Below are 52,893 nucleotides of genomic sequence, written 5' to 3'. Positions count from 1 at the left end.
GGGGCGGGACGACGGTCGTCGTCCCGCCCCCGACGCATGAACGACCTCCGAGGAAGGGAGGAGAACGGAGGGGTACGGAGTTCAGCGGATGTTTCCGGTGTGTCCGCGCGGTCGCACCAGTCCCGCGTCGAACGCGGCGATGACGAGCTGCGCTCTGTCACGCGCGCCGGCTTTGGCGAGCAGGTGAGAGATATGCGTCTTGACGGTTTTGACGGATATCGTGAGCCGGGCGGCGATCTCATCGTTCGACAGGCCCCGCCCGACGAGGGTGAGCACCTCGACCTCCCTGCCGGTCAGCCGCCCCACCGGCGGACGCGGGTGCGAGCGCGGCGTCATCACGTAATGCTCGACGAGCCGGGTGAGGATCGACGGGGCGAAGAGGGACTCCCCGCGATGGGTGCGCCAGATCGCGTCGATGAGCTGCTCGGGCACGGTGTCCTTGAGGAGAAACCCCGAAGCACCGGCGTGCAGGGCTTCGTAGACGTACTCGTCCAGCTCGAACATGCTCAGCACGAGAATTCTGCTCGTCGCCAGTGCCGGATCGGCGCCGATCTCCCGGGTGGCCCTGAGCCCGTCGAGCCGGGGCATGCGCACATCCATCAGGATCACGTCGGGTCGGGTCGCTCGCGCCACGGCCAGCGCCTCCACGCCGTCGCCGGCCTCACCGACGACGGCCAGACCGGCCGCGTTGTCGATGACCATCGCGAGACTCCTGCGGAGTAAGGGCTGGTCATCGGCGAGCACCACCCGGACGGGGCGGTCGCCGTCGTTCACGTGCCGACCTCGTCCGGGATCCGGGCGACGACCCGGAAGCCTCCTTCGACGGCCGCGGCGTGGAGGCTGCCGCCGAGACCCGAGACGCGTTCCCGAAGGCCCGCCAGCCCGTGGCCCGCTCCGGGCCTCGCCGACCAGGGGCCTTCGGGGCCACCGTCGGGGCCACCGTCGGGACCGCTGTCGGGACCGCTGTCGGGACCGCTGTCGGCGACCGTGACCACCACCGTGCCCCCGTCCCGGTAGACGTGCACCGAGACGGTGGTGGGACCGGCGTGACGCGCCGAGTTGTTCAGGGCCTCCCGCACGATTTTGCAGATCGCGACCTGGACCCCCTGGGAGACCTCGCCCAGCGGTTCGAGGTCCAGCCGGGTACGAAGGCCGGTGATCTCGGTGCCGCGGACGATCGCGGGAAGCTGCTCCAGACTCTCCACGGGCAGCCGCGGAACCTCCTCGCCGCGGGAGTCTCCGGACGTGCGGAGCACGGTCAGCATGCGACGCAACTCGGCCGTCGCGTTCCTGCCCGCCGCCTCGATGTCCGCGAGGGCCTCCCGCAGCTCGGCGACGTCACGCCCGTCGGCGTTCGTGACCTGGCGGACCGCGGCGGCGCGAACGGTGATCAGTCCGAGGCCGTGGGAGACGATGTCGTGCAGGTCCCGCGCGATCCGCATCCGCTCCGCCAGCACCGCCTCCGTGGCGGCCCAGCTGGTGAGCCGCGCCTCGTAGTCGGCACGGGTGGCGCGCGTCCGCCGGACCGCCCAGACCGCGACGCCGATCGCGATCGCCGCGATCAGCGAGGGAACGACATCGGCGAGTGGTCCATCGGCTCCTGTCGCGAGAAGGACCGCGAGCAGCACGACGAACACCACGCCGCTGACCAGCCCGGCATGCGAGCGCCATACGGGCCGCTGAAGCGTGTTCATCACCGTCATCCTAGGCGCCGAGCCGAAGCCCTCGTCAGGTTCGGAACAAGGGCCAGGGCACATCACGCCGGTCTCCCCCGCTCGATCTCAGCCCTGGGTCCGACGGCCTCCGGTCCGAGACGCGCCGCCGGGTTTCGATCCGACGTCCGATGTGGGGACGGCCGTGCCCCGGTTGACTGATCGCCTCACCACGACTCACACGAGGGTTGAATGATCACTGTCGAACACGTCAGCAAACGGCGGGGAAGCACCCAGATCCTGTCCGACGTCGGTTTCGAGGCCCGACCGGGCCGCGTGACGGGCTTCCTCGGCCCGAACGGGGCGGGAAAGTCCTCGACACTCCGGATCATCCTGGGCCTGGACCGGGCGCAGGAGGGTGTCGCGCTCGTGTGCGGCCGGCCTTTCGCCCGGCTGAACCGCCCCTTGACCACCGTGGGCGCGCTGCTCGACGGGAGCGGAGCACACCGTTCCCGGACAGGGCGGGCCCACCTGCGCTGGGTCGCCGCGAGTAACGGCCTGCCCCGTGAGCGGGTCGACGAGGTCCTCGCCGTCGTCGGCCTGACGGAGGCCGCGGGAAAGCGCGTGAGCGGGTACTCGCTCGGCATGGGGCGACGTCTGGGCCTCGCGGCGGCTCTGCTGGGCGACCCGGAGGTGCTGGTGCTGGACGAGCCGATCAACGGGCTCGACCCCGGGGGCATCCGATGGATGCGGCGGTTCCTGCGCGATCGCGCCGCCGCGGGCCGGACCGTCCTGCTGTCGAGCCATCTCATGGGCGAACTCGCCGAGACCGTCGACGACGTCGTCGTCATCGACAGGGGGCGAATCGTGAGCCGTGGCACCCTGGCCGAGGTCACCGGCGACCACCGAACCCTTGAGGACGCCTTCTTCGCGCTGACCTCGGCGGGATCCGGCGACGCGACGCCGGGAGGCCGGTAGTGCGAATCGTCCGCGCGGAGTCGCTCAAGCTCCTCGGGTTACCGTCGGCCTGGATCGCCGTCGTGATCGGCCTCGTCGTGTCACCGGCGATCGCCTTCCTCAACGCGTCCACAACCGTGCGGGCGATCGAGAACGGCACCCTGACCGTTCCCGGCGGCGACGCCGGATACCAGGAGCTCGCGTTCGGCGTCCTCGGCGCGATCGTCCTCGGCGTGGTCGCCATCAGCAGCGAATACCTGACCGAGGGAGAGGAGTCGGCCGGCGCACGCCAGGTCACCACGAGTCTGACCGCCGTACCCTCCCGCACCCGGTTCCTCGCCGCGAAGACCACGGCGCTGGTCCTGACGGTGGCCGCACTGGCGACGGTCACGACCGCGGTGACCCTCACCGTCACCCGGGTCGTCCTCGGCGACCACGCCGCATCGCTCACCGCCGACACCGCTCCGCGCGTGCTCGGGGTCGTCCTGTACTGGGTGCTCACCTCTCTGCTGGCCTACGGCGTCACGCTGCTCACCCGCAACGGCGTCATACCGCTGACGGTGCTGATCCTGAACACCTCTCTCGTCTCGGTCACCTACCTCCTGTCCCGCGTGATCGACGCCGCGAACTATCTGCCGGACCTGGTCGGGGCACGGATGTTCCTCCGCGACGTCAGATCCTCCGTGCAGATCGCTCCGGTGACCGGCGGCCTGGTGATGACGTCCTGGGTGATCGCGGTACTCGCCCTCGGTGTCGCCGTGTTCCGGCGGAGAGACGCATGACCGTCACCTCGGGGCAGGCGCGGTCCCGTCGTGAGATCGTCAGGGACGCGTTCCGCGCCGAGTTCGTCAAACTGCTCACCCTGCCCGCCCTGTGGCTGACGACGTTCGGGACCTGGGGCGCGGCACTCGTCCTCGATGCCGCGTTCGTCGCCGCGGCGAGGCAGGGGCGAGGCGACGCGACCTCCACACTCGACGTCGGCCTGGCCGCCGTCGGATACCTGCAGGCCGGCTTCATCGTCCTCGGCGTCCTGGCCGCCACCTCGGAGTACGGTGGCGGCCAGATCCGGACGAGCCTGACGAGCATGCCCCGAAGGATCGAGCTGCAGCTCGTCAAGGCACTCGCCCTCGCCCTCGCGGCCGTCCCGGTCGCCGCCGTGACCGTCGCCGCCGGCGTGGTGATCGCCCGGTTCGCTCCGACGGACGTGGCGGCCCCCGTGGACGGTCACCGAGCGGCGCAGGCCGCGGCCGGGGCGATCGCCTACCTCGTCCTCACCACGTTGATCGCCTCCTCCCTCGCGACCGTCGTGAGGCGGAGTCTCCCGGCCGTCGCGGTCCTGCTCGGCCACTACTTCGTCGTCGGCCCGTACGTCCGGCATCACACGGGTCACGCCGCATACCTGCCCGACACGGCGGGCCGCGGCATGTGGCTCTCGGCCGGCACGGAGACCGGCACGTCGCTCGGTCAGTGGGAGGGCTCGCTACTCGTCCTTGCCTGGACGCTCGTCGCGCTCGCCACCGCAACCGTCGTCTTCGAACGCCGAGACGCCTGATCCGGCCTGACGACGCCCCCGTCCGCGTCCGGGGCGACCGACACGCCAGGCCACCGGCGCTCACCGCTCCGACCCTGCCCGATCGGTCCGCCGTGGCGCTCACGTGTTCAGGTCAGGCGAAATCGCCTCGGCAAACGCACCATCAACCCGAAATATGGATAATTGGTATCTCCTCAGGCCCGACAGCGGATGCTCATCTGAAGGTGTTCTCCTTCCCGGACGTGAGGAGTCACCCACGATGAAGATCCGCCGACTGCGTTCCGCCGTCCTCGCCGTGGCGCTGGGCGCCGGCGTCCTGGTCGGTACCGCCACCCAGACCGGCGCGGCCGCGGCCAGCGGAGGCTGGCCGACACCGGACTGGTACAAGGTGGGCCCTTTCCCCACCCGGGCCGAATGCGAGAGCTACTACGACGTCGACGCGCAGAGCGGTCTGTACAGCGGGCTCGTCGGCTGTCACTGGTTCGGGCGTGGCATTTATACGCCGGGCTACTACTACGAGTTGTACATCCCCTGAGCTTCACCAGGTGTGACCGTCGAGCCCGAGCCCTTGAAATACCCGAGGCGCGGGTCTCGAAGGAGTGACTCCGCAGCAGGCCGAGGCGTTCGAGGCGGCCCTCCGGAGGATTGTGCGGTGACAGTATCTCGGGAGATGCCCCGTCGAGACACTCGACGGGGCATCGTCGTGTTCAGAGCCGTCGCGCTCGTCGCCGAGGTCCTCCAGATCGTCGTGCTCCACCCCGGACACGTTCACCTGGGCGACTTGAGTCTGCCCCCAGGGCATGGTGTTCGCTCGTGAGCGCAACGACCGGTTCGAGCCCGAGAGGAACCCCCGATGGATGAACCAGGGTCCGGCGATCCCCGAAACACGACGAATCACCCGAACCCCGCGGCCCCGAGTCCTTTGACACAAGGGCGCTTCGGGCCGGCCGTCGACGACTCCCGGCCGTTCGGCGCGCATCTCCGCATGAGCCGGTGGAAGTCGCTCGTGGTCATCATCGTGCCGTCGCTGGTGCTGGTGGTCCTGCAGATTCTGCTCTACCAGATCGTCGGCGTCATCGAGGGCAGCGACGACCCCATGTCAGCCACCTTCACACCGTTGAAGTTCCTGGCCGTCAACCTGAGCGTGGGCGCGGCGGGCGCGCTGGCGATCCTGCTCCTGGTGTGGACGGCGAAGATACCGTGGCGCAGCCTGATCAGCTCACCACGAGCGTTCGACGCGCGCCGCCTGACGCAGTACCTTCTCGGCGCGGCGCTGCTGGTGGGCGCCGGGATCGGCGTCGTGGCGCTGGTCGCTCCCGACGCTCCCGGCTGGACGGCCTTCGGCGTGAGCACCACGACGATCATCATGCTGGTGATCATCCTCCTGACCACTCCGATACAGGCCGCCGGAGAGGAGTTGATGTTCCGAAGCGTCGTGCTGCCCGCCGCCGCATCCTGGGTGCGTGCGGTTCGCCCGGCCCTGGTCCTCGGAATCGTGGTCTCCAGCCTGGCCTTCGCGGTGCTCCACGGGTCGACCGACCCCTGGTTGTTCGGCTACTACGTCGTGATCGGCATCTGCACCGGGCTGATGGCGATCATCAGCGGGGGGATCGAGGCACCGGTCGCGTTCCACATCGCCAACAACGTCCTGGCGACGACCGTCAATACACTGATGGCGGACGGCGAGGCGTTCCCCCTCGACCGCTCCACCGATACCGGCGACGCATCCCTGCTGATCCTTGTCGCCGTCAACATCGGCATGGTCGTCCTCGTCCGGCTGCGCGAGCGGCGAGCAGCGGACGAGCCCGATGGATCCTGCGTCGTTGTCACATCCACGAAGAGAGATCGCCGGACGCGCGATATCGCATGAGGAGGCGAGCGATCCATGCCCTGGAGCACTCACGAGATAGCCGAGCTCGCGGGAACCACGGTGAAGACGGTGCGCTACTACCACGAGATCGGCCTGCTCGATGAGCCTGACCGCGAGCCCAACGGCTACAAGCGATACGAGATCCACCACCTCACCCGGCTTCTGCAGATCAGGCGACTGACCGGGCTGGGCGTGTCGCTCACACAGGTGGCCGCGATGGGAACGACCACCGACGGTCATGCCTCGGTCTTCCGGACCATCGACGCCGAACTCAAGGCGACGGTGGAACGGCTCCAGAACATCCGGCAGGAACTGGCCACACTGTCGGAGCCGGGCGCCTCGGCGGACGTGCCGACCGGGTTCAGCGGCGTCGCGGAGCAGCTGCGCGACAACGATCGAGCGCTCCTCATGATCTACGCCCAGCTCTTCTCCGACGAGTCGATGGAGTCCGTACGGCGAACCCTTGAGGCACGCCCCAACGTCGCACTCGACGAGGAGTTCCGTGACCTTCCCGAGGACGCCGACGAGGCCGCTCGACAGGCCCTGGCCGAGAAGATCGCACCGTTCGTCAACGGTGCGACCACCGATCACTCGGTCACGTTGGAGCCCAGGTCCTCCACCCCGCGGCAGGTGCGAGCGGCCCAAAGCGCCGTCGGCCATGCCCTCGAAGCCCTCTACAACCACGCTCAGCTCGACGTGCTGCGTCGGGCACACATGATCAGCACAGCCAACGGCGACGCACGCTCGGTGTCGCGCGACGAGTCGAAGGAATCTCCCGGAGACGACAGCACGGCGTGAGCATCCGGCCCAGCCTTGAGGTCCTCCGGGCCTGATGGGGACTCGCGCCACCTGACTCCTCAGCTTCGAACAGCACGACCGTCAAAGGAGACGCCCGCCGAAAACCCCCGCGGCCCGCGTCAGCGGAGGGGGTCGAGGTCGGCCAGGGCGGCGGGCTGCTTGCCGGTGGTGATCTGCTCGGCCAGCAGCCTGCCCGTGATCGGACCGTGGGCCAGGCCCCACATGCCGTGACCACCCGCCACGTAGACGGTGGGGGCCACCGTCGCGCCGACGAGCGGCCGTCCGTCCGGGGTGACGGGGCGGGGCCCCACCCAGACGTCGGTACGCTCCTCCCAGCGCACACCCCGCAGAAGCGGCCGGACGGAGGCGACGAGGGCCTCCAGCCGGGCGGGCACCTGCGGGGCGTCCGGGTCGCGAAACTCCATGGTCCCCGCCACCCGCAGCCCGTCGCGGTACGGCGTGCACGCCACCCGCTCCTCGGGCAGGTAGATGGGGCCGGGGACAGGATGGTCGACCGGCACGGTGAAGGAGTAACCGCGACCGGCCCGCACCGGGACACGCACGCCCCACTGCCGGGCCAGGCGGGGCAGCCAGGCGCCGGTGGCCAGCACCACCGCGTCGGCGGACAGCACGGTGCCCTTGGCCGAGCGGACGATCACCTTCCTGTCGTCGGTGCGCACCTCGTCGACCTCGACGGCGTACACGGTCGCGCCGCGTCGCATGACGGCCTTTCCCAGGGCGTGCACGAAGGCGCCCGGGTCGACGTAGCGCTGACCGTCGATCCGCACCCCCGTCTTCAGCGCCTCACCGGCGAGCGGGACATGCTCGGCCAGCCCAGCGCCGTTCAGCACGGTGTGCTCGACCGTCTGCCCGGCCGCCCCCAGCCTGCGCAGCTCGCGCAGCAGGCTCTCGGCCTGACGTGGCGTACGGAACGCCGCGGTGATCGGCGCCGCGACGACGGGTGCGGACACACCGTTGGCGGCGAGCACCTCGTAGGCCTCGACGCATTCGTCGTTGAGCGGCAGGTTGGCGCGCGCGGCGCGGGTCCACGACCGCCAGTGGCTGTTGGCGGCGAAGCGGGCCAGGAAACTCCACAGGCCCGGATCGAGGGTCGCGGGCACATGCAGCGGCGCGGCCGGGTTGAGCAGCGAGCGCAGGCCGTAGCGCAGGACGGCGGGTTCGTTGAGCGGGATGGCCAGGCCAGGCGCGATCCAGCCGGCGTTGCCCCAGGACGCGCCGGCCGCCACGCCGCCGCGGTCGACCACGTCGACCTGGACGCCACGCTCCTGCAGGAACCACGCGGTCGACAGACCCACGATGCCCGCGCCAACCACGATCACCGATCGCGGCCAGTTGCCGACCATGCCAACCTCCAACAGGTACGAACGTCGATGTCCTGGCCAGGATGGCGCGGGCGGTGACCGGCGGCGTTGTGAGCGGGCGACAATCGCGGCGCCGCCGTTGTGGATCCCGCACAACGCCGCCACCGGGAACGGTGACGGGTCCTGATCAGGTCATCGGCGAGGTTCGTCCTCCAACGCGGCCAACATGATGGTCATGGCCAGGCGCCGACGGGCGTCGTACAGGTCCAGCGGACTCAGCTCGTCCATTTTGCGGAGCCGGTTACGGACGGTGTTGGGATGCACCCCGAGCCGCTCGGCGGCCAGGGTGAGGTCGCCCTGGCTCTCCAGCCAGGCCCGCAGCGTGGCGACGAAGCACGTGCCGTGCCGGGTGTCGTGCCGCAGCAGCGCGCCCAGTGGCCCGCGGGCCGGTGCCCGGCCGGTCCGCGCGGCCGCGCGCAGCCGCCGCAGCAGGATGTCGTCCCAGGACTCGTCGTAGGCGGGCGGCACGGTCCCGGGCTCGGCGCTCTCGTGCAGCGCCAGGCACTCGTCGGCCTCCTGGCGGCCCGCGGCCAGGTCCGCCGCCTCGGCGGGTGCGCCGATCCCGGCCATGACGCGCACCTGGGCGGGCAGTTCGGAGCGCAGGGCCGCGATCCACTGCCTGGCCGCCTCGGCCCGCTCGGCCGGCAGGATGGTGTAGAGGGTGTCGCCGAGCAGCGCGCTGCGCCCGGGCCTGGACCAGCCGAAGCCGGTGGTGGCCTGCTCAAGGGCGAGCAGCAGCGCGGCGTGACGATCGTCGGGGGTGTACGCGCGGATCGCGATGACGCGGATCGCCCGCGGGGCGAGACCCAACCGGCTGATCACCGTCGCGGCGTCGGCGCTGCCCTCCAGCAGTCGGATGACCAGGTCGGACTCCACCTGCCGCTCCAGGTCGGCGCTGGCCCGGGAGCGCAGCAGATGCAGGGCGACGGTGCGCGCGCCGTCGACCAGAGCCCGGCGGCGGTCGCCCGTCAGCGGGTCGGCGCAACTGACCCACACCGAACCGAGCAGCTCGCGGCCGGCCCGCACCGCCACCGCCATCCGCCCGGTCAGGCCGTGCCCGGCGTCGGCGGGGACGAACACCGGCTCGTTCGTCGCCGCCAGGCGGGTGAACACCTCCTGTCGCCGGAACAGCTCGCGCAGCCGTTCCGGGACCCGCCGCCCGAGGATGGTCTCCAGCCGGGCCGGATCTCCCGCTTGCTGGGAGCGGGAGTAGGCCAGCACCTGCGAGTGCCGGTCCTCGATGGTCACCGCGCCGCCGATGACGTCGGCCAGGTTGTCGGCCAGGGCGAACAGGTCGGTGGGGCCTCGTCCCGAGGCGGTCTCGCGGCTCTCCAGCACCAACCCGTACACCACGCCGGCCAGCTGACTCCAGGAGACGGCGGGGTCGGCCAGCAACACGGCCACTCCGTATTGGTCGGCGATCGCGGCGGCCTCCCGCTCGACGTCCGCACCGCTCCCGCTCTCGTCGCCGGTTCGAGGGGGGCGTACCAGGACCGCTGTGGCCCTGTCCGCGGCCGCCCACCGCACCGCCTCGGCGAGTGAGGAGGCTCCGACGGCGAGGAGCAGGTCGCCCGCGACGTGGTGGTCGGTGGAGTCCGGTATCGCCACGCTGCGCAGCCACGCCGAGCGCGCCTCGGGACGGCCGTACAGCCGCACGCCGTACCCGCCGAGCACGTTCACCAGACGGTCCAATGTGATCATGTTCAGCTCCGGGTGATCGGAAAGAGGGCGGATCGCTCCACCCTCTTTCGTGATGTCAGGCGGCCTCGTGCCGCCGTTGGCAGTCGATGCAGGTGCGTGCCAGCGGCCGGACCTTGAGCCGTTCGAACGGGATGGGGGCCTGGCAGTGGGTGCAGCGCCCGTAGGCGTCGGTCGCCAGCCGCTCGCAGGCATGGGACAGCTCCGCGACGGCGCGCTCGGCAGCGGTGATCGAGACGACCAGTTCCTGCCAGGTGCCGTCGGCGCCGCTGCTTTCCCGCTCCTGGACCCGCAGGCCGTCCAGGTGCCTGCTGCGCTGCTCCAGCTGCTCCAGCAGGTCCTGGCGCAGCGCGTGGAGCTGAACGCTGCTGAGATGTGATGTCGTGTGGCCGTCGGTCATGATCATGTGATCCTTTCCATGATGGGGCGGGGAGGTGTTGGAGGAGGTCCCGCGCGGGGCCTCTCTCGCGTCGCGGCACGTCAGCGGGCGGACAGGCCGAGGCCGGCCGCCAGGGGTCGGCCGCGGGCACAGCGGCACCAGGCCGCGGACGGCCGCGTGCTGAGCCCGCGGCGCCGCGCCGCCCGGGAGCCTCAGGGGCGCGCGACCGGCGCGGAGGCTCCGTGAACCGGCGCGACAACCGCCATGGCGATGATCGGCTCCTGGCGGACGCCGACAGGAAAGGCGGCACGGCGAAAGCACCCCGAACGCAGGGGTGACTTCGAACGAAGACGGCCTGCCGCTTCTCCTACCAAGGGGACGATCGCGAGACGTCTTCAGGACGCGACGGCACGCCCGCGCCGACGCCAGGCAAAGGCATGGTGCGGGCATGGTGCGGGCGTGGGGGTGCACCGGATGCGCCGTCGTCGGACTCCGCGGCGCGTGGCCGCGGAGCCCGACGGGAAGACATCGGCTAGATCAGCGGGGGGCTGCGCGATCCCGTGATGCGGTGAGCCAGCTGCTGAGGCTCGCGCAGCGCATCAGCGTCCGAGCCCGGCGACGGCAACAGCACCAGATGCGCTAGCTCGCCGCGTGTGAGCGGCCGCAGGGACAGCACCTGGTGCGCGCGGGCGTCGCCCGCCTGCGGCGGCAGGCCGGTCAGGTCGGCGTCCCATCCTCCGGGCTCCCAGACCGGGCCGGAGGCCGAACTCTGGGTAACCGTCGAGGCGCCGCAGCTCACCTTGCACGAAGCACCGGCCAGCACCAGGGACAACAGAACCAGGCCCATCACGCCGACGAGCGCGATGGACCCCTGTGGAGTTCTCCACGGTCCCGTCATACGGCCGACCATAGCCCACCCCACCGGAAAAGACATTTCACGGCATCAGCCACATGATCCATGAGTAGGCCGACAATGCCTGGTGAGCCGGGGCGGGGGGTCATCCGCCGGGGGCCCGCGTCTCCCCGCCGTCAAAGCGTGGCATGACGTCCAGCGATTCCCCGCATGCCTTTGGGCGGCTGATCGCGATCGAACACGGCGGCGCCCCTGAAGGAAGGGGCGCCCCTCACTACTCGTCTTACTCGCCGATCTTCTTCGCATACAAGGTGATCAACGTGTCGACCGTCACCTTCCGGCCGGCGGCGGGCGTCTGCCTGGTCACCACCCAGTTTCGGTCATACACCTGGAAGCGGTTTTGCCCGGTGGCGTCCTTGTCGTTCAGGATGTAGAAGCCTGCGGCCTGCATGGTGTCCTGCCCCTCCTGCAGGTTCATTCCGACAACATCCGGCAGGACCTTCTTCTCCGCCGCCTCTTCCTTCTCCTCGGTCGGGGCGGGAGGGGGCTCCTTGTCGTCCTGCTCGGTCGGCTCGGGGCTCTTCTCCACAGGTGCCGGCGCGGTGACGGTCACGACAGGCGCCGCGGTGTCCGCACCCGCCCCACATCCGGCGAGAGCGGCGACGACTGCGGCGATCACGATCGAGCCGGCGATTCTCATGCGGGCACTCCTGTGTTGTGGTGAACGGATAGGTGAGGACGGTTCGGACTGCCTGCTGGTTGACCAGTGAACGTCGTTCTGTTGGGGTGCCAGGATTCGATGCTTCACTCACCGTGAAAGGGCAGGGGCACAGGCCACGTCCTGAGCGGTGATGTGCCGATGATCCCTGAGCACCGCCAATCCGCCTTCAAGATCGAGCGTAGGGAATAACAGATTCCGCTGAGACTCATCAGGCTCTGTTCGCCAAGGTTGGCCGCATCGGAACCGCCGTAACGGGGGTGCCCTACCGTAAACGAATCCGCCACATCGGGATCCACCCGCGCGTGGCGCGGGCGACGGTCGCCGACCGGGTGTTCGGCGGCCGAAGGATCGCGACCACCGCCCGGAGGTGCTCCGCACCCACGTCGAGAAGGTGCGGGCGGCCATTCCGGCGAAAAATCTGCTCATATCCAGGGAGAGGACGGGTGGAGCCGCTTTGTCAATGCCTGGGGGCACCGATTCCGGATATGCCATTTTCTCAGGTGAATGAACGGGTCGCGTTCCGCCGGAAAAGGCCACATCAGCAGCCGAATCCAATCGGCCAGGATCGATGGGACGTCATACGCCCGTAACATGGATCTTGCGGGGTAAATCGGTCGCCGGTATTATGAGCGTATGGGAGCGCTCCCACCAAGTGTGGAGATGTTTCGTCCCCGACTACGCGCTGACGTACGATGGGTCGAGTTCCCCGGGGGAATTCATGTTTACGGGGATTACGGGGCGGCTACACTGCGCGGACCCCACGCGCTTGCTCTGCTGGAACGATTGGCGCCACGCCTCGACGGGGTCCTGACCCTGGGCGAGCTGACCTCGGGCCTACCCGAGGCTCAGCGCGACCTGGTCACCGGCCTGGTCGGACGGCTGGCCGATCTGCGGTTCGTCGTGGACGACACCGGGGCTGCGGCTCACGGGTTGTCCGCCGAGGAGCTGGAGACCTACGCGGCCGAGATCGCGTTCGCCGGGCACCCAGGGCGGTTCGCCCGGGTGCGGAACTCGGTGCTGCGTGTCACGGGGACCGGGGTGCTGGTTCCGGCGTTGGTCGAGTGTCTCCGGTCGGTGGGCTGGCGCGAGGCGGTGGCCTCGGGCGGGGACGTTCTGGTGCAGGTCAGCACCTCCCGGGAGGAACTCCTGGCCGAGGCGCTCGCCTGCCCCGCCGACGTGGTGCTCGCGCAGGTGCTGGTCTGCGACGACGAGGCCTGGCTGACCTCCGCGGGACCGCCCGGGGAGACCGACGCGGCCACCGGGTGGAGGCGGTTGTCCCTCCGCGAGGGGACGCGGGGCGACTGGTTGCGCGGCGCGGTCCCCCGCGTGCTGGCGTCCCAGGTGGCCCTGGAGGTCTTCTCGGCGGTGACGGGGCTCACGAAGCCGCGGCGCGCGTTCACACGCGTTGATCTGCGCGGTTTGGAGAGCACGATCCACCGCTTCGCGGGGCTGCGCCGGGACCCGGCGGAGGTGTCCGGAGCCGCCCGCGCGTCGCGGACGTCGGCGGGCGGCGGGGAGCGCGACGCCGGCGACGGGAGCCCGAAGCTTCCGGGTGCGGCGGGAGTCGGTGGGCACGACGCCCCGGGCAACGCGGGAGCCCGGGACCGATTTTTCGCGCTCTGTCGTGATCTGGTGGACCCCCGGATGGGGGTGATCACGGTTCTCGACGAAGGCGCCTATCCGCAGGGGCCGCTCTCCGTCGTGCGGGCGCTGGTCGGTGACCGCGAGGTCGTCGGGTGGGGCGCGGATCACGACACGGCGCGGTTGCGGTGCCTGCTGGCGGTGTTCGCGGCGGACTCCGGCGACGGTTTCCTCGGTGCGGGGCTGACTTGGGAGGACGCCGTCTCCGCGGCCCACAGGCAGCGTCTCGAAGCCGAGGCGGCGATGGTGGAGACGGGGGACGAGGTACTTGTGCCGCAGGACGGGCCGCTCTGGCGGCAGGTCGTGGCGTCCGGTGAGGTGCCGATCGTCCGGAAGATCCCGGGGTCGATGGCATTGCGGTTCGAGGTGCCGAACCGCCCGCCGATCGTGTCGCTCGGGTTGCACGACGGGCTGGAGCGGGTGTTACTGCGGGCGCAGACCGGCCTCGAACCGCCCGTGCGGTGGGCGAGCGAAGGACATCCGATCGGCGGAGCCGCCGTCTCGGTGTCCGTCGACGGACCGGCGTTCGTGGCGCGGGTGACGTCGTGATCGCCGACGTGGTGGGGTCGGGGCGGCTCTTCGAAGCGATCAGGGCGCGGGTGCGGTCGGGCGGGATCGTCGTGGTCGCCAGCGACGCCGACGACATCGAGCGGCGGCACTACGAGGTGCCGTGGTTGCCCGTACACACCGAAGCAGGACATGTCGTGATCGGTCCCACCGCCTTCCCCGGCAGGCCTGGCTGTCCCACCTGTGTGGAGCGGCGGCGCGCCGGGAACCGGGAGCACTTCCAGACACGTCTGCGCGACCGCCCCGCCCCCCTCACCTCCCTCGTGGCCGGGACGGTCGGCGAACTGGTGGCCCAAGAGGTGGAGAACCTGCTGGCCGACCCGTCGGCCGCGCTGACGAACGGCGCGATGCTCCGGATGCCGGTCCTGACCGGCGCGCTGGAACGCCACCCGTTCCTGCCCGACCCGTTCTGCGAGGTCTGCGGAGAGCGGCCACCCGACGAGCCACGCCCGTTCGTCTTCACGCCGCAGCCGAAGGTATCGGGTTTCCGGGTCACCACCCTTGACCTCGCCGACCTGGAACGCCGCTACGTCGACCCGGAGACGGGCGTCGTGCGTTCGCTGGCCGCCGACGCGCGGGACGGCGCGATCGCCGTGGCACGACTGAACCCCGCGCGGGCCGCCCACGAGAGCCACCACGGGTTCGGGCGGTGCGAGGACGTGCCCGCCGCGAAGGCGACCGCCGTCGCCGAGGCACTCGAACGGCTGGCCGGGTTCTCACCGCGCGGGCGCCGAACCACCGTCAGGGCCGCGTTCGACGACATCGCCGACCAGGCGCTCGACCCGCGCCACCTGGGGTTGTATCCCGACGACTGGTACGACCGGCCCGGTTTCTGGTTCACCCGGTTCGACCCGACGCGGGAGACCGCCTGGGTCTGGGGCCACTCGTTCCAGCGGGGCGGGCCGGTGCTGGTGCCGGAGACGTTCGCCTACTTCGGCCCCCGGCCCGACCGGGGCTTCGCCTACGAGTGTTCCAACGGCTGCGCCCTCGGCGGGTCGCTCGCGGAGGCGATCCTCTACGGCCTGCTGGAGGTCGCCGAGCGGGACGCCTTCCTGACCACCTGGTACGCCCGCCTCCCGCTCCCCCGGGTCGACCTGCGTTCGGCGCGCGACCGGCGCGTCCCGATGACCGCCCAGCGGATCGGCGACCGGCTCGGCTACGACGTCCACGCCCACGTGGTCACCCTCGAACAGGGATTGCCGGTCTTCTGGATCACCGCCGTCGACCGGTCGGGGCGGCCGGACCGGCCGAAGGCGATGTGCGGCGGCGCCGCCCACCTCGACCCCGAACGGGCCCTGCGCCGGGCCCTGGACGAGCTGGGTCCGATGCTCGCCAATCACGTCGCCCGTTATGACGAGAGCGAGGCGGCCCGGCTGGTGGCCGACTCCGACGAGGTGCGCCTGCTGGAGCACCACCCGATGGTGTACGGGCACCCGAAGGCGTACGAGCGGCTGGAATTCCTGTCGGACGGCACCGAGACGACGGTCGGCGAGCTGCCGGAGTGGCCGGCCCACGACGACCTGACCGACGACCTGCGTGACCTGGTGGCCCGGTTCCTGGTCAGCGGCATGGACGTGATCGCCGTCGACACCACCTCACCCGAGGCGGCGACGGGCGGATTCGCCTGCGCGAAGGTGATCGTGCCGGGAGCGGTGCCGATCACGTTCGGTCACCACCACCGGCGGGTGCACGGGCTTCCTCGGCTACTGACACGGGGCCGCGCGATCGGCTACCTCGACCACGACCTCGCGGTGGGCGATCTCAGCCCCTATCCGCACCCGTTCCCGTGAGGCGCGCGATGACGGACGCGGCAGCACGTTACGTGGCGGCGATGGCGGATCGCGGGCCGCTCGACATCCGGTGGGACCTGGCGCCGCTCCGGCACAAACGCTACCCCTCGGCCGAATGGGTCCAACCACGGCATCCGCTGGGCACGCTGCTCCGGGGCATGCTCGGCATCACCCGCGTGATCTGGCGACACACGGACGCGGGACCGATGGCGATCCCGGGCCGTCCGGCGCCCTCCGGGGGCGGCCTGTACCCGATCGAGGCCTATGTCGCCTGCCCGGACGGGCTGTTCCACTACGACCCGGTCCACGAGGTCCTGGAGGTGCTGCGCACGGGTGACCACGGCCCGACGCGGATCTGCCTGACGGCGGTCTTCTGGCGTTCCATGTTCAAGTACGGCGACTACGCCTACCGCCTGATCTGCCAGGAGATCGGCGTCCTGCGCACCCAGGCGGAAGTGGTCGCCACCACCCTGGGCCTGACCGTCACCCCCGGCGACGCCGACGACACCCTTCTCGGTCTGGACGAAACCCGCGAATCCCCGCTGGCCGTCCTGTACGTGGAGCCGTACGAACGCATCCTTCCGCCGGAGTCCGCCGACGCCCCGCGAAACTCCGGCGACCTGCCGCGGGAGGCCCGGCCTCTCCCCCGGCCGTTTCCTCCGGGCACGGCCCGCGACCTGCACCGGGCCGCGGACGCCACCTCACGGGCGAGACGTCCGAGCCCACCGGAACAGGGCATCCGGGTTGCGGCCGAAGTGGTGGATCTCCGCGACGGTCTGCGCGCGCGCCACTCCCCCATCGACGGTTTCCGCCCGGCGCCCGTCCCGCTGACGAAGATCGTCGCGATAGCCGGCCTCGCCGTCCGCCCCGGCCTGGACCTCTACCTGCTGGCCTTGCGCGTCGACGGCCTCCCGAGGGCCGCCTATCACTACGACGGCGTCCTCCGACGGGTCCGCGCCGCGCCGCTGGAGGAACTGGGCGCGGCCTCCCTCGTGGCGAACACCCGGGAAGCCCTGAAGACGGCCGCCGCAGTGATCGTCCCCGTGGGCGACCCTCTGGCGGGCACCGCGCGCGACCACCGTGACCAGCTCGTGGAGATCGGCGCGTCGCTGCAGCGGGCGACGCTGGCCGCCGCCGCGCTGGGTCTCACCTCCCGCATCCACTCCGACTGCGCCGACGAGGCGACGGACCGCGTCCTTGGCCTGACGGGCCCGGCGCGGAGCCTGTCGTCCCTGCTCGTCGGCGCCCCCAGATCCCGGGGGCCAGACCTGGTCCTCCGGTTCCCCGATCCGCAGAAAGGAGGTCCGAAGGCACGTCCGGAACACACCGATCAGTGAAAGAGAAAGAGGAGAAACGTCATGGAGAAGCTCCCCCTTGACCTGTCCGGTCTGGAGGTCGAGGCGATCGACGTCCTGTCGGCCGACTCGATCGTGATGGAGGGCCACGGCGCCATCGAGACGGGCGCCTCGTCGGCGATGGGCTACTGCTCGTCGTACATGCAGGCGAACAGCTGCTGGGCGCCGGAGGCGTAACAGGTCCCCGCTGGTAGCACGTTCCCACTAAACGCCGAGGGCGCCCACGGCACGGGCGCCCTCGGTCACGGGATGAAGGAGTGTCCTTGTCGCGAACAGCCCAGCCCGCCGACCGAGATTACGTCGTGGCGCCGATTTTCGCCATCCGGGTGGCCGGGCTGCCCGCCGACGGGTTACGGCGGTTGCGGTGTGAGCGCACATGGAGGCTCGTCGACGAACTGCTCGAGGTCGCCCGCACGCTGGCTGACGAGGGCCGGGCGATGTCCGGCCCCCTGCACGAGGTGATCGGCGCGGGCTTGTTCAAACCGATCCTGGTGGCGCTGCGCCGCGATCTCTTCCGGGGCCGCCGCCCTGACCGGCGGGCGACCGCGCCGCAGGTGCTCGCCGCGCTCCCCGAGGAGCTGCGGGCACGGGTCCTCGCCTGGATCGCCCTCAAGGACCTCCACGACAGGCTGGCGGCCGACCTGCCCGCCGTCTACGAGACCGAACAGCGGGAGAAGGCCGAGCTCCTGCGCGTGCTCGCCGAGGACGCGACCTTCCGCCGAGGGCTGGAGCTCGGCAGCCCGATCCTGGCCGCGCGCACGTCCCCGTCGCGCCAGGAGATGGTCAAACTGGCTCGCTACCTGGCCCGCGCCACCATGAAGACCAGCCCCTACGCGACGTTCGCGTGGAGCGGTTTCGGCACCTGGACCGACGACGGTCCCATGTCCGCCCCACCCGCCGCCCTGACCTGGCGGGAGGTCGTCGACCTCGACCGCGCCGTGTTGCGCCCGCTCTGGGTGACGTTGTCGCGGCACGCGGAGGCCGCGGAGACGCGGGTGAACCCGACCGCGTTCGAGGAGGACGGCCGCATCTGGTTCCTCGGCCCGACCGCGAAGGAACCGCTGCTCAGCGTGCCCGCGACCGAGCCGGTGAAGGCGGCGCTCGCGGAACCGGCCAGGGCGCTGGCCGACATCGGGCTGGTGGAGCTCGTGCCGCCGTACGGCGAACACGACGACGACCCGCTGACCAAGCTGGGCGTCGAGCAGGACGCGAAGGTGATCCGCGACCTGCTCGCCCCGAGGGAGATCCCGGAGCGGAATCTGTTCTGGCACAACGCCGTCATCCCCGGCGACGCGGGCCGGTGCGGCCGGGAGGCGTGGCGCCCGGCGCTCGACGACCTGAACCGGCTGCGCAAGGGGCTGGCCCTGTTCGACGGCGACCTCCCGGTGAAACTGGCCGCCGCCGACTTCTTCCTGCGCCGGTACGGCCCCGGCGCCGCCGTCCCCGTCATGAGCTTCTACCGCGCCGTCCACAGCGACCCGGGCCCGCTGCGCGACCTGGTCCGCGATGTCTTCGCGGCCGGTCCCGGCCACGCGGACCTGCGTGAACGTTTCCTGCGGACCGGCGAGCCCCCCGACGACGACCGGTTCCGCGCCCCGGGTTCGATCTGCGTCTACGCCCAGACGCTCCCGGCGGGCCGCCTGGTCGTCAACACCGTCACCGCCGGTTACGGGAAGGGACTGTCCCGTCTCCACCACCAGCTGCGCAGGATCGGCCACGCCCCGGACGTGTCGGCGCTGCGGGCCCCGCAACACGACACCAGGATCGCCGAGGTCACGGGCGCCCTCGGCAGCGGCCTGAACCTCCGCACCCCCACGGCCGATGTGACGATCGACTACCCGTACACCACGGGTGGAGGTCTGCACCCCTCGGCGTTGACGGTGCGGCTCGACGGTTCCCGGCTGGCGTTGTGGGCCGACGGTGAGAGGGTGCGCCCGATGCACCTGGGCATGACCGCCCAGCACTGGTTGCCGCCGTGGTTGCAGTTCCTGGTCAGGGTCTTCGGCGAACCGTCGGTCGCGATGGTGCCCGGCTGGGTGTTGCGCCCCGGCCCGGTGCCGCCGCGTGGCCGGATCGACCACCTGCCCCGCCTCGACCTGGGCATGGTCACGCTGGCCCGCGAGTGCTGGCGGCTGCGCGCCGCCGACTTCCCTTCGGGCGACCTGCCCGCGCTGGCGTCGTGGTTGCGCGACCACGACATGCCGCGGCGTTTCTTCGCCCGGGTCCTGGACCTGCGCGACGGCATGCTCGCGGGCCTGCTCGGCAAACACCGCAAGCCCATGTACGTCGACGTCACCGATTCATTCCTGCTCGCGGGCCTGCGCCACGCGGCCGGGAACCCCGACGCCCTGATGGTCATCGAGGAGACCCTGCCCAACCCCGAGGACGCCCCCGTCTACCCCGGCGGCCCGCGCGTCACCGAGTACGCCATCCAGGTGAGCGCCCCGTGACCTCCTGGCAGAGTGCCCACCTGTTCCATACCGGAGACCTCGACGACCTGATCCGCGACGTCGTCACCCCGCTGGCCCGGTCGGCGACGGCCTCCTTCTACCTGCGCTACTGGGAGTCGGGCCCCCACGTGCGGCTGCGCCTGAAAGGGGTGCCCCGCGACGAGATCAGGGACCGAGCCGCCCAGTGGTTCGCCGACCACCCGTCGCCCGCCGTCGACGCCCCGGCCTACCGGCGGCTGGCGGCCGTGCTCGCGAAAGGGGAACGCCGCGAGAGTTACGACCCGGCCCTCCACCCGCCCGGCAGCGTGGTGTTCATCCCGTACGAGCCGGAAGAGCGCGTCTACGGAAACATGTCCGCCGTCGAACGACATTTCAGCATCTCCAGCTCCCTCGCACTCGACGTCCTGCACGGCGCGCCCGCGATGGAACGCAGGACCGCCGTCGGCCTCGCCGTGCTCACCCTGACGATGGCCGCCTGCCAGCCCGACCTCGCCGAAGCGGCCCGCCGCCTGCCCCCGCACGACCCCGGCGACCTCGGCGACCTCGGCGACTCCGGCGACCTCCCGGCCGCGCTGGTCACCCAGACCGAACGCCTCTGGCACCTGAAGGACGGCCCCGGCCTGCTCGGAACCTGGGCCGCCTCGATCAACGACCTTGCCGCGAACCTCCCGACAACGACCGGCGACGCGGGCTCCGCCCACGCCCACCTGGCCGTCATCGGCGACGACGCACAACGGGCCCGCGTACTGCTGCGATGCGCCCACCTGTTCCACAACCGGATCGGCCTGCGCCCCGGCCCGGAATCACATGTCTCGACTCTCGCGGCCCGCGCGCTGGCCGCGCTGCGGAGGTGACCACCATGTGGCACAGTGTCCACGTCTTCTACCACGAGCCGGACAAGGATTCCCTGATCCTCGACGCCGTCCGGCCCCTGCTGGCCGACATCCGCGACCATGTCGAGGCGGCGTACGTGGTGCGCCACTGGCGGCAGGGCCCCCACCTGCGCGTCAACGTGAAAACCGACCGGCGAACGTGGGAGGAGGCGGTGCGCCCTCGCATCGACACCGTCGTCGGCGGATGGTTGCGCGACCACCCGTCGACGTACGTGGTGGACCAGGCCGAGAGCCTGGCGCGGCACCGCCTCATGGCCGCACGCGAGCAGGAACACGGCCCGCTCACCCCCTGGCCCGCCGACAACTCGATCGTCGAGTTCCCGTTCGACGACCGCCGCCACGTCCTGGGCGGCGACGAGGCCGTCGACCTGCTCACCGCGTTCTACAGCGACAGCACCCCGCTCCTGTTCACGATGCTCGACCACTGCCGCGACGGCCGCGACACCAAGCCGGACCTGGCCATGGCCCTGCTGCTGACGGTCGCACACACCTCCCATCCGATCGAGCGCAGCTACCTGTCCTTCCGGGTGCACGCCGAGGGCTTCCTCCCGTGGACCAAGGACCCCGAGGCCGCCCGGCGCTCCTTCGACGAGGTGTACGACTCCCGCCGCACCCAGCTCACCCAACGGGTCAGGCAGGTCGTGGACACCATCGACGCGGACGGGGACAGCCCGTTCGTCCGGGAGTGGGCGGCGCTCGTGGAGACCTACCGCGCGAGGGCCGACCGCGTGGTGCACCTGCTGCCGACCATGGACGACGCCCCGGCGGAAACGAGGGGCGAACTGCACACCCTGATGTTCGGCACCCCCGACTACCGCCGCGACATGTTCACCCGCCCCGACTTCCTGCGCTACCGGGTGGTGCTCAACTACACCTACCTGCACCTGACGAGGCTCGGCCTGACCCCGCTCGACCGCTTCCGCACCTGCCACCTGCTCGCGAACGCGGTCGAGGAGGTCTACGGCGTCTCCGGCCTGGAGTCGATGCGCCGCTACGCCCTCGGCTAGCGGGACGGGCCAACCGGCGACCACGGGGCGCCGGTCGTCGGCAGGCGTGCACGTCCACCGACACGAGAACAGGCCCTCCCTCACCAAGGGCGCCCAAACCATGGACAAGATCTTCAAGAAGCGCCTGGACACACTCGCTGCTGCCGCAGCACTCGCAGTCTCCCTCCCGTTCATATTCAGCTGCATCCATACCTGTTACGCGCGCCCGTTCCGTGAGCGGTTCACTGGACAGACCCCGGAGAACGGGGCCGGCGATCAGCTCTGGAGTGCTTTCCAGTTCCATGTGAGCCCGTAGGACGAGCTCAGAGCCAGCGAACCTGGGCCGATGGCGCCGAGATTGAGGAAGCGGGCCTGCGCGTCGTACTGACCCACCGTCGTCGGCTGCGATGCGTGCCTGTCGGCGAGAGGGGTGCAGAACACGTAGCCGCCGTCATTGGCGCGGAATTCGTTCAGCGTGAGCCGGTTACCATCGCCGACCGCGGGATCGGTGGCCGTTGAATTGACGTACAGTCCCTTGTGGACGAGGTAGTAGCAGTAGAAATCCTCGGTCTTGTCAGCGTATATGGGCAGGAATTCTTCTTCGGGACCGCCGCTGTCGGGTTCGAGCACCACCGGGGTGCCCGGCTCCGGATCGGAGTCCTGCACGGTCATGGCCGAGCCTGCGCCGGTGACGATCTCGTCGACGTCCAGCGCCTCGTTCTCGGCGTCCTGAAGGAACCAACGTTGCCCGGGGTCGAATTCGTCGACGAGATCACGGCCCACCAGTTCTTCGCCGTCCGCGCGATCCAGGGCGGTCAACGCCTGACCGGTGGCCTTGTTCAGCAAGATCCATGTGCCGTCACCCATGTCCAGCAACTGCCAGAGCTGGGAGTCGCCCTCGTCGGAGCCTTGGAGAACCGCCGGCGCGTCGGCACGGCCGAATTCCTGGCCCAGATAGGTACGCGTGACGCTGTGCAGCACGCGGTAGTGACCTGGGTGGTCAGCGGCGGCCAGGAAGCGGAAATTGTGCGCGCTCTGCTCGGAGCGGGCGAACATCCTGGTCTTGAGGCGACTACTGCCGGGCTGTGTCCCCGCACCCGAAGGGTAGGGAGAGCGGGTGCTGGATGCGCTTCTGAGATTCTGCGTTGTTCGCGGAACGGCCTTCGCCCGCTGCGCCGGCTTGGACGTCGTGCATCTCTGATCGTCGGTGGGATAGGAGAAGTCGTATTCGACGGGACGGTGGTCCGACAGTTCGAAGTCGGTTATCGGCGTCCCGAACCCGTAACCCCTGTAGAGCACCGGGGTGACGCTGTTCTGCGTGACGGCGTAGTCGATGGTGCGTCCCGTGACGGGGCGGGTCGGCCCGCTCGAGGACAGTATGTCGAACTGATGGGAGTCGCCGCCGAGGGCGTTTATCAATCCTGCCTGTCCATAAGCCTCCATGTTGAAGTCGCCGAGGACCACCCAGCGCAGCGGCTGCCCGTTCGGGCCGGCGTTCTCCATACGACTCTTGATGTTCCTCAGCATCGTGGCGTTGTCCGTTCCGCCTTCCGCTGCCCCGTGCCAGGTGAAGTAGACGACACCGCAATAGTTGACGCCGAGCGCGGGACGGGACTTGCCCTCGTGCACGCCGTTCCTGGTCGCTCCGGGGACGACGAATATCTCGTTCCGCTGGACACTTCTCCGAGTCCAGACGGCCAGATTGATCTTTTCCGGGTTGCCGGAGCCGTTGTCGACGTTCGTGTTCAGCCAGTAGAGGTAACCTCCTCTGCGGCCTCCGCTGGTTCGGCTGAGCCAGATCTCCTCGACGGGAGGCGCGTTCGTGCTCCCGTCCCGCATCCTCTTGACGTAGTCGGTCTGCGCGATGGCGTCTTTGGCCCAATAGTGCCGGTCGGCGGGATAACCGGTTTCCTGTAGGGCCAGGATGTCGTTCTCCCTGGGAGGATTCTCCTGCGTATGCAGGGAGGGCAGTGCGGTCGCGTACCTGTCGCCATGGTGTTGCGAGGACGCGCCGGCCATGTTCCAGGTGGCCGCCTTGATCTCGACGAGCTCTGGGTCACGTGGGGGAATTTCGCCGCCGGTGTCGCGGAGGAACAGTGAGTGCCGATTCCCCACGTCGAGGGTGGCCACTCCGTTGCCCCGGTAGTTCAGGGTCTCCCGTTCGGTCCAGTCCGTGATCGCCTGCCCGTTCTGGCGCAGGGGCAGGAACGTGCGCGGGTCGGAGTCGTTCGATCCGAACTGGAAGGCGGTACCGGCCTGGGCGCCGTACGGCCTGTACGGTTCGAACGGCCCGCCCGCGGTGGTCTGCTTGCTCAGCGTGTTGTTGTAGAAGACGTTCTGCGGCCCGGAGGAGCCGGCCCACTTGCCCGCCTTGGGGCCGGCCGCCCACCAGATCGGATACCAGGTGCCCTCGTCGATCTCGCCGCCCTCACCACCACAGTTGGCCGAGCAACTGGCCGAGCGGTGCTCATAGGGGACTCGCACCGTGTTCTGCTCGAACAGGTTGTCGTGCTCCCAGCCGCCGTGCAGGTTCAGGTCGGAGTCGAGGTCGTTGCGGAACGCGACGTTGCCGCCGGCCGACCACTGGAAGGTGAAATGGCGCAGGTTGCGGCTGAGGTTGTGCGCCCACAGCGAGTCCCACACGCGACTGCCGCGCAGGTAGCCGTTGCCGCCCTTGCCCTTGTTCCAGGCGCCGTCGAAGCTGTTGCGCTCGATCTGCAGGTTGCGCGCCACCTCGGTGACGATCGGGTGTGAGCCGGTCATCGTGGCTTTCAGCCCGCGCGCCCAACTGTTGGCCGCCCACTTGAACACGATGCCGTGCATGGCGTACTCGGGCGCCATGTTGCCGTAGTTGTGCACGGCCTGCTCGGGAGTGAGCGAGTACGTCTCCTGGCCACCGATCTTCGGCAGGCCGTTCATGTCCTGGGTGAAGGCGAAGTCCTCGAACCCGACACCCTCGACCACCTTCAGCGGCGTGACCTTGCTGGCGTACGGGGTGCCGTTGCCGTTCAGCGGTTCGGAGCCGTCCGATTCGGAGTCGACCGGCAGGTCCCACTCCAGCGGCCGGTCCAGCGTGATCGTCTTGGCCGTGGCGTCCATGCGGCTGAGCCGGAACATCTCCTGCCGCATGTGGAGCGCCTCGATCATGCTCTGGTCGGTGATGCCCTGCTGCGCGTAGAACTTCCGGCTGTTGGCCGCGCCCACCCAGACATAGCCGCCCGGCTTGAACTTGGTCATGTCGGCTTTCGCGTCCAGCCGCACGACCGCGCTTCCCGCCCGTGCCGAGAAGCCCGGGTCCCCGTCCGCCGCGGCCACCTTGAAGCCGGAGGCCCAGTGCTGGTTGATGCTGCCCTCGTAGAGGTCCTTGCGCATGGGCAGGCTCGACGCCAGCTCCCAGTCATCCTCGTACCGGGCCGCCACCTCCCGGGTCTGGACCCGGAACATGCCTCGCCCAGGCCAGATCCAGCCACCCTTGCCGATGTCGGGGGCGGTACCGGCAATCATGCTCTCCTGGTCCCACCGACCGTTGATCACCTGGTCGTAGCGGGTCCGGAGGCCGGGTCTGAACACCAGCCGGGTGCCGCCGTCGCCGGCCCCCTTGCCCCGTACGATCAGGAATCCGGCGTCGACGTAGATCTGCTGGGTGATGTCGAGCCGGCCGGAAGGCAGCTCGACGAGCGAGAGCCGGTTGAAGTTGGCGTTCGGCGAGCAGACGCTCTTGATGTGGTCGATCGCCTTCTGCAGTCCGGCGGTGTCGTCGGCCCCGTCGTCCGCCGTCACCCCGTAGGAGGAAGCAAGCTTTTCCGGCGAGATACGGCAGGAGGCGTCGTCGGTCAGATCCGTATCGCCCTCGGGCAGCTTCTGGCCGCCTCGGTATCCTGCGCGTGACCAGTCCGGTAGACCGGCCGTCGGGGTTGTGCGGTTGGTGACACTCAGGTCCGGGCCGGACGCTCCCGGTCCGGCCGACGGCGAGTCCTCCGCCGTGGCAGCCGCGGTCAAGGGCGTCGGGGAAGCGGATGCCGCCGGGGCGATGCCCGGCGACGATAATAAGAGCAGCAGGCCGGATAACACGGATGACACGGCCGCCGCTGGTCGAAGCAGTCTCACGTGATCTCTTTCTGAGTAGGACGCCGGCGCCGGGCGCCGGCGTCGACGTCGGCGACGATGGCGCCGTCCGGCTAAGCGTTTACCGGCTTCACCACTGCGGGGCCGACGGCGTGGGCATCGCCGCGAAGTCGTAGACCTTCTTCCACAGCACGCCGCTCTTGCCGCCGGCTGAACCGTTGATGACGTAATAGACATCGGTACCGGCTACCACGGCCAGCGGAGTTCTGCCCGGGGAGAGTGCGAAGCTGTTCTCCTCGTAATAACCGCTCCACCCACCGTCGCGCGAGATCATGTAACTCCCGATGGTGTTGTCGCGGTCCTCGGTAATGGTGATGACGCCGTAACCGCTTCGGGAGAGCGCGACGGACGGGCCATTCCTCGTGTAGCCGGGGGTGCCTGTCGCATAAACCCGGAACGGATTCGTCCAGTTGCCGGTCCCGTACCGCTGCCGCGACATGTACACGTAGTTATTGGTGCCCGTGAAGGCGAGAACGACCTGGTTCCAGGGAGCGGGGTCGTTGTTGGTGTCCACCTGGGCGGCCAGTCCCGGCGCGTCCTTGCTCTGCGCACCCGGCACGATGCCGGGCGCGCTGTAGGTCGCGGTTTCGCCGTTGTAGTACATCGTCCAGATGTCATCGGTGGACTGGCTGTTCCAGGCGAGCATGAAGGAGTTGCCGGGGAGCGCGGCAACCGCCACGGGCTCGGTGTTGGTGGTGCGCGTGTCGTTGGGGATCCTGGTCCAGTTGGGCAGGGTGCCGGGCAGTTGGTAGCTCGCGCTGAGCTGGACGCGGTGCTGGTAGACGTGGCCCTCGGTACCGGTGTGGAAGATCCGGAAGTTTCCGCGACCCCCGTCGTCGGTCCAGATCACCCTCGGAGGAGTCCACGTCTGCGCGTTGGGCAGTGAGTACGCCGGCCCGTTGTTCAACGAGATCCAGATGGAGTCGTTGTCCGCGCCGCGCCAGGCGTGCAGGATGTTGCCACGGTTGTCGCGCGCCTCTCCCGGAGTGGACCTGCTGGTGATCTGCCCACCGGCATAGGTCACCGGCTGCCAGTCGGATCCCTCACCGGGAAAACCCCAGGAACTGATCGAGGCGTCACCGTCGTCGGCCGAAGCCGGTGCAGGCGCCGTCATTCCACCAGGAGCGGCGGCACAGGCGACCAGCGTCACCAGCGCGATGAACAACCTCTTCTTGATGAGCATTTCTTCTCCCGCATCGTCTCTCGAATCGATGTCCGTCGCGCCCTTTGCGCGGAGGTGACTCATGGACTGTCACTACAGAGACAAAGTGCGGCAGGCGGCTTGTGACATGACGCTCGTCACATCACGTCAAGCCCGCGGCACAATCAGTCTGAATTGTTTTCCGAGGTCACCTCAATGCGTGCCTGCCTCGGTTTCACCATGGACGTCTCGATGCCAGACGCGCTGTCCCGTGGCACCGCTCTCGTAGTTGTCGTCCTCCGGTGGCGCGCCGGGCGGTGTGGACTGTTCCAGACGCAGGAACATCTCCACCGCCTCCGCGCCGAACGGCACCAGCGACACCTCCAGATCGCCGTGCGGCAACTTGCGCGGGTGCGGCGGCGGCATCCCCGGCATGTCCAGGCGCGGCGCGCCGCCGACGGCGTTGAGCAGGTTCGCCGCCAGCGCCAGATGCAGCATCTCCTCCACGAAGACGCCGCTCACCACCTCCACAGCGGATCGGACCGCCGGCCGGTGGGCCGGCGGTCTGGTTCGATCCTGGGGTCAGGCAGCGATGACGGCAGCCGGTGCCGTCACGCTGCGGATACTTCGCCGGGGTTCAGGACGGGCGTGGGCCGCGGCGGTCCTTGCGCTGGGCCAGCTCGGCCTCTTCCACCAGCGTGAACATCGGCTTGCCCGGCTCGCACAGCATGGTGACCGTGAACCGTACCGGGACATCGTCGCGATTGTTGCCGTCCTGGTAGTGGATGACGTCGCCACCCGGCTCCCAGAACGCCTCGCCGGCGCGGATCACCCGCTCCGGCTCTCCTTCCAGCTCCATCAGCATCTCGCCCTCGAGGACGACGCCGAAGGCGGGACCCGGGTGGCGATGCGGCGGCGCGCCAGGGTCTCCGGGCGGGTACTCGATGACCACGGTCATCGCGTGCGCGCCCTCGGGGATGAACGGAGGCTGCGCCTCCTGCAGCACGGTCAGCGCCGTCTGCCACGCGGTCGATCGCGGCTTGTCCATCGCCCCGCCTACTTCGCGTTGGACCGGTCGAGCCAGTCCTTGTAGGTGATGGTGCCGAGCTGCGCGCCGTCAGCGGGCACCAGCGACCGCTCGCCGAGCAGGCTGCCGAAGTAGCGTGCCTGCGAGTCGACGACGACCTCGCGGGTGTCGCCCCAGGCGGCCAACGCCTCGCGGAAGAACTCATCCATCTTGTACCGGGTCGGTCCGGCGATCTCGATCCGGCCGTTCAGCGGCGTCCCCACCGCGGTCCTGCCGACCGCCTGAGCCACGTCGTCGCCCGCGATCGGCTGGAACAGCACCGGCGCGATGTGCACCTTGCCGTCGACCGTGCCCTCGTCGGCGATGCCGCGGGCGAACTCGAAGAACTGGGTGGAGTGCACCAGCGAGAACGGGATGCCCGACTTCTCGATCAGCTCCTCCTGGGCGATCTTCGCCGCGAAGTAGCCGTTCTCCGGCATCCGGTCGGTCCCCACGATCGACACCGCCACGTGATGGCCCACCCCCGCGGCCGCCTCGGCCGCCAGCAGGTTGCCGGTGGAGGTCTGGAAGAACTTCATGACGGCCTCGCGCTCGAACGAGGGCGAGTTCGACACGTCGATCACGACCTGGGCGCCCTTCAGCACCTCGGCCAGGCCCTCCCCGGTCAGCGTGTTGACGCCGGTGTTCGGCGCTGCGGCCACGGCCTCGTGGCCGTGCTCGCCCAGCTTCTTCACCAGCTTCGACCCGATGAGCCCGGTCCCGCCGATCACCACGATCTTCATTGTTGGCACCCTTCTGCCTCTCTGGGCGCTGTAGTGCGCCCGCATCGTCAGTTAAGACAAGGCAGCCCCCTCACTTGTGACAGGCGGCCTCGTGTTCGAGGAGAAGCTTGGTGAGCTCGACACGCGAGCCGACCCCGAGCTTGGTGAAGGCATGCCGGAGGTGTGTGCTGACCGTGTGCGGCGGCGGGTGGAGCCGATCGGCGACCTGCTTGTCGGTGGCGCCGCCGGCGACGAGCCTGATGATCTGCGTCTCGGAGGCGGTCAGGCTGTCCAGCCCGCGGTCGGCCTACCGGACACCGCGCGAGCGGCGCCCGCCCAGGCCCTTGAGGTCGTGCGCCGGTAGCCCTTCAGTGCCAACGCTGGAGTTTGTCGGGGTTCAGGATGATCCACACCGCCGTGACCTCGGCTCCGGCCACGCTCACGCTGACCACCGCCACGGCCTTGCCCGCCCGCCGCAGCACGAGCCCCGTCCCGCCGTTCACCGATCCGATGGCCGGCTCGGTTCCCGGCTGGTCGATCAGCAACGCCGTGACGACCCGCGCGACCGCGTCCGCACCGTAAGTCGGCCGTACGGCGACGCGCACCTTGCCGCCGCCATCGCTGACGACGATCGCGTCGGCGGCCAGGACTTCCCGCAGCGCCTCGGTGTCGCCCGCCTGGCAGGCCGCGGCGAACCGGCGGGCCACCCGCTCGTGCCTGGCGAGCGTCTCCGGGCCGTACCCGGCCCGGTGCGAGGCCGGGTACGGCACGGGCTGGGCCCGGGGCACCCGGCCGCCGGGCACGTGGTCGGGGTCGGGGTCGGGGTCGGGGTCGGGGTCGGCGAGGAGCTCCAGGCAGATGCTTCCCGCTGTCCGCGTCAGCCAGGCGCGCGGCACCGCGATGGCGGCGCGCTCCTCCTCGTCGAGGGCGTACCAGCGGCGATAGGTCTCCTGGACGACGTGGTCGGCCGTGGTGTCCGAGCCGAACATGCACAGAGCGATCTCGAGCAGGTGCTGCCGTTCGTCGAGCATCTCCGCCAGCGACTCGGCGCCCGCCTCGGTCATGATCTGCCGCCCCCTTCATTGTTGGCAGATAAGACCGGACAGCCCGTTACGTTGTGACAAAGCGGCTGCGAGACCGCTCGAAGGCCTCGATCTTGGCCGGGTTGAGGATCCACAACAGGTGGTGGATCCCCTCCCTGGAGGCCTCGATGGCGAGCAGGGCGACGCCGCTGCCGTCCCGGGTGACGAGCACGCCCGGCAGCCCGTTCATCTCGACCCACGTGACGGCGGCGCCCGGCCAGAACCGTGGTGAGAACGCGGCCACGAACCTGGCCACCCGCTCATTGCCCAGCACGGGGAACTTGGCCGATCCCCTGATGCCGTCGCCGTCGGAGGAGCTGACGACGTCGGAGGCGAAGAGCTTCTCCAAGGCGCCGACGTTTCCCGTCTGGGCGGCGTCGAGGAACGTCTCCAGAAGGCGCCGGTGCTGGAGCCTGTCGATGGGCTCGTGGCGTACGGCGGTCAGGCGCCTGCGGGCGCGGCTCACGATCTGCCTGACATTGACCGGGGTGAGCCGCAGGATCTCCGCTATCTGCGGATAGGGGTAGTCGAAGGCTTCGCGCAGGACGTAAGCGGCGCGCTCGGTGGGATTGAGCTTCTCCAGCAGGAGCAGAAAAGCCAGCTCCAGCGCTTCGCCGCGTTCGGCGCCGACAGTGGGGTCCAGACTGGTGTCCACGGGTTCCGGCAGCCAGGGGCCGATGTAGGACTCCCGCCGCATGCGCGCCGACTGCGCCAGGTTGATGGCCAGCCGGGTGGTGACCAGCGCCAGGAAGGCCGCCGGGTTCTCGATGGTCTCGCGGTCGGTGTCCTGCCAGCGCAGCCACACCTCCTGGACGATGTCCTCGGCCTCGGCCGCGCTGCCCAGCATCCGGTAGGCGATGCCGAACAGCCGCGGGCGCAGCTCGATGAAAGCGGACGCCGCCCGATCGAGAGCGCCCGCCTGTTTCAGGGATTCCGTGTTCATGTGCCCCACATCGATTCACCCGTTGGCCTGGGCAGGGGTTCGTCAGCCTCGCGCGTGGTCCACAGCGTCGAGGATAGTCGCTGTCACGGCGTCGGGCTGGGAGGCCGCGAGCCGTCCTCCAGCACCTTGACCGCGTCGCGCAGCCCCCGCAGAGCGATCTTCTCGCGCTCGACGTCCGTCGGGTCGTACAGCCACTCGGTGACCGGCCGCCACACCTCCTCTTCCGGATGGCTCGCCTCGGCGATGATCAGCTCCTCCTCGATCTCGACGTGGAGCTCGTACAGGAACTCGTTCTCACCGTTCGGGGTGGTCATGTCTCCTCCAAGGGATGTACAGCCGGCCTGCTGACCGCGTGGATCAGCCGGTCGGCGGCCGGCATCGGCTCGATCGGGATTGGCCGGGCCCCGAACCGTTCGGCGGCCCAGGCCGCCGGCCCGCCGACTCCCGCGCCCACATCGAGCAGCCGCATTCCAGACGTCGGCGGTCCAGCCCGCGACATCGCCGGACTCGGCGACCATCGGCAACGCGGTCACAACAACCTCCCCCGTTCAGCGGTGTGGCCCGATCGCCAGCTAAGACAGGACAGCCCCGGCATTTGTGACAAGATCCGGCTATTCGACGAGCTTTCCCACGGTTGAGACCTCGCGCATGAACGCCGCGATCTCGGCGGGAATCGGCGGGATGCTCTCCCGCTCCACCGATCCGGGGCCGGACCACCCGAGGTTGACCTGCGGTGCGGGGTCGAGTTCCGGGTCGTCGGAGCGGTTGCGGCAGCCACGGGTCTCGCGGCGCTCGATCGCGGTGTCGACGGCCGCCCGCAGATCGGCCCCTCCGGTCCCGATGACCAGGACGGACGTGGCGATTCTGTTCTCTGATGCGTACATGACGCTCCTTCAGCTACGGGCCGCCCAGAGGGCGACGGCGACCAGCGCGACGCAGGCGGCCGCGATCAGCCCGACCACGGCGGCCACCCCGATCCAGGGCGCCGCGAGCGGCGACAACACGACGGCGCCGACGCACCCTGCCACGGCAGGGCGGGGGATGACGGAGTCCGCGTCGACCAGCGCATGCACCACCCGGAGCAGGATGAGATACACCCCGACCGGGATGGCGACCGCGTAGCCGATCGCCGTCGGCGATGCCGCCACCTGGCGCCCGCTCTGCTCCACCGCCACCTCGAGCCCGGCGCCAAGAGCCGCCAGCGCGGCGAAGACGCCGAAGTGGCCGTACCCCCACCAGTACGACCGATGACGCCGGTCGCTGAGCCCCTCCCCTGCCTTGACCAGGAAGTACAGCCACCACATGGCGAACAGCAGGACGAGACCCGATCCGGCGATGGCGACGAGGGGAGCCGCTTCGAGCGCCGCTTCAACTCCTCTGCTCGCGGCCAGGACACTCTCGCCCAGCAGGATGATCGTGAACAGGCCGTAGCGCTCGGCGATATGGTGCGGGTGCCAGGTGGTTGCCCTGACTCGCTCCGCCCACCACGGCACCGCCAGCTCCAGGACGACCAGGCAGGCGAAGAACGGCAGCTGGAGTGACGCCGGCAGGAATCCCGTCCCCAGGAGAGCGAGTCGGAACAACCAGCCCAACTCGACCAGACCTATGCCCGCGGCGTAGCGGAGCCCCGTACGGCGGCTCGCCGGGTCTTCGAACGCGGCCCTCAGCCATTGGGCGACAAGCCCGATCCTCATGATGAGGTAACCCAGGGTGATGATCCCGTAGTCGGAGTGGCCGACCGCGGCGGGCACGCCGACGGCGAGGACCAGCACCCCCGCCATCTGCACCATGGTCAGCAGCCGGTATGGAACGTCGTCGGTGTCGTAGGACGACGCGAACCAGGTGAAGTTCATCCACGCCCACCAGATGGCGAAGAACACCTGGAGGAACGGGACCAGCCCGGTCAGGCCGTGATCTTCAGCGATGGCGTGCGCGAACTGCGCCGTGATGGCCGCGACCGCGATCACGAAGGTGAGATCGAAGAGGAGCTCGAGCTGGCTCGACGCGCGATGCGGCTCGTCGACGGGCCGGGAGCTCATCTGGACCCGGATCCGGACGGTGGTCCTGGTCGAGGGCACGCTCACGCTCCTGTCGCTCTTACGGCATCCGGTTCGCCAAGGAAGACCGGACGGCGCCGCGATCTGTGACAGCTCGTCGCGGTGGTTGTCAACGGTGGGCCTGCACGTGGCGTCCGGCATCGCGGGGATCGAGGACGCCGGGGCCCGGGCGCGCGCCAAATCGAGCAGGTGCTCCCCCCCCACCTGCGCCGACCGTGGCGGCGCTCGGGGCCGCCATCGATCGCGGGCAGGAGAACACCGCGTCCGACGCCCCGGATCCGGAGGTCGATCCGGCTGTACTGAAGGCGGTGGCCGCCGAGCCCGGCGAGTCCCACCCTCCGCGTGCCGAGTGCGTCGACAACCTGGCCGATCACGTGATGATAGTCGGCGCGGACGGTAGTGGTGGCGGCGAGCGCGCCCTGTCCTGGCCCGTCCATGGCGAACACGGCCGACCCCCGGTACAGCAGGGCGGCGACGACATCGTGGAACTCCTCCTTGCCGGAGTCCAACCCAGGAACCACTACGACTGGTACGGCTCGAACCTGTGGACGCGATCCTCCACGCCGACCACCCGCTGGCGGACGCCCCCGCGGTCCGTCCGGCACAGTTGCGCGACGGCGTGCTGTGGCCCCCCGGCCCGCTCCACCGGCTGGACTTCCTGCACCGCTTCGCCACGGCCTTCGGCATCCACCAGCACGCCGAAGGCACGAATCTCGGACTGGACCACTTCCTGGCAGACCTGGCAGCCGACACGCAGCACTTCAGCCTGCTGCCCGCGGACATCCCCCTCCCGCCGCACCCGACGATCCGCTCGGTCCCGCTGATCGACCCCACACCGCTGTACGCCTGGTCACATTGCGCTGGTAGGCGAGTGGGGAACGACCGTGGGCAGCGCAGTCGGGGCTGGACTGCTTGGCGGGAGCGTCGAACTGCCGGGTACGGGATCAGGCCTTCTGGCGCTCGCCGCACGAGGTGCGGGCGACCAACGTAGGCGCGAAGACCAACTCGACCGGCCCGCTGGGGCGGTCGACGACGAGTTCGCCCGCCTTCAGGCCCATCTGGTAGGAGGGCTGGGCGATCACGGTGATCCCGAGCGCGGTGGCCCACGGAAAATCGTCCATCGTCACGAACGCGATGTCGCCGGGGATGGCGATGCCGCGAGCGGTGAGGGCCGCGTGGACCGCGACGGTGAGTCGGCCGGTGGTGCAGACGATCGCGTCCAATGGCTTGCCGCGATCACGGCCACGGACGAGCAGCGTGTCGACGGCACCGCTCACCTCGTCTTCGGTTTCCGCGACCATCACCGCGTCCTCGGGCAAGGGCAGCCCCAGGTCCGCGAGGGCCCGCCTCAGCCCCGCCGTGCGCTCGATCTGAGACGTGCGGCGTCCCGAGGACACGACGCCTATGGACGACCGCCCGCACCCGGCCAGATGGACGGCCATCAGCCGCCCGGCCTCGACGTTGTCCAAGCTGATCGAGTGCATGCCGGGCGGCGCGTCCAGCACGGAGCGCGCGATGATCACGCAGGGGGTGCCGTTCTCGGCCATCCGGCGTGTCCGGCCATCGGTCGCTTCGCCGGTCGTCACGATCAGGCCACGCACCCTCTGTTCGTCCATGGTCCGTACCTGGGCGACCTCGCGGTCGACGCGACGGAAGGTGTTGGCGAGCATGACGAGGCTGTCGTTTGCGGCCGCCACCTCGTCGATGCCGCGGATCAGGTCCAGGTAGAACGGGCTGCTCAGGTCGCGGATGACGACTCCGATCGTGCTGGAGCGTCCGGCGAAGACGCCCCTGGTGAGCGCGTTGGGGGTGTACTCGAGACGAGCGACCGCTTCCCACACCCGGGTGGTGGTCGCCTCGGTGACGGCGCCGCCGTTGAGGACGCGGGAGACCGTGGCCGTGGACACGCCGGCGTCCGCGGCGACGTCGCCGATGGTCGCTCGTTTCACCATGATTCTCCCGGTCCCCCCAGCAGTTCCGGCGCCGGTCAGGCGGCGACGCGCCGACCGGCTCTCGCGACGATCTCGCCACCGACCATGACGATCCCCACGTGGTGGAGCTCCGCAGGGTCCGTCAGCACGAGGTCGGCGATCGTTCCCGGCAGGATACGGCCACGCCGCGGCGCCACGCCGGGGATGGCGTCCGCGACGTTGGCGGTCGCCATCGCGACCGCCGCCGGCAGACTCACCACACCCGCCTTGATGGATCGGTCGATCGCCAGCAGGATCGGGTCGTGGTGGCCGCCCGCGTAGTCGGTCGAGATCGTGTCGACCACCCCCGCGGAAAACATCGCATAAAGCAATTCCGGCCCCGTTGTGAGCCGCTGTGCCCCGAAGGTGTCCAGGGTGGAGACATCCACGATCGCACCCATCTCCTTGAGCCGTCCGGCGTGCTCGACCGCCTCGCGGAGCTCGAAGCTCGAGTGGTTGGAGTGCCCGGCGATCAGCGTCACGTCCGTCTCCGCGATGGAGGCGACCTGGGTCATCGATGCCGCCGCGTTGTGCACCAGCACCGGGACACCCGCCTCGCGAGCTTGCCCGGCCGCCTCGGCGAGCCCGTGCAAGGCGATGTCGAAGGCCGGCAGCACGATGCCGGAGACGATCTCACGGGTGTCCTCGACCGAGAGCGTGCCAGTCAGGCCCGCGCTCGCCAGGGCCTCCTCGACACGGTCCCGATCGAACGCCTTCTCCGAGATGTGCCGGCCCAGCACCGCGGTCTTCAGCCCGTTCGCCTGCCGGGGTGTGATCTTCACGCCGGTACGTCTCTCGATCTCGGCCGGGATGTACATGTAACTCGCCCCGCCCCCACCGAGGGTGTGTCCCGCCCCGATCTCGCCGAGCGCGACCGCGCCGGCGCGTACCGCGTGCCGCGCGGTGAACATACGGTTCGCCTCGGTGAGGCCGCCGCCGTCGGCGATGGTCGCCGCCGCCAGGCACGCCGGGGTGTTGCACGAGGCGAGTTTGACGTTGATCGGGTGCACTTCACCGGTGCGCGCGAGCGCCTCGGCGGTGACGAACCCGTCCACGCAGAGCACCGTGGTCGTCCCTTCCAGCAGGTGCCGGTCGAGGTTGGCGAGGACCTGCTCGTGTGGCAGGCCCACGTGTCCGCTGGGAAACAGCGGTCCGTACGCGGTGCCATGTGTGTGGTTGTTGATCAGTCCGGGGATCATCAGCATTCCGGCCGCGTCAACGATCTCGTCCACCGTGCCGTAGGCGTCAGCCGGTCGCGCGGGAACGATCTCGCGAATGGTGCCCCCCGCGACGACGATGTCCACCCCGTGCCGTGGATCCGTGCCCGTGCCGTCGACCAGGTCGCAGCCATGCAGGACGATCGTGCGCATGATCCCTCCGTTACCGGGCCGCCAGTGCCGGCCGCTCGAACCGGAACGCGGCCAGCGCGTCGTCGTGGTCCTCACCGAGCACCTCGCCGGCGACCAGGTCGCCGGCGTGCACGCTGAGCGTCGCGCCGCTGTGCGAGACCGCGAAGTGGAAGTTGGGCAGCGCGACGACCCGGCCGAGTACCGGCAGGCCGTCGCCGGGGATGGGCCGTTGACCGACCCGGACGGCTTCCACGGTCGAGGCGCGCATTCCCGGGTACAGCGCACGACCGGCCTCGACCACCTTGTCGATGGCCGACGGGTCGACGCTGATCTCCCCGGTGCCGGACACGTGTGCCGTGTCGTCGATCTCATGGGTGTGCAGCAGCAGCCGCCCGCCGCCATCCGGGCGTAGGTGGACGTGCGGGGCATGGATGACGCGCGAGACCGATACCGCGACCGGTGAGGAGCAGACGAGCACACCGCGGGTGTTGCGCATGGGCAGAACCAGTCCGGCCAGCGCGGCGATCCCGGCGGCCTGGGGTCCTGCACAGTTCACGACCGCATCCGCGAGGAGCCGCCGGCCGGAGGCGAGCCGCACGGCGCGCACCGTGCCCGCAGTCACCTCCAGTGCGGTGACGGCGTCGTTCGCCGCCAGTTCGGAACCGCCGGCCACCGCCCTCGACAGCAGGTGGGCGATCAGGCGCACCGGCTCGATCCAGCCTTCGCGCGGGAAGTAGGCGATCTCGCCTGCCGGCAACTCGGCGGGGTCCATGTCCGGTTCCAGGCCCAGCGCCTCCGCTCGGCTGAGCCACCGTGCCTCGTATCCGTAGTCGAGGACGCCCGCGACCTTCTTGCGCAGTGCCTCGCGCCCGGCGTCGTCGGCGGCCCATTCGAGGTTGCCGCCCTCGTGGTACCAGTCGCCATGAGGCACGTCGGTGGCCAGCTTGCGATGGGCCGCCATACTCGCGACGCTGAAATCGTGGTACGACCGCGGCTGCTTGCCGCAGGAGTTGGTCCACGAGAACGTCGCACCAGAGCTGCCAGCCGCCGGTGCACCGGCGTCAACGACCGTGACACGAGCGCCCCGCCGCGTCAGCGCGGCGGTCACCGCCGCACCGTAGACGCCGGCACCGATGACGACCACATGCTCGACCATGCTGATCCGGTCTCCCTCGTCTTTCGTGGGGCTTGTCGGGTCGTTTCGGGTGTCGCCGATCTCGGCGCTCATCGTCTAAGCCGGGGCGAATGAAAGGGAACTGATGACCTCGGCTCGACGGCTTACGCCCTCTCGAAAGTAACTAGTTTCTGTAACTAGTTACAAACAAAGCATGCGCCGTTCCGCGTGTCAATCGAATCTGCCCCTGCACGGTGTCGGGTCTCATGATCTGCGTGACAGATCATGCTCAGGACCTGTGTGACGCTCAAGAAGGTCATCGCGTCCTTGCCGGACTTCCCCTGCCACACGAAGAGCACTGTTCAGGTCAAGCCAGAAGTGCATCGAGGAGGCGCGTTCAGAGTCGGCAGCTTCAACCTCTACAGAACGCGAGACGGTAAGCGTCGTGTAGAGACCATCTTGCTGAGCCCACTCCTGTGGAAGTTGGAACTTTGCCGCTTGCTCGATGATGTGGGCGTCTCGTGCCGCAAGCCGATCAGCGACCTTCGGCACGAGGTACTCGTCCAGCAGAGATCCAATAGCAGCATCACCAACAGCAGTCGCACGGACCACCTCATCAGGGATGTCTCCAATAGTGATCCGAGCATCCCAGCCGTCAACGGTGAAGCGCTTAGTCATGACCACAGAAGCATTTCGCTTGTAGGTGTCTCGCGCCCGGAAGATACGAACTGCCCATAGCTTGGTCACTACGGTCTCCTCGGGGACGGCTGCCAGAACTGGCGACTCTCTGCTCCATAGCTCGCACAGCAGAGACAAGCCGCCTCCAAGCTCTGGCTAGGAGTACCTTGGTCACTCAGTTAGTCACCCAGCAACGGAAAAGGGTGTCACGTGATCACGTGACACCCTTGCCGACCAGCAAAAACCTGGTCGGGACGACAGGATTTGAACCTGCGACCCCTTGACCCCCAGCCACGAACTGGGGGTCTGGGGCGATCTGAAGGCGTCGGATGGGGAGCCTTCCACCTGGGAAAACTTCCGGGGAGGTCGGAAGCAGTCGGAACCAGTTTGAAGGTGTTGGCTCCCCAGATTGGCTCCCTTGACCCCAGGACGTTGGAGCAGGCGTTTTCGCAGCTCAACAGCTCAGGTAGCTATGGATGACGTTTGGCGACGTGCGACTCGTTCTACTGGGTGCACAACGTAGGCTCCCACCTGGTCCCATTGAACCTCTATACAAGTCCGCAACCGGCTAGCGCTCGCCGAACATGCGCTGCTGACAAAGTCCTGTGGGCAGACCTACACAACAGGCAGACACCCATGCCCATAGCGGTTTAGGATAAGCATTATGACGCTAGATAAGATCACTCGCGATGATGTCCTGAGGTCTATCGATGAATATAAGCTTATTGGCCAAAAATCTTTTCTTGACAAGTATGGGTATGGACCATCCGTTCGCTACCTGATTGCATACCAAGGAACAGCATATGACGCGAAAGCTATTTTGGGCGTAGCCCATAAATTCAGCCAAGGCAAGGCACTACGCCCTGAGAATTTCTCAGGCGGACAGTCACATACGATACAAACGCTCCGTAATCTGGGATTTGAAGTTCAAGATTCACTCAGTCGGGTTTCACGTATATCGAGCAGGCTTCTCTTTAAACAGTTTGGTGGTCAATGCGCCTTTTCTGGCTGCTCTACTTCCTATTTGAGAGACGGGACACCATTACTTGAGATCGCCCGCATATCCTCAACTAACCCAGCTAGTCCCAGACATGAACCAGGGGTAATCCCTAATGCACCTGAAAATTTGATTGTCCTCTGTCCAACTCATCACTCATTGATCGACAGGGATCCGAGTCGTTTCACGGTAAGGTGGTTAAAAAATCTCCGAAGCCAACGAATTGCGCAATTCGAGATACGCTATGAGACACCCTCCACTGCAACTAATACACGAACCACGGTCGACCTGCCTGAGTGCATCCAAGTGTGGGAACAAGAAAAAGGTAATTCCGATGAGGAATTTTGGCAATCCTACTTTCAGGACCGGCCCGAAACCTTGGCTCTAGCACTTGAAGGCAGAGCCTACTGTCTTAAATCTAAATGCTACGTAGGCGGCAAGACGGTAGAAAATAAGCAAGGCAACGAGATTGACTTTCTAGCTCAACATCGAAGTAATGCCGCACTTCTTGAGATAAAGCCACCCACAACGGATCTTATGGCATCGAAATATCGAGGGAATGCAATCCTGCCTGCGCGCGATCTTATCGGAGCATGTATGCAGATACTGGAATACAAAAATAGCCTCGCCTTTAATATGCATGCACTGTCGTTCGCCAGTTCAGACTTGCAGGCTTTCGATCCTCGCGCGCTAGTTATCATTGGAAATCTGGAAGCTGAGGAGATGAATGACATCCAATTGCGGTCGTTTGAGCTTTTCAGGAACTCCCTCAATGGTATCCGCATAATTACTTTCGATGAACTTTTCAATGGCCTCCGCCAATGGCTCGACTTAACCGGGAATAACGGTTAGATTTTAGTTACGCTACCCCGAAGAGCGTCTAATCTCGGTCGGACTCGCTCAGGGCACGCAGGCCCGTCAGGTGACGGTGGGCGGTCTGCTACTGACTCTTCCGATGGTCATAGCCGATCTTGAGACCGGCGAGATCCGCCTCAGCGACGCCGACTTAGAGGCGCTGGACGGCGAAGACGATGATGGGGATGCAGGGAACATGCCCGCCGAATACCTGAGCACCGAGGATCCGGGGCCGGAGGTTCAGGCTGGACGACCCGATACGCGACGCCCCGAACGGCCCGAAGTGGAAGTTCACGCCCCCGCCGTGCGATGACCGCTAAGGAACTCTCAGAGCTTTCCCGACATCTGACCTGTGGGGTGGCGGAGCCTGGGACTTTTCTACGCGTGATCTGAGGCCGTTGTGGAGTCGACGGACCCCGATCCGGCAGTGGGCGCATGGCGCGCAAGCAAAGCAAGTCACCCACATCCAGCCACACAAGCGTTTCTGTCGGCGGACTCGACTAGCATCTCTGCCACCCACCCACCATCAACCCAGTCAGGGGAACAGATGCCTGCATCCACTAACAGAAGAACGGAAATCGAAAAACTTATCGAAGAGAGTTACGAGATCGAACGTACACTAGCCAAGTGGCAGCAAGGTGACACGGTTGACGAGATCGAACTCCGGAATGGGCAATCCCAATATCAAGCATGGTACAGCCGGTCTCTGCCGCTCATCCCTGAGGCTACCCGAGCAGAATTCAAGGACATGTACGAAGGAGGCATGTTCATCAAGCGAATAAAATCGTTCATTTTCGCCCCTCTCGCCATAAATGACTTCTACAATCCCGCAGAAGAGAACCCAATCATCGATAAATGGAAATATCCTTATGATAGGAATTTTGCGGAAAGCTTCCACACTCAAAGGTCCATCCTCCAAGGGCTCATCTATGCCGTAGCAGAAGTTGCCCCAACACTACGAGAGTTAGCTGAACTGTTCAGCAGGTTTCCTAGTTTTCTCCAGGTTCTCCAGAATTCCGATAGGCTCAATATCCCTAGCCCCACCATCGAAAACGAGGGAGATCTACAAGTACTGGTACATGCCTGCCTTCGCCTTTTTTACGAAGACGTCAGGCCAGAGGACTTCGTTCCCGAATATGGAGGTGGGCGTTCCCGCGTTGACTTTCTGCTTCCCGAAGCGGGCATCGTGGTGGAAACAAAGATGACCAGAGAGACACTTAGCGATAAAAAAGTAGGCGAAGAGCTACTCATCGACTGGGGTCGATATTCAAAGCATCCCGACTGTCGCGGAATTTTTGCATTAGTTTACGACCCAGAACGGCGGCTGCAAAACCCGATCGGACTCCAGTCGGACTTAACTCAAGAGCAGAACAACCCAGCTACCAGGGTACTCGTAGTGCGATAGGCCCGATCCTGAAATGACAAATCATCTATAATCAGCGCGTATGTAAATAAGGCATTGGATTTAGCCCCGCCCCGATAACGTCCGCCCTATTCTGCCTGCTGACTCTCGTTCCGATGATCAGCCATCCGGTCATGCCGAAAATTCTCTAAGCCTAAGCATTAACTGCAGATGACAGCCATCCATAGACACGATCCCCTTGCTATAACCTCTTATTCATGAACTGGGCTTTCGCCCAAATGCGCTCGAAGCTGTCGAGGTAGATTGCCGCTGCACTGTCGCTTTCAGTGCGCTTCAAATAGATGACAGGAGCATCAGAGGCCCGAGTGCCGTAAGCATGGAGGTTGACCAAGAGTTCATCGTCCGCGCGGTAAATCGAGTTGTAGAGCACCGTCCCGTGTAGTCGGATCTCGATGCCCTCAGCACCCTGGAGTGGCAGGCATATGGCAAGTGCATTTCTGACCCTGGCGGCCATGACGTCGCCGCCGGCGCCCTCGTCGACGCCTCGCTCTGCTACATGCAGGCTATCGGGATCGCCGAGCAGGATGCGGACCCTGACGCCAGCCTGTGCGCGTTCGGTGAGGATGCGCAGAAGTCCGGCGTCTTCGACGAGAAACAGGCCGCTGTAGACGAGGATGCCGATCTCGTGTTCTGCGGACTCGAAGAATTTGCGCCAGGTGTCGGCCGGTATGGCCCAGCGGTGTGAGTAGACGGCTTTGATCTCTTCGGAGAGTTCCCGCCCGCGTCGGGTGTCTTCTGCCCAGAGGTCGGTCTCGTCGACCTGGAGGAGGTCGGCGACCGCCAGGCGGTGGCGAGGGTGGGGGACCCTGCCGCGTAGCCAGCGGTTCACGGTCTTGGGGTCTACGGCCAGGCGGGCGGCGATGTCGACGGGTTGCAGGCGCGCCCGGATGAGCGCGTGGCGAAGGTTCTCGTTCATCGGGCACACCTCCACAACGGGGTCCGTGCCTGCGACGCTAACATGAGACGTCCCTAGACGTCCCCGAAGTGTGGTGGAGAGGTTCCATGCTCCCCAACAGGCTCATGGCACAGAGCGTGACCAACCGCCGCTCTGTCCTCCAACCTCGATGGGAGCTCTGCCACATGGGCACCGTGCAAGAGAACCAGCGCGCCTACCAGACCGACCTGCTCACCGCCCTGCGCGGGCAGCTCGTCTCCCGGGAGATCATCGCGGTCCTGGTCGTTGATCAGAAAGATCAGCCGTGCCTGGACGTCACCGACAGCGCGTTCATCAGCCGCCGCGTCTACGTCCACACCGCGTTCCAGTGGTTCTACTGGGGTGACCAGCCCGACGAGCGAACCTCCTGCCTGCGCCTGTTCCAGGCGGCCGATGTCATCGCCGAGGCCGCCCTGAAAGGGTGGCGCGAGGGCGAGCAGGGAGAGCTTGGCCTGGACTTCAGCAAGATCGTCGACGCGTACCGCGCCTGACCCGATGGCACCTGGCGAAAGCAAATGGCTGACCGGTGGGCTGATCTATCCCCAGATCGCCGAGAGGCTTCGTTCTCGGATCGCAGCGGGCGATTACCCGCCGGGCAGCCTCCTGCCCTCGGAGGCGGCCCTCGTCGTGGAGTTCCGCGTATCCCGGACCACCGCCCGCCGTGGCCTGGCGGTCCTGGAGAATGAGGGGCTGATCATCGCGATGCCCGGCAGAGGGCGCGTGGTGAGAGATGACGGCTCAACAGCGGGGGTGCCATACCGCTATCAGACGATTGCTCATGATCTTCGTGAGCAGATCCGTGCCGGGACGCTTGCCGCCGGGACCACGCTGCCCAGTGAGCGCGCGCTACGGCAGCGGCACGGGGCGTCGCGCAACACCGTTCGGCAGGCTCTCTCCGAGTTGGAGCGCGAAGGGCTAATCACGACGGAACACGGTAAGGGCCGCTTCGTTCGGCCCGATTCGGGGTGAGACGTCCTAGGACGTCTCACCCTGAACGCTGGCTCCGCTGTGGGGGACGGTGTCTATGGTGAGCGGCATGGGACAAGCTGAGTGGGCGCGTGACCTGGCCCGACAACTCCTTGAACAGCCGTTGCCGCGCCGCTGGGCGCATACGCAAGGCGTCGCGGCACAGGCCGAGTCACTGGCCCCGATTCTCGGTCAAGAGGCCGATCTGCTGACCGCGTCGGCGTGGCTGCATGACATCGGGTACTCGCCCGAGCTGATCGACACCGGGTTCCATCCCCTCGATGGGGCGCGCTACCTGCGTGATGTCCACCAGGCCGACGACAAGCTGTGTCGCCTGGTGGCACATCACTCCTGCGCCGTCTACGAAGCGACCGAACGCGGTCTGATCGACGCGCTGAACGGCGAGTTCGTCAGGGAACGCCCCGAGTTGGTGGAGGCGCTGACCTACTGCGACATGACGACCAGCCCCGACGGGTTCCCCCTCGATGTCGCCGACCGCCTCACCGAGATCCACTCACGCTACGGCCCCGATCATCTGGTCAGCCGCTCGATCACCAACGCGACACCGTGCATCACCTCGTCGGTGCGCGCGGTGCTGGCCGCGCTATCCGATGTGCGGGCCGGTGGCGTCGTCTAAGGACTCTAGGAAGTGGCCGATCCGCAGGCGCATCGACCGATCAGAGGTGAGCGAGTCGATCTCGTCACGAGACACCCAGCGGACCTCTTTGGATTCGTCGCTCGGTGTGGGCTCCCCGGCGACGGGGCGGGCGGTGAGCACGATGGAGAACTCTTGCCGGGCTTCGCCGTTGCTGGTGTAGAGGATCACGTGCCGGGGGTCGGTGTAGGTGCCGACCAGGCCGGTGATCTCACACGTGATGCCGGTCTCTTCCAGCGTCTCGCGGATGGCCGCCTGTGGCAGGGACTCCCCGAGGTCGATCGCGCCGCCGGGAACGGCCCAGTTGTCGTTGTCGGAGCGGCGGATCATCAAGATCTCGCCGGCATCGTTGGTCACGATCACGTTCACGGACGGAACGAGGCTGTTGGGGGCGGGGGCTTGGGGATCGTCGTAGAAGTCCAGACGGCGCGCCATGGCTCAGAACTCTACTGGCGTGGCGCGCTCCCAGACGGCTTCGAAACTGCCGAGATAGGTCGTCACCATGCCCCCACCCTCTACTTTCCGCAGGTGCATGACGGGCGCATCGGCGGCGAACCTCCCATACACATGAGTGTTGACCAACAGCTGGTCGTCGGCCCGGTAGATGGAGTTGTAGAGCACGGTGGGGTGAAGGCGGATCTCCACACCTTGGACCTGCCCCAGTGACCGGTACAGGAAGAGCGCGGTCCTGATCTGCGCGGCCATCCCGTCCCCGACGCCCTCATCCTCACCGCGTTGAGCGACCTCTCGGCAGTCCGGGTCACCGAGCAAGATCCTCACTCGCACGCCCTCGCTCGCCTTGTCGGCGAACAGGCGTAGCAGGCCGGTGTCCTGGGCGATGAAGATGCCGCTGTAGACGAGCACGCCGATCTCTCGCTGAGCTGTTGAGAACAGACGTCCCCACGCGTCCTTGGGCACCGCCCAGCGATGCGGGTAGATGGTGACGATCTCGGTCTCGGACACGGCCGCCGCCTGCGCGGGAGTCATCGCGTCCGGCCACAGGTACGCCTCCTCCACACCGAGGAACTTGGCGACGGCGAACCGGTGCTTGCGATACGGGGTGCGACCTCGGGTGATCCACCGTTCCACGGTCTTGGCGTCCACCTGGATGGCTTCGGCCAACGCGTCGATGGTGGTGCCGCGTTCGAGGAGTGCCACGCGTAACCGCTCGTTCGCCATCTCACCTGCCCGGCAGAGGGGACGTCCAGGGACCTGGCAATCGTAGTCCGGACGTCCTGTACATGTCCCGTCCTGTAGTGATCACGTCCCGCTTCTGTGGCGCACTCTCGGTAGCGCAAGCAAGACCGCAGCTACCAAGGAGAGATCGACATGATCAACGACATCCCCCTGATCATCGGCATCGCGCTCGGTACGGCCGTCGTCGCCGGCTACGTGCTCGTCCTGATCGGGATGCGCCAGGAAGACCGTCACATGCGCCTGGCCGACGTCCCCCCGACCCGCGCGGCGAGCCTGGCCCGGCGCGTCACCGGTTGCCACGTACGAAGCGGCACCGCCACCGCCCCACATGCCCCCAGAAGAGCGTGAGCCATGGACATCCCCCTGTTCATCGTGTTCTTCGCCCTCTTCCTGGCCGGTGCTGTGCTGGTGACGTACCTGCTGCTGATCGTCGGCATCCGCGCCGAGGACCGCCGCATGAACATCACCGCCCCGCCCCGCACTCTCATCGAGGCCCTGACACGGCGCCTGCTGGGCGTGCGCGTCCGCCACGACTCCGATACCGACACCCACCCCCACGACGCGAGGAGGTGAACACGTTGCGCATGTTCCTGACCCCGTTCGGCCGCCGCTGCCCGTGCGGTGCCCTGACCGACCCCGGCACCGGTCGCTGCCGTAAGTGCCGTGCCCGCGCCCGCTGGCGCCGCCGCAAGGCCCACCACGACAACCCCTGACCCGCGAAAAGGAGGTGAAGTCCCTATGACCGTGTCGATTCCGCTGGTCGTGCTGCTGGGCGCCGTCGTGCTCGTCGCCTGGCGCTACCTCGGACTGCGCCTGTGGCAGGCGATCACGTGCCTGCTGTTCGGCTTCTTCATGGCCGCGACCGCCCTTGGCCCCGACATCCGCCAGCTGGTGGACGCCGCGCTGAGCTGGCTCACCGGCTCCTGACCCCTGTTCCCGACCGAAGGAGAAATGCCCAGTGCCCCACACCCACCCCTATCCCGACCGTGATCTTCAGGAGGCCATCGCCCGCAACCGCACCGCCCGCCAGTTCCTCACCGCCTTCTCCGCCGCAACCCTCACCCTGGCTGACATCTGGCAGCACGTCTCGGCCGCGCTGGACGACACGCTCACCCTCGCAGCGCAGATCACGCACCTGCGCGCCGATCTGGCCCGTACCCGCCGCAGGCACGCCGACCTGACCGCCGCCGTCCGCGCCACCCTGGCCGCCCACCACGACGGCGAAGCCGACCCGCTGTTCTACCTGCGCGACGAACTCACCGCACAACACCCCGACAGGGGTGAGGCCAGATGAGCAGGCATCGCACTTCCCGGCGCCGACTGCGCCGCAACGCCCGTAGCATTCGCCGCGACGGCATCGAACCCTTGATGATCCTGTCCGATGACCTGGAATTCGCACCCCTGGCCGTCGTAGCCATCACCCGCGCCCTGTGGCGCTACCGCTCCGAACTCACCCCGCTCACCACGGCGCTACTCACCTTCGTGAGCGGAGTGATCCTGCACACCGGCTACCCGACGTGGTGGCCGACCGTCCTCATCCTCACCGCTGTACTCGCGTGGGTGCTGGTCTTCTTCGGCCGATGGGTCAACCTCACGCGCCGCGTCGAACGCGGGTACGCCGCCGCCGTGGTGCTGTTGGTCGGCGGGTGGATCGCCACGGCCGCCGCGCTCGGCCCGTTCACCTCACCGCTTCCGGCGCTGCTCGGCATCGGCGGGGTGCTCACCGCGCTCCCGTGGTGGGCGCATCGCCGGCGCCGCGCCAGAGTGCGGGTGGAACGCACCCTGGCCGCCTGGCCCGACATCGCCCAAGCTGTCGGCCTGACCGGCTCCCGTATTCAATCGGCGATCGTCGACCTGTGGGGATATCGCGCCAGGATCGCCCTGGCGCGCGGCCAGACCGTAGAAGACGCCATCGCCAAAATCCCCGCCCTGGAATCGGCCCTCGGTACCCGACGCGGCTCGGCTCGTATCCAGCCGATCCCCGAGCGCGCCAACCGTCTGGAGTTGCGGATCATCGAGACCGACCCGCACGCCGATGCGATCGCCTGGCCCGGACCGTCGATCACCTCGATCATCCAGCCCGTCAAGCTGGGTGTGTTCGAAGACGGCAGCCCCGTCCGCGTATCCCTGCTACGCCGTCACGCGCTGGTCGGCGGGGTGGCCGGTGCGGGCAAGAGCGGTGGCGTCAACATCGTCCTCGGTGACCTGTCCGCCTGCCCCGATGTCGTCATCTGGGGCGTTGACCTCAAGCGCGGCATGGAACTCCTGCCGTGGGCTTCCTGCCTGGACCGGTTGGCCACCACTCCGCAGGAGGCCGAAACGCTGATGCGCGACGCGGTGGCCATCCTCGACGGGCGCGCCGACGCTCTCGCTCAGCACGGCAAACGCGTGTGGGAACCGCGCCCGGACGCCCCTGCCCTGATCGTCTTGATCGACGAGTACGCCGAACTCGTCGACGACGCCCCTGGTGCCATCCGGCACGCCGACTCCATCGCCCGACGCGGACGCGCGGTCGCCGTCACCCTCGTCGCCGCCACCCAACGCCCATCCCAGAAGGCCATGGGACAGGGCGCGGTGCGCTCACAGATGGACGTACGGCTCTCCTTCCGGGTCCGGGAGCGCCGCGACGTCGATCTCATCCTCGGCCAGGGCATGCTCAAGAGCGGCTGGCACTCCCACACCCTCAACGCGCCAGGCAAGTTCCTCATCAGCGCACCCGAACACGACATCCCGCGACGCGCCCGCACCTACCTTCTCGACGACGCCGGGGTACAGCGCACCGCCACCCACCACGCACCCCGGCGACCCGCCCTCGATCCCGTCTCCGTCGCCGCCCTCGAAGCCACCACCCCAACCGCACAGGCCACGCCGGACGGCGCCAACCCTCCCAAGCACGCGCGCCCGGACGGTACGCAGGACGCCGAGAACGCCATGTGGACCGCCCTACGCGACGCCCCCGCCGACGGTGTCTCGATCGACGATCTGATGCGCACCACCGGCATGGGCCGATCGTGGATCTACTACCGGCTCCAAGAACACGCCCGCTCCGAGCGCGTCATCCAAGTCAGCCGGGGACGCTGGCGCGCCACCCCTGAGCCCTGACAGTCGGTAATCGTCCACGTCCATGTCCACGCGCGCGTCTGCACGTAAGGGCGCCATGCCCGTCCGTGGACGCTCGCGTGGACGATCACAAAAAGTAACCAACGGAGGTGATCAGTCACATTCAACCCATGCCCGAGACGGGCGCGAGAGGAAGGAGGTGAGGCGTGCAGGCATACACCGTCGAGCAAGTCGCGGAGATGCTGAACGTGGGTCGCGACAAGATCTATTTTCTGCTCAGAACCGGTCAGCTCCGCAGTATCAAGATCGGGAAGCTGCGCAGGATCACCGATCGGCATCTGACCGAGTTCATCGCCACCCTCGAAGACACTCACTAGAAACTGCATTGCAGTGCAATGCAGCGCAATGCAGTGTGGTACGCTGCCCCCGAACGGCTCGACGGACCGCCCTCCCCCACGGAGGTCAGGGCGCCGAGAGCCGATCTTTCAGGCACGAACAGCGGCTGAGACCAGGACGGTTCATCGCCACAGGCACGCCGGACAGGACCACCGCTGCCACCAAAGAGAGAGCGGCATGGCTACCGAGAACTACAGCTTGAGACTCGACTCCGACCGTCGGGACAAGCTCCAGAAGATCGCCAAAAAGCAGGATCGCGACATGGCCTATGTCATCAGGAAAGCCATTGACGAGTACATCGAGCGGCACGAGAACGACAACGGCTGACAGAGACAACAGCCCTGATCACCACGAATCTGGTGGTACGCCTCGACAGCGGATCAGGGCACGCACCATCAGACCGGCAACGAAAAGGAGGAATCGATTGAAAATCATCATCGGGAAGTACGAAGCGTCCATCTACCCGGAAGGGGAAGGCTTTACCGGCGCCATCAGCCTTGGCTTCGACGCCACCGGCAAGCGCCTGCGCGTCAAGCGCAAGGGCAAGACCAAGGCGCAGGTCAGGGACAAGCTCCGTGAAGCCGTGGAGGATCTGGAAGCGGGCATCAAGACGGAGGTCAAGTACTCCGTGGAGGACGCCGTCAACGACTTCCTAGAGAAGGGACTGAAGGGGAAGGCCAAGAGCACAGTCGACAACTACCGATCCCTGGCACGCAAAAACCTGATCCCCCAGATCGGAGCCATCAAGCTCAAAGAGTTGACGGCGGACTACCTGGACAAGTGGCTGGACGAGCGGGCAGAGGAATTGTCCACGCGTTCGCTCCGCCTGGTTCACCAGATCCTGGAGCGCGCGATTCGCCAAGCGCAGGCGCGCGACAGGGTCAGGCGCAACGTCGCGAGTCTCGTCATCGTCCCGGAAGGTCAGGAGGGGCACCCCTCGAAGGCGATGACCCTGGAACAGGCGGTCAAGCTGCTTGAGGCGCTGAGGACCACCACCGAGTTCCGTCTCTCGGCGTACGTGGTGCTGTCACTGCTGGCCGGTATCCGCACCGAGGAGGCACGCGCGCTCACGTGGCCGGAGGTCGATCTCAAGGCGCGCACGGTCGCCGTGTACCGCTCCGTGCGGGCCAAGGGTGACACGAAGACCAAGCGATCGAGGCGGGTCCTGAAGCTGCCCAAGAAGGCCATCGAAGCGCTCAGGGCGCATCATCGGCGCCAGGCGACTGAGCGGCTTCAGGCGGGCGAGAAGTGGCAGGATCACGATCTCGTCTTCTGCCGTGAGGACGGCATGCCGCTCGACCGGTGGCAGGTGCGCCGGGAGTTCCAGAAGATCACCACGTTGGCGGGACTTGGCGAGGACTGGACGCCTCGCGAGCTCCGTCACAGTTTCGTGTCCATCCTGAGCGCACACGATGTGCCGGTGGAGGACATCAGCGATCTCGTGGGCCACGTCAGCACGCACGTGACCGAGACGGTCTACCGTCACGAGATCAGGCCCGCGCTCACCAAGGGCGCCCAGGCCATGGACAAGATCCTGAAGAGGCAGAGCCGGTCCGCGTGACCCAGTGGCTCCCCGTTTGGCTCCCGAAGATCGAAAAAGGGGCTCCGGAGAAACTCCGAAACCCCTGCCGACCAGCTGAAACCTGGTCGGGACGACAGGATTTGAACCTGCGACCCCTTGACCCCCAGTCAAGTGCGCTACCAAGCTGCGCTACGTCCCGGTTGTCCTGCGCCCTCTCGGGCGGGACGTCATAACCTTAGCGCAGATCGAGGGGGCTTCGCACACGGCGACGCCCACGAGGGCAGGCGATCGCGCGAAGGGCGAGGGGCACCGTGGGGCGTAAGGCGTTGATCGACCAGGAGGAGTTGCGGCGGCTGGCCGGGCAGGGGTTGTCGAACGCGGAGCTGGCCGCGCGGTTCGGGGTGAGCGAGTCGGGGATCTTGCAGGCGAAGCGGGCGGCAGGTCTCTCGAAGCCGATGCTCGACCACTCGCGGGCCATCCCGTGGAAGCTGGACCGCGCGCACAACCAGTCCGGACCCGCGACGAACCTGCGGAATCTCTCGTCCGTGGCGCAGGGGCGGGTGATCCCGGCCGAGAAGCTGAACACGGCGCTGCGCTGGGCCGGGCGGCTGGTCGCCTCCGGGATGGACATCTCGTACGAGCCGGGCCAGGGTTTTCTGGAGGTTCCCGCCTCTCCCGGGGACTGGCTCGTCGAGAGGATGCTGAACGAGGCCAGGAAGGCTCTCGAGGTCACCGTGCCCTCTGAGGGCATCGAGGATCACTAGATCATGACGTCCTGCCCGAGAGGGCGATGGGCGACCGGGACGTAGCGCAGCTTGGCGGCGCACTTGGCCGGGGGCACGGGGGCGCAGGTTCAAAGCCCGTCGTCCCGACCGGGTTTCGGCTGGACGGAGGGGTGAGCACCGGAAACCGGCCGAAGCCAGAGGAGGAGGCCACGATCAGAAACTCCGCAAAGGAACGGTCAATACCCGAAAAATCGCGGTAAAACGTCAAATCAAGTCTAAATAGTGGCACGCCATAGATGTTGGCATCCGGTTTCGAGCCTTGACCCCAGGGCAGCGCACGGGTACAAGCGCCTACACGACCGGAGGCAGACATGTCCACCGTGATCTGGGTGGCCGTCATCGTGGTCGCGGTGGTGGCGATCGCTGCAGTCGGCTATTTCGTGATGCAGCAGCAACGCCGACACCGGCTTCGCGACCGTTTCGGCCCAGAATACGAACGTACCGTGCAGGAGCGCGAGAACCGGCGCGATGCCGAGCAGGAGCTCATCGCCCGCGAGCAGCGCTTCAGCTCCCTCGACATCCGCGCCCTGGACGCCGGGACGCGCGAGGTCTACGCGAAGAAGTGGATGGAGGTCCAGGAGCGTTTCGTGGACGCTCCCGGCTTCGCGGTGACGGAGGCCGACCACCTGGTCACGTCCGTGATGGCGGAGCGGGGCTACCCGACCGAGGACTTCGAGCAGCGGCTCTCCGACCTTTCGGTCGCGCACGGCCGCACCCTCGACCACTACCGGCAGGCTCACGAGATCAGCACCCGGGCCGCCCGCAAGGAGGCCTCCACCGAGGAGCTCCGGCAGGCCATGGTCCACTACCGCGCCCTGTTCGAGGAGTTGCTCGAGGCCCCCGGCACCTCGACCCCGGAACCCTCGGTCAACGGTGACCGGAACTCCCGGCGGACCGAGACCGCCGACCGGGACGCCACGATTCCCGCCGACCGAGACGCCCGGCACCCGGACTCCACCCAGCCCGAGACCATCGACGACGCCGAGCGAGCCCCTCGACGCGACCCCCAAGGACGGTGACCCGAATGAACGACCGATTCAGCACGGACAAGGACCGGCTGGTCCACAAGGCGGACGAGGACGACCTGAACACGCCGCGCCACGGCGAGGAGGCCGCCCCCGAGTTCCGGGAGCCGCACCACGGTGACGCCGGCCGCACGGACACCTCGTCCCTCGACCCGGACACCGGGACGCGCGACCCGCTGATCAGTGACCGCGACGACGTCCTCGTCGTCGAATCGAGCGACGACCGGCACACCGCCGTCGGATCGGACGCCTCGTTCGACGACGACCGGCGCGACATGGCGAACGACGGCGTGCCAGGTGACCTCGACGGTGACGGCAGGAACGACAGCCCGTTCGCCCACGCGCAGCCCTCCGCCACCACCCCGGGTACACCGGTGACCGGCGCGTACGACTCCCCGGTCGCCTCCGATCTCCCCGGAAGCACCGCGGACCGGCCGGACGACGTGCTCGACGAGAGCACGGGCTTCACCGACGCCGAGCGGACCGGCCAGACGCCCGCCACCACCGCGCCCACCACGGCCGGGGCCCTGTTCGACCAGGACGCCGACGACGTACGGCGGCGCTGGCAGGAGGTCCAGGCCGGTTTCGTGGACGATCCGCGTGACGCGGTGGAACGGGCCGACTCCCTCCTCGACGAGGTCACGGGTTCCCTCAGGAACGCGCTGGAGACCCGGGCCACCGAACTCCAGGGGCGTTGGAAGAACACCGAGAAGAACGACACCGAAGATCTCCGGACCGCTCTGCGTGACTACCGCGCGACCTTGGAGCAGCTCCTGAACATCTCCGCCGGGACGAGGTGACCCATGCTCGCAATCGCCGCCGCCGTCGTTTTCGGCCTTGGATTCCTGCTCGACCTGATCAACACCAGACTCGGCCCGATCAGCGGGACAGGCTTCCTGCTTCTCGGACTCCTGCTCCTGGCGCTGCACCAGGCCGGGATCGGCTCGGCCGGTCCGCGGACCGGCGGGGGTGGAGGCGGCTGGCGCCGTAGGCGCTAGACCCTCCGCCCACGGGCTGCCCCGCACCGGGGAAAGCCTGCTCCGAGAGTCGGGAACACGGTCGCCGAAGGAGCCGAAGGAAAGGGCTCCGTCCACATGGACGGGGCCCTTTCGACTGTCCTGATCTCCGTCGGCTGCGGGGGAAGCCTCTCCGACGGACTCAAGGGCATGAGGAAACCGGCGTCGAGGGCGCTGGGACGCGCCTCGCGCCGGCGAAGGAAGGGCGGTGCGGGAAAAGCCGGTGGGCGGCCGAGCCTGGCAAGAAACGCCCCCCCCCCCAGTAGATGGCCGACCAGCCGCAACCCCCCCT

General features: G+C 67.9%; 58 protein-coding genes and 2 tRNA genes. 33 read left to right on the top strand and 27 right to left on the bottom strand.

Annotation, left to right across the window (positions count from 1 at the left end):
- Window positions 1-81 precede the first annotated feature (81 nt).
- Complete coding sequence (locus ABT352_RS23720) at window positions 82-774, bottom strand: response regulator (protein WP_350947086.1); 693 nt, start codon at window positions 772-774, stop codon at window positions 82-84.
- Window positions 771-1,694 carry a sensor histidine kinase gene (locus ABT352_RS23715; protein ID WP_350947085.1) on the bottom strand — a complete coding sequence of 308 codons (924 nt, stop codon included), beginning with the start codon at window positions 1,692-1,694 and terminating at the stop codon, window positions 771-773. The genes ABT352_RS23720 and ABT352_RS23715 overlap by 4 nt, the downstream gene beginning before the upstream one ends.
- Before the next feature lie 210 nt (window positions 1,695-1,904).
- Here ABT352_RS23715 and ABT352_RS23710 point away from each other — a divergent pair, with 210 nt between their 5' ends.
- From ABT352_RS23710 to ABT352_RS23685, 6 genes are all read left to right on the top strand, one after another.
- Window positions 1,905-2,630, top strand: coding sequence for an ABC transporter ATP-binding protein (locus tag ABT352_RS23710; RefSeq protein ID WP_350947084.1), 726 nt, complete (start codon window positions 1,905-1,907; stop codon window positions 2,628-2,630).
- The gene (locus ABT352_RS23705; RefSeq protein WP_350947083.1) at window positions 2,630-3,391 is read left to right on the top strand and encodes an ABC transporter permease; all 762 of its coding nucleotides are present in this window, start codon (window positions 2,630-2,632) and stop codon (window positions 3,389-3,391) included. Before ABT352_RS23710 ends, ABT352_RS23705 begins: the two co-directional genes overlap by 1 nt.
- Window positions 3,388-4,161, top strand: coding sequence for an ABC transporter permease (locus ABT352_RS23700; protein WP_350947082.1), 774 nt, complete (start codon window positions 3,388-3,390; stop codon window positions 4,159-4,161). Before ABT352_RS23705 ends, ABT352_RS23700 begins: the two co-directional genes overlap by 4 nt.
- A 238-nt stretch (window positions 4,162-4,399) precedes the next feature.
- On the top strand, window positions 4,400-4,675 hold the full coding sequence (locus ABT352_RS23695) for a hypothetical protein (protein WP_350947081.1): 276 nt from the start codon (window positions 4,400-4,402) through the stop codon (window positions 4,673-4,675).
- Window positions 4,676-5,125: 450 nt separating this feature from the next.
- Complete coding sequence (locus ABT352_RS23690; protein ID WP_350947080.1) at window positions 5,126-6,010, top strand: CPBP family intramembrane glutamic endopeptidase; 885 nt, start codon at window positions 5,126-5,128, stop codon at window positions 6,008-6,010.
- Window positions 6,011-6,025: 15 nt separating this feature from the next.
- A complete protein-coding gene (locus ABT352_RS23685) occupies window positions 6,026-6,808 on the top strand; it encodes a helix-turn-helix domain-containing protein (RefSeq protein WP_350947079.1) in 783 nt (260 codons plus the stop codon).
- 119 nt (window positions 6,809-6,927) lie between these two features.
- On the opposite strand, the gene ABT352_RS23680 is transcribed toward ABT352_RS23685, so the two are convergent.
- From ABT352_RS23680 to ABT352_RS23660, 5 genes are all read right to left on the bottom strand, one after another.
- Complete coding sequence (locus ABT352_RS23680; protein ID WP_350947078.1) at window positions 6,928-8,172, bottom strand: NAD(P)/FAD-dependent oxidoreductase; 1,245 nt, start codon at window positions 8,170-8,172, stop codon at window positions 6,928-6,930.
- A 150-nt stretch (window positions 8,173-8,322) separates the two neighbouring features.
- Window positions 8,323-9,891, bottom strand: coding sequence for a PucR family transcriptional regulator (locus ABT352_RS23675; protein WP_350947077.1), 1,569 nt, complete (start codon window positions 9,889-9,891; stop codon window positions 8,323-8,325).
- Window positions 9,892-9,946: 55 nt separating this feature from the next.
- A complete protein-coding gene (locus tag ABT352_RS23670) occupies window positions 9,947-10,288 on the bottom strand; it encodes a TraR/DksA family transcriptional regulator (RefSeq protein ID WP_350947076.1) in 342 nt (113 codons plus the stop codon).
- A gap of 511 nt (window positions 10,289-10,799) precedes the next feature.
- Window positions 10,800-11,189 carry a hypothetical protein gene (locus ABT352_RS23665; RefSeq protein WP_350947075.1) on the bottom strand — a complete coding sequence of 130 codons (390 nt, stop codon included), beginning with the start codon at window positions 11,187-11,189 and terminating at the stop codon, window positions 10,800-10,802.
- 214 nt (window positions 11,190-11,403) lie between these two features.
- On the bottom strand, window positions 11,404-11,733 hold the full coding sequence (locus ABT352_RS23660) for a PASTA domain-containing protein (RefSeq protein ID WP_350947074.1): 330 nt from the start codon (window positions 11,731-11,733) through the stop codon (window positions 11,404-11,406).
- A gap of 891 nt (window positions 11,734-12,624) precedes the next feature.
- Between ABT352_RS23660 and ABT352_RS23655 the strand changes: the two genes are divergently transcribed.
- From ABT352_RS23655 to ABT352_RS23625, 7 genes are all read left to right on the top strand, one after another.
- Entirely contained in the window at window positions 12,625-14,031 is a 1,407-nt protein-coding gene (locus ABT352_RS23655) for a hypothetical protein (RefSeq protein ID WP_350947073.1), read from the top strand.
- Window positions 14,028-15,839, top strand: a complete 1,812-nt coding sequence (locus ABT352_RS23650) for a TOMM precursor leader peptide-binding protein (protein WP_350947072.1) — start codon at window positions 14,028-14,030, stop codon at window positions 15,837-15,839. The genes ABT352_RS23655 and ABT352_RS23650 overlap by 4 nt, the downstream gene beginning before the upstream one ends.
- A gap of 8 nt (window positions 15,840-15,847) precedes the next feature.
- Window positions 15,848-17,176, top strand: a complete 1,329-nt coding sequence (locus tag ABT352_RS23645; RefSeq protein WP_350947071.1) for a nitroreductase family protein — start codon at window positions 15,848-15,850, stop codon at window positions 17,174-17,176.
- A 21-nt stretch (window positions 17,177-17,197) separates the two neighbouring features.
- A complete protein-coding gene (locus ABT352_RS23640) occupies window positions 17,198-17,371 on the top strand; it encodes a hypothetical protein (RefSeq protein WP_350947070.1) in 174 nt (57 codons plus the stop codon).
- A gap of 86 nt (window positions 17,372-17,457) precedes the next feature.
- A complete protein-coding gene (locus ABT352_RS23635) occupies window positions 17,458-19,644 on the top strand; it encodes a lantibiotic dehydratase (protein WP_350947069.1) in 2,187 nt (728 codons plus the stop codon).
- Complete coding sequence (locus tag ABT352_RS23630) at window positions 19,641-20,498, top strand: lantibiotic dehydratase C-terminal domain-containing protein (protein ID WP_350947068.1); 858 nt, start codon at window positions 19,641-19,643, stop codon at window positions 20,496-20,498. Before ABT352_RS23635 ends, ABT352_RS23630 begins: the two co-directional genes overlap by 4 nt.
- Window positions 20,499-20,503: 5 nt before the next feature.
- Window positions 20,504-21,544, top strand: coding sequence for a thiopeptide maturation pyridine synthase (locus ABT352_RS23625; protein ID WP_350947067.1), 1,041 nt, complete (start codon window positions 20,504-20,506; stop codon window positions 21,542-21,544).
- Window positions 21,545-21,799: 255 nt separating this feature from the next.
- On the opposite strand, the gene ABT352_RS23620 is transcribed toward ABT352_RS23625, so the two are convergent.
- The 16 genes from ABT352_RS23620 to ABT352_RS23545 all read right to left on the bottom strand — a co-directional run bounded on the left by ABT352_RS23620 (window position 21,800) and on the right by ABT352_RS23545 (window position 37,839).
- Window positions 21,800-25,630, bottom strand: coding sequence for a hypothetical protein (locus ABT352_RS23620; RefSeq protein WP_350947066.1), 3,831 nt, complete (start codon window positions 25,628-25,630; stop codon window positions 21,800-21,802).
- Between the two features lie 88 nt (window positions 25,631-25,718).
- The gene (locus ABT352_RS23615) at window positions 25,719-26,831 is read right to left on the bottom strand and encodes a hypothetical protein (protein WP_350947065.1); all 1,113 of its coding nucleotides are present in this window, start codon (window positions 26,829-26,831) and stop codon (window positions 25,719-25,721) included.
- Between the two features lie 171 nt (window positions 26,832-27,002).
- Window positions 27,003-27,311, bottom strand: a complete 309-nt coding sequence (locus ABT352_RS23610) for a ferritin-like domain-containing protein (RefSeq protein ID WP_350947064.1) — start codon at window positions 27,309-27,311, stop codon at window positions 27,003-27,005.
- Window positions 27,312-27,426: 115 nt separating this feature from the next.
- Entirely contained in the window at window positions 27,427-27,837 is a 411-nt protein-coding gene (locus ABT352_RS23605) for a cupin domain-containing protein (RefSeq protein ID WP_350947063.1), read from the bottom strand.
- Window positions 27,838-27,845: 8 nt separating this feature from the next.
- Window positions 27,846-28,598, bottom strand: a complete 753-nt coding sequence (locus ABT352_RS23600) for an SDR family oxidoreductase (protein ID WP_350947062.1) — start codon at window positions 28,596-28,598, stop codon at window positions 27,846-27,848.
- Window positions 28,599-28,668: 70 nt separating this feature from the next.
- On the bottom strand, window positions 28,669-28,839 hold the full coding sequence (locus ABT352_RS23595; protein WP_350947124.1) for a response regulator transcription factor: 171 nt from the start codon (window positions 28,837-28,839) through the stop codon (window positions 28,669-28,671).
- A 106-nt stretch (window positions 28,840-28,945) separates the two neighbouring features.
- On the bottom strand, window positions 28,946-29,641 hold the full coding sequence (locus ABT352_RS23590; protein ID WP_350947061.1) for a sigma-70 family RNA polymerase sigma factor family protein: 696 nt from the start codon (window positions 29,639-29,641) through the stop codon (window positions 28,946-28,948).
- Between the two features lie 46 nt (window positions 29,642-29,687).
- Complete coding sequence (locus ABT352_RS23585) at window positions 29,688-30,602, bottom strand: RNA polymerase sigma-70 factor (protein ID WP_350947060.1); 915 nt, start codon at window positions 30,600-30,602, stop codon at window positions 29,688-29,690.
- Window positions 30,603-30,685: 83 nt separating this feature from the next.
- Window positions 30,686-30,916, bottom strand: coding sequence for a hypothetical protein (locus ABT352_RS23580; protein ID WP_350947059.1), 231 nt, complete (start codon window positions 30,914-30,916; stop codon window positions 30,686-30,688).
- 297 nt (window positions 30,917-31,213) lie between these two features.
- Window positions 31,214-31,486 (bottom strand): hypothetical protein, encoded by a 273-nt coding sequence (locus ABT352_RS23575; RefSeq protein WP_350947058.1) that lies wholly within the window; start codon window positions 31,484-31,486, stop codon window positions 31,214-31,216.
- A 9-nt stretch (window positions 31,487-31,495) separates the two neighbouring features.
- Entirely contained in the window at window positions 31,496-32,680 is a 1,185-nt protein-coding gene (locus tag ABT352_RS23570) for a low temperature requirement protein A (RefSeq protein ID WP_350947057.1), read from the bottom strand.
- Window positions 32,681-33,179: 499 nt separating this feature from the next.
- Window positions 33,180-33,419, bottom strand: coding sequence for a hypothetical protein (locus ABT352_RS23565; RefSeq protein WP_350947056.1), 240 nt, complete (start codon window positions 33,417-33,419; stop codon window positions 33,180-33,182).
- A 184-nt stretch (window positions 33,420-33,603) separates the two neighbouring features.
- Window positions 33,604-34,611, bottom strand: a complete 1,008-nt coding sequence (locus tag ABT352_RS23560) for a LacI family DNA-binding transcriptional regulator (protein WP_350947055.1) — start codon at window positions 34,609-34,611, stop codon at window positions 33,604-33,606.
- A gap of 35 nt (window positions 34,612-34,646) precedes the next feature.
- Complete coding sequence (locus tag ABT352_RS23555; protein WP_169988444.1) at window positions 34,647-35,999, bottom strand: amidohydrolase family protein; 1,353 nt, start codon at window positions 35,997-35,999, stop codon at window positions 34,647-34,649.
- A 10-nt stretch (window positions 36,000-36,009) separates the two neighbouring features.
- Window positions 36,010-37,206: an NAD(P)/FAD-dependent oxidoreductase gene (locus tag ABT352_RS23550; RefSeq protein ID WP_350947054.1), complete on the bottom strand. Its 1,197-nt coding sequence runs from the start codon at window positions 37,204-37,206 to the stop codon at window positions 36,010-36,012.
- Window positions 37,207-37,356: 150 nt separating this feature from the next.
- Window positions 37,357-37,839, bottom strand: coding sequence for a hypothetical protein (locus ABT352_RS23545; RefSeq protein WP_350947053.1), 483 nt, complete (start codon window positions 37,837-37,839; stop codon window positions 37,357-37,359).
- 595 nt (window positions 37,840-38,434) lie between these two features.
- Between ABT352_RS23545 and ABT352_RS23540 the strand changes: the two genes are divergently transcribed.
- The 3 genes from ABT352_RS23540 (at window position 38,435) to ABT352_RS23530 (ending at window position 41,027) form a co-directional block, all read left to right on the top strand.
- Window positions 38,435-39,619: a Shedu immune nuclease family protein gene (locus tag ABT352_RS23540; RefSeq protein ID WP_350947052.1), complete on the top strand. Its 1,185-nt coding sequence runs from the start codon at window positions 38,435-38,437 to the stop codon at window positions 39,617-39,619.
- 103 nt (window positions 39,620-39,722) lie between these two features.
- A complete protein-coding gene (locus tag ABT352_RS23535; RefSeq protein ID WP_350947051.1) occupies window positions 39,723-39,935 on the top strand; it encodes a hypothetical protein in 213 nt (70 codons plus the stop codon).
- 234 nt (window positions 39,936-40,169) lie between these two features.
- A complete protein-coding gene (locus tag ABT352_RS23530) occupies window positions 40,170-41,027 on the top strand; it encodes a PD-(D/E)XK nuclease domain-containing protein (RefSeq protein WP_350947050.1) in 858 nt (285 codons plus the stop codon).
- Window positions 41,028-41,226: 199 nt separating this feature from the next.
- On the opposite strand, the gene ABT352_RS23525 is transcribed toward ABT352_RS23530, so the two are convergent.
- Complete coding sequence (locus ABT352_RS23525) at window positions 41,227-41,961, bottom strand: helix-turn-helix transcriptional regulator (protein ID WP_350947049.1); 735 nt, start codon at window positions 41,959-41,961, stop codon at window positions 41,227-41,229.
- Window positions 41,962-42,125: 164 nt separating this feature from the next.
- Here ABT352_RS23525 and ABT352_RS23520 point away from each other — a divergent pair, with 164 nt between their 5' ends.
- From ABT352_RS23520 to ABT352_RS23510, 3 genes are read left to right on the top strand one after another with little or no spacing between them, the layout of a single operon-like run.
- Window positions 42,126-42,470, top strand: a complete 345-nt coding sequence (locus ABT352_RS23520) for a hypothetical protein (RefSeq protein ID WP_350947048.1) — start codon at window positions 42,126-42,128, stop codon at window positions 42,468-42,470.
- A 4-nt stretch (window positions 42,471-42,474) separates the two neighbouring features.
- A complete protein-coding gene (locus ABT352_RS23515) occupies window positions 42,475-42,948 on the top strand; it encodes a GntR family transcriptional regulator (RefSeq protein ID WP_350947047.1) in 474 nt (157 codons plus the stop codon).
- A gap of 55 nt (window positions 42,949-43,003) precedes the next feature.
- A complete protein-coding gene (locus ABT352_RS23510) occupies window positions 43,004-43,582 on the top strand; it encodes an HD domain-containing protein (RefSeq protein WP_350947046.1) in 579 nt (192 codons plus the stop codon).
- On the opposite strand, the gene ABT352_RS23505 is transcribed toward ABT352_RS23510, so the two are convergent.
- Window positions 43,550-44,035 carry an NUDIX hydrolase gene (locus tag ABT352_RS23505; RefSeq protein WP_350947045.1) on the bottom strand — a complete coding sequence of 162 codons (486 nt, stop codon included), beginning with the start codon at window positions 44,033-44,035 and terminating at the stop codon, window positions 43,550-43,552. The genes ABT352_RS23510 and ABT352_RS23505 overlap by 33 nt on opposite strands.
- A gap of 3 nt (window positions 44,036-44,038) precedes the next feature.
- Complete coding sequence (locus ABT352_RS23500) at window positions 44,039-44,779, bottom strand: helix-turn-helix domain-containing protein (RefSeq protein WP_350947044.1); 741 nt, start codon at window positions 44,777-44,779, stop codon at window positions 44,039-44,041.
- Window positions 44,780-44,929: 150 nt separating this feature from the next.
- On the opposite strand from ABT352_RS23500, the gene ABT352_RS23495 reads away from it, so the two are divergent.
- The 9 genes from ABT352_RS23495 to ABT352_RS23455 all read left to right on the top strand — a co-directional run bounded on the left by ABT352_RS23495 (window position 44,930) and on the right by ABT352_RS23455 (window position 49,814).
- On the top strand, window positions 44,930-45,145 hold the full coding sequence (locus ABT352_RS23495; protein ID WP_350947043.1) for a hypothetical protein: 216 nt from the start codon (window positions 44,930-44,932) through the stop codon (window positions 45,143-45,145).
- 3 nt (window positions 45,146-45,148) lie between these two features.
- Window positions 45,149-45,370, top strand: coding sequence for a hypothetical protein (locus ABT352_RS23490; protein WP_350947042.1), 222 nt, complete (start codon window positions 45,149-45,151; stop codon window positions 45,368-45,370).
- Window positions 45,367-45,510, top strand: coding sequence for a hypothetical protein (locus ABT352_RS23485; protein WP_350947041.1), 144 nt, complete (start codon window positions 45,367-45,369; stop codon window positions 45,508-45,510). Before ABT352_RS23490 ends, ABT352_RS23485 begins: the two co-directional genes overlap by 4 nt.
- Window positions 45,511-45,535: 25 nt before the next feature.
- Window positions 45,536-45,724 (top strand): hypothetical protein, encoded by a 189-nt coding sequence (locus tag ABT352_RS23480; RefSeq protein ID WP_350947040.1) that lies wholly within the window; start codon window positions 45,536-45,538, stop codon window positions 45,722-45,724.
- A 31-nt stretch (window positions 45,725-45,755) separates the two neighbouring features.
- Window positions 45,756-46,091, top strand: coding sequence for a hypothetical protein (locus ABT352_RS23475; protein WP_350947039.1), 336 nt, complete (start codon window positions 45,756-45,758; stop codon window positions 46,089-46,091).
- A gap of 74 nt (window positions 46,092-46,165) precedes the next feature.
- Complete coding sequence (locus ABT352_RS23470; protein ID WP_350947038.1) at window positions 46,166-47,899, top strand: cell division protein FtsK; 1,734 nt, start codon at window positions 46,166-46,168, stop codon at window positions 47,897-47,899.
- A 164-nt stretch (window positions 47,900-48,063) separates the two neighbouring features.
- Entirely contained in the window at window positions 48,064-48,234 is a 171-nt protein-coding gene (locus ABT352_RS23465; protein WP_350947037.1) for a helix-turn-helix domain-containing protein, read from the top strand.
- A 196-nt stretch (window positions 48,235-48,430) separates the two neighbouring features.
- Window positions 48,431-48,580: a CopG family ribbon-helix-helix protein gene (locus ABT352_RS23460; RefSeq protein ID WP_350947036.1), complete on the top strand. Its 150-nt coding sequence runs from the start codon at window positions 48,431-48,433 to the stop codon at window positions 48,578-48,580.
- A gap of 97 nt (window positions 48,581-48,677) precedes the next feature.
- Window positions 48,678-49,814 carry a site-specific integrase gene (locus ABT352_RS23455; protein WP_350947035.1) on the top strand — a complete coding sequence of 379 codons (1,137 nt, stop codon included), beginning with the start codon at window positions 48,678-48,680 and terminating at the stop codon, window positions 49,812-49,814.
- Between the two features lie 83 nt (window positions 49,815-49,897).
- Here ABT352_RS23455 and ABT352_RS23450 read toward each other — a convergent pair.
- Window positions 49,898-49,974: transfer RNA gene (locus ABT352_RS23450), tRNA-Pro, on the bottom strand.
- Between the two features lie 112 nt (window positions 49,975-50,086).
- Here ABT352_RS23450 and ABT352_RS23445 point away from each other — a divergent pair.
- The 5 genes from ABT352_RS23445 to ABT352_RS23425 all read left to right on the top strand — a co-directional run bounded on the left by ABT352_RS23445 (window position 50,087) and on the right by ABT352_RS23425 (window position 52,583).
- On the top strand, window positions 50,087-50,539 hold the full coding sequence (locus ABT352_RS23445; RefSeq protein ID WP_350947034.1) for a hypothetical protein: 453 nt from the start codon (window positions 50,087-50,089) through the stop codon (window positions 50,537-50,539).
- Window positions 50,540-50,574: 35 nt separating this feature from the next.
- A tRNA-OTHER gene (locus tag ABT352_RS23440) sits at window positions 50,575-50,647 on the top strand.
- 224 nt (window positions 50,648-50,871) lie between these two features.
- A complete protein-coding gene (locus tag ABT352_RS23435) occupies window positions 50,872-51,579 on the top strand; it encodes a hypothetical protein (RefSeq protein ID WP_350947033.1) in 708 nt (235 codons plus the stop codon).
- A 5-nt stretch (window positions 51,580-51,584) separates the two neighbouring features.
- Complete coding sequence (locus ABT352_RS23430; RefSeq protein ID WP_350947032.1) at window positions 51,585-52,385, top strand: hypothetical protein; 801 nt, start codon at window positions 51,585-51,587, stop codon at window positions 52,383-52,385.
- Between the two features lie 3 nt (window positions 52,386-52,388).
- Window positions 52,389-52,583, top strand: coding sequence for a hypothetical protein (locus ABT352_RS23425; RefSeq protein ID WP_350947031.1), 195 nt, complete (start codon window positions 52,389-52,391; stop codon window positions 52,581-52,583).
- Window positions 52,584-52,893 lie beyond the last annotated feature (310 nt).

This window comes from Streptosporangium sp. NPDC000563 (assembly GCF_040299985.1).
GTDB lineage: Bacteria > Actinomycetota > Actinomycetes > Streptosporangiales > Streptosporangiaceae > Streptosporangium.
This window is presented reverse-complemented; position numbering and strand designations above follow the sequence as displayed.

Coding starts and splice junctions, on each gene's coding strand:
- ABT352_RS23435 (WP_350947033.1), top strand. CDS start 50,872: ATGTCCACCGTGATCTGGGTGGCCGTCATCGTGGTCGCGGTGGTGGCG.
- ABT352_RS23690 (WP_350947080.1), top strand. CDS start 5,126: ATGAGCCGGTGGAAGTCGCTCGTGGTCATCATCGTGCCGTCGCTGGTG.
- ABT352_RS23585 (WP_350947060.1), bottom strand. CDS start 30,602: ATGAACACGGAATCCCTGAAACAGGCGGGCGCTCTCGATCGGGCGGCG.
- ABT352_RS23580 (WP_350947059.1), bottom strand. CDS start 30,916: ATGACCACCCCGAACGGTGAGAACGAGTTCCTGTACGAGCTCCACGTC.
- ABT352_RS23530 (WP_350947050.1), top strand. CDS start 40,170: ATGCCTGCATCCACTAACAGAAGAACGGAAATCGAAAAACTTATCGAA.
- ABT352_RS23535 (WP_350947051.1), top strand. CDS start 39,723: ATGGTCATAGCCGATCTTGAGACCGGCGAGATCCGCCTCAGCGACGCC.
- ABT352_RS23590 (WP_350947061.1), bottom strand. CDS start 29,641: ATGACCGAGGCGGGCGCCGAGTCGCTGGCGGAGATGCTCGACGAACGG.
- ABT352_RS23520 (WP_350947048.1), top strand. CDS start 42,126: ATGGGCACCGTGCAAGAGAACCAGCGCGCCTACCAGACCGACCTGCTC.
- ABT352_RS23715 (WP_350947085.1), bottom strand. CDS start 1,694: ATGAACACGCTTCAGCGGCCCGTATGGCGCTCGCATGCCGGGCTGGTC.
- ABT352_RS23670 (WP_350947076.1), bottom strand. CDS start 10,288: ATGACCGACGGCCACACGACATCACATCTCAGCAGCGTTCAGCTCCAC.
- ABT352_RS23510 (WP_350947046.1), top strand. CDS start 43,004: ATGGTGAGCGGCATGGGACAAGCTGAGTGGGCGCGTGACCTGGCCCGA.
- ABT352_RS23680 (WP_350947078.1), bottom strand. CDS start 8,172: ATGGTCGGCAACTGGCCGCGATCGGTGATCGTGGTTGGCGCGGGCATC.
- ABT352_RS23560 (WP_350947055.1), bottom strand. CDS start 34,611: ATGGTGAAACGAGCGACCATCGGCGACGTCGCCGCGGACGCCGGCGTG.
- ABT352_RS23685 (WP_350947079.1), top strand. CDS start 6,026: ATGCCCTGGAGCACTCACGAGATAGCCGAGCTCGCGGGAACCACGGTG.
- ABT352_RS23700 (WP_350947082.1), top strand. CDS start 3,388: ATGACCGTCACCTCGGGGCAGGCGCGGTCCCGTCGTGAGATCGTCAGG.
- ABT352_RS23575 (WP_350947058.1), bottom strand. CDS start 31,486: ATGTACGCATCAGAGAACAGAATCGCCACGTCCGTCCTGGTCATCGGG.
- ABT352_RS23460 (WP_350947036.1), top strand. CDS start 48,431: ATGGCTACCGAGAACTACAGCTTGAGACTCGACTCCGACCGTCGGGAC.
- ABT352_RS23505 (WP_350947045.1), bottom strand. CDS start 44,035: ATGGCGCGCCGTCTGGACTTCTACGACGATCCCCAAGCCCCCGCCCCC.
- ABT352_RS23495 (WP_350947043.1), top strand. CDS start 44,930: ATGATCAACGACATCCCCCTGATCATCGGCATCGCGCTCGGTACGGCC.
- ABT352_RS23515 (WP_350947047.1), top strand. CDS start 42,475: ATGGCACCTGGCGAAAGCAAATGGCTGACCGGTGGGCTGATCTATCCC.
- ABT352_RS23430 (WP_350947032.1), top strand. CDS start 51,585: ATGAACGACCGATTCAGCACGGACAAGGACCGGCTGGTCCACAAGGCG.
- ABT352_RS23695 (WP_350947081.1), top strand. CDS start 4,400: ATGAAGATCCGCCGACTGCGTTCCGCCGTCCTCGCCGTGGCGCTGGGC.
- ABT352_RS23540 (WP_350947052.1), top strand. CDS start 38,435: ATGACGCTAGATAAGATCACTCGCGATGATGTCCTGAGGTCTATCGAT.
- ABT352_RS23555 (WP_169988444.1), bottom strand. CDS start 35,999: ATGCGCACGATCGTCCTGCATGGCTGCGACCTGGTCGACGGCACGGGC.
- ABT352_RS23625 (WP_350947067.1), top strand. CDS start 20,504: ATGTGGCACAGTGTCCACGTCTTCTACCACGAGCCGGACAAGGATTCC.
- ABT352_RS23605 (WP_350947063.1), bottom strand. CDS start 27,837: ATGGACAAGCCGCGATCGACCGCGTGGCAGACGGCGCTGACCGTGCTG.
- ABT352_RS23500 (WP_350947044.1), bottom strand. CDS start 44,779: ATGGCGAACGAGCGGTTACGCGTGGCACTCCTCGAACGCGGCACCACC.
- ABT352_RS23600 (WP_350947062.1), bottom strand. CDS start 28,598: ATGAAGATCGTGGTGATCGGCGGGACCGGGCTCATCGGGTCGAAGCTG.
- ABT352_RS23615 (WP_350947065.1), bottom strand. CDS start 26,831: ATGCTCATCAAGAAGAGGTTGTTCATCGCGCTGGTGACGCTGGTCGCC.
- ABT352_RS23675 (WP_350947077.1), bottom strand. CDS start 9,891: ATGATCACATTGGACCGTCTGGTGAACGTGCTCGGCGGGTACGGCGTG.
- ABT352_RS23490 (WP_350947042.1), top strand. CDS start 45,149: ATGGACATCCCCCTGTTCATCGTGTTCTTCGCCCTCTTCCTGGCCGGT.
- ABT352_RS23645 (WP_350947071.1), top strand. CDS start 15,848: ATGACGGACGCGGCAGCACGTTACGTGGCGGCGATGGCGGATCGCGGG.
- ABT352_RS23525 (WP_350947049.1), bottom strand. CDS start 41,961: ATGAACGAGAACCTTCGCCACGCGCTCATCCGGGCGCGCCTGCAACCC.
- ABT352_RS23640 (WP_350947070.1), top strand. CDS start 17,198: ATGGAGAAGCTCCCCCTTGACCTGTCCGGTCTGGAGGTCGAGGCGATC.
- ABT352_RS23480 (WP_350947040.1), top strand. CDS start 45,536: ATGACCGTGTCGATTCCGCTGGTCGTGCTGCTGGGCGCCGTCGTGCTC.
- ABT352_RS23550 (WP_350947054.1), bottom strand. CDS start 37,206: ATGAGCGCCGAGATCGGCGACACCCGAAACGACCCGACAAGCCCCACG.
- ABT352_RS23425 (WP_350947031.1), top strand. CDS start 52,389: ATGCTCGCAATCGCCGCCGCCGTCGTTTTCGGCCTTGGATTCCTGCTC.
- ABT352_RS23470 (WP_350947038.1), top strand. CDS start 46,166: ATGATCCTGTCCGATGACCTGGAATTCGCACCCCTGGCCGTCGTAGCC.
- ABT352_RS23710 (WP_350947084.1), top strand. CDS start 1,905: ATGATCACTGTCGAACACGTCAGCAAACGGCGGGGAAGCACCCAGATC.